We start from the raw sequence: 57,671 nt of genomic DNA, 5'->3' as shown, positions 1-57,671 counted from the left end.
ACTTTTGCTGGAATGACAATCACTTCTACCAACTACATGTTAGAGGGCATGCCTGCTTATCGCGGTGGTTTTGATGGCCTTAAGACAGGAACAACAGACAAGGCTGGAGAATCTTTTGTTGGTACTACTGTTGAAAAAGGGATGAGGGTTATCACAGTTGTTTTGAATGCAGATCATCAAGACAATAATCCTTACGCTCGCTTCACAGCTACATCTTCACTAATGGATTATATCTCTTCTACATTCACACTTCGCAAAATCGTTCAGAAAGGTGATGCCTATCAAGATAGCAAAGCCCCTGTACAAGATGGAAAAGAAGATACCGTCACTGCCGTTGCCAAAGATGACATCTCTCTAATTGAACGTGTTGGGGGACAATCGTCCCAAACTGTTCAATTCACACCTGATTCTAAGGCAATTCCAGCACCACTTGAAGCTGGAACAGTGGTTGGCCATTTAACTTATGAAGACAATGATTTGATTGGTCAAGGTTACATCACTACAGAACGTCCTAGTTTTGAAATGGTAGCAGAAAAGAAAGTTGAAAAAACCTTCTTCTTAAAAGTTTGGTGGAATCAGTTTATCCGCTTCATCAACGAGAAGCTATGATATAATAAACTTCTTAAAGCTAAAAAATAAATATTATGTTTAAAGAAAAAGAAGGGGAATCTGTATAATACAGAACTCCCTTCTTTTTTTAAACTTAATTTATTAATAGCAAAAATCCCCTAAATCTTAGATTAACACTATCTAAAATCTAGAGGATTAATTATATAAATACTATTTTAAAATCTTGATTCTAGTTCATTTCTTTAAAGGCTGCTTCTGCATCCTCGTTGCTGATAACACCAAATTGAATCTTGCCAATCTTTCCTTGACTGTCAATCAGGTATTCTGTAGGAATGCTTCGAATTTGGTAAGCTTGGAAGGTGGTTCCTTTTGTGTCATAAAGTACTGGGATATCTTTATATCCTTGATCTTGGAACCATTGTGGGAATTGCTCGACAGTTTTTTCACCTTGAATTCCTGGTGCAATGACACTAAGAATTTCAAAATCACGATCTGGTTTCGCCGCTAATTCCATCAACTCAGGCATACTTTTCTTACATGGACCACACCATGAAGCCCAAAACTTTAAGTAGACTTTTTTACCCTTATAATCAGATAACTTAACTTCTTTACCATCCATAGATTGCAAGGTAAAGTCTGGAGCCTCTTTCCCAACAGCAATTTGTTGTACAGTCGTTTGTTGCTGTTGTTTTGGGGATTGTTGTGGAGCTTGAGTCTTTTTAGTCTCTTCCTCACCACAGGCTATCAATACGACTAATGACAAGAGGCTTAAGCCAGCAAACATTACTTTTTTCATCTTTTTCTCCTTTATTCAAAAATTCCAGCTAGAACATTTACTTGTCCTAACAGTAATAAAATTCCCATTAAAATAATGAGGAAACCACCAATTTTCTTCAGTAGCATCATATGACGTTTAATTTTACTAAAATAAGGCATCACTACACCAGAAGCTAGAGCCAAAACCAAGAAAGGAATAGCCATCCCCATAGTGTAAACAAGAGTATAGATAGCTCCTTGCCAGGCACCATTGCCTCCAGAAGCCGCAAGTGCTAAAACAGAACTTAAAACTGGACCAATACAAGGCGTCCAACCAAAGCTGAAGGTAATACCAAGTAAAAAAGCTGACCAATAACGATTAGAATCTGATTTTTTAAAGGTAAAGCTTTTTTGAACCTCTAATTTCTTAAAATGAAAAATTTCCATCTGGTGTAAACCTAAAATGATAATAATTGTTCCCATGACATATCGAAACCAATTTGCATAGAGAATATTACCAAAGTAACCAGCACCAAATCCTAAGATAAAGAAAATGAGAGAGATACCTGCAATAAAGCAAAGTGTTCGAATCAAGCCTGACCAGACAACCTTTCTTCCAAACAAGGAGAAGCTTTTTGCACTTTCCTGATCATCCAATAAAATTCCAGTATAGACTGGTAATAGAGGAAAAATGCAAGGGGAAAAGAAGGACAAGATACCTGCCAAAAAAACGGAGATTGAAAATACTATCGTTTCCAATAAAAAACCAACTTTCTTAATAATTCTAATACTATTTTACTATAATCAATTTCATTTGTATGATTTCTGCTACGCAATTTGTATTACGCTATCTTTTTATTATCTTTTATATCAATAGACGATTCTAATTTTTCATCAGTTTTGCACCTTAAGAAAACATAAAAAATGAACTTGGTAACTCAAGTTCATTTTTTTCTTATAGTCTTTTTCCGACATTGATACGATTAATAGCACGTTGCAAAGCAATCTTAGCACGACGTTCTTGATCAATCAAGTGTTTATCTTGTGCTTCCTCAATTTCTTGCTCTGCACGAAGTTTGGCACGTTCTGCACGACTAATATCGATATCACGAGCACGTTCTGCAGAATCAGCAACTATTGTGATAACATTGTTGGCAATTTCGATAACACCACCATTCACTGCAATCCAGTTAACATGGTTTTCGTCATCGACACGTTTTACCTTTACTTCATCTACTGCTAAAACCGCAATCATATTTTCATGTCGTGGCAAGATCCCCATCTCACCATCCAGAGTTCGAACTGATACATAGCTGGCATGGTGATCATAGACGAGACCATCTGGTGTCACGATCTGGACAGTTAACTGAGCCATAGATCACCTCTTAAAATCCCATTTTTTCAGCTTTTGCAATCACATCTTCGATAGAACCTACACCACGGAAGGCATCTTCTGGTAACTGGTCATGTTTACCATCAAGGATTTCCTTAAAGCCACGTACAGTTTCAGCAACTGGGACATAAGAACCTGGCTGACCAGTAAATTGTTCCGCAACGTTGAAGTTTTGTGACAAGAAGAACTGGATACGACGGGCACGAGCAACCAAGGTCTTTTCTTCATCAGAAAGCTCATCCATACCAAGGATAGCAATGATATCTTGCAATTCATGGTAACGTTGAAGGACACGTTTTACTTCGGCAGCAACTGCATAGTGCTCTTCTCCAACGATTTCAGGTGCCAAGGCACGTGAGCTTGAAGCAAGTGGGTCAACTGCTGGATAGATACCCAATTGTACCAACTTACGTTCCAAGTTGGTTGTTGAATCCAAGTGAGCGAAAGCTGTTGCTGGCGCTGGGTCAGTATAGTCATCCGCTGGCACATAGATAGCCTGGATAGAGGTTACAGAACCCTTCTTAGTTGATGTGATACGTTCTTGCAATTGACCCATTTCCGTAGCAAGTGTTGGTTGGTAACCAACGGCTGATGGCATACGACCCAAAAGGGCAGATACTTCAGAACCAGCCTGAGTGAAACGGAAGATATTATCGATAAAGAGAAGCACATCTTGGCCTTCTACATCACGGAAGTATTCAGCGATTGTCAAACCAGTAAGGGCAACACGCATACGTGCTCCTGGTGGCTCATTCATCTGACCAAATACCATGGCTGTTTTCTCGATAACGCCTGATTCTTTCATTTCCCAGTAAAGGTCGTTCCCCTCACGAGTACGTTCCCCAACACCAGTAAACACTGAAATACCACCGTGTTCTTGGGCAATGTTGTGAATCAATTCTTGAATCAAGACGGTTTTACCAACTCCGGCACCACCGAAAAGTCCAACCTTACCACCTTTAAGGTAAGGGGCAAGAAGGTCGATAACCTTAATCCCTGTTTCAAGGATTTCAGAAGAGGTAGACAACTCATCAAAAGTTGGAGCTTTTTTATGAATTGGCTGACGCTCTGCATCTTCTGTAAAAGGAGCTTCCAAGTCAATGGTATCTCCCAAAACATTGAAGACACGTCCCAAAGTTTCTTTACCTACTGGTACAGAGATTGGACGACCTGTGTCCAATACTTCCATTCCACGAGTCAAACCATCTGTTGATTCCATGGCGATAGTACGAACCATACCATCTCCCAACTCTAAGGCTACTTCAAGGACGATTTTTGTTTTTCTTTCGTCATTTTTGTAGACGACAAGTGCATTGTTAATCTCAGGAAGTTTTTCCCCTGCTGCAAACAAGACGTCTACAACGGGACCGATAACCTGAGCAATTTTACCTGAACTCATCTCCTTCTCCTATTCTATATAAGATACTGTCGGTCCCTAGCTTAACTAGGTCCTAAGTTCATTTTCATACGAGCTGGACTAGAGCCTATTCTAAGGCACTAGCTCCTGCTACGATTTCTGTAATTTCTTGTGTAATCGCCGCCTGTCTGGCACGGTTATACTGAATTGTCAAATCATTAATGACTTTCTTAGCATTATCTGTCGCTGTTTGCATGGCTGTCATACCCGCAGCATTTTCAGCTGTCTTAGCATCGATAATAGCCCCGTAAATCATACTTTCTGCAAACTGAGGCAACAACTGCTCCAAAATTTCTTCTCGGCTAGTTTCCAATTCAAAGGTCAAGCTGTAACTGTCATCTGCTTCATTTGGATCCAAGTCAACAATTGGAAGCATTTGCTCCACACGCATTTGACTGGTTAGCGTATTGACATGGTGGTTATAGCAGACATAGAGTTCATCAAAAAGTTCATTTTGGTACATTTCAACAGTTTTTGAAATGATCTTACGAACTTCATCAAAGCTTGGTTGATCCGCCAAGCCACGTAATTCATAAAGTGGTTGAATACCACGAGCCTTAAAGAAATCAGCTCCCATTCCACCAATACAGATCATTTCAAAACCTGTACCGTCGGGGTGGTATTCTTCTTTCAACTCCATAACGGCTTTCAAAATAGAAGAATTATAACCTCCAACCAAACCGCGGTCTGAAGTAATGACGATATAGCCTGTCTTCTTAACTGGGCGGCTAATCAACATCGGATTGGTTGAACTGCCGGCTCCATTACCATGAAGAATATCCGTCAAAAGTTTACGAACTTTCTGAGCATAAACTTGGAAATTACGAGCTGCTTCTTCAGAGCGACCTAGCTTAGCAGCCGATACCATTTGCATGGCATTTGTGATTTGACTAGTATTTTTTGTTGAGGCGATTTTTGTTTTAATATCATTTAGAGATACTGCCATCTGACACCTCTATTCTTATTGGAAGCTGGTTTGATTGAGAAACTCTGTAATCGCAGCATCCAAGACTGCTTCTTCTGGCAAGTCTTTTGTATCACGAATGGTTTCCAAAATCTCTGGATGTTGAGCGTCAAAGAAGGCATGGAACTCTTCCTCGAAACGAACAATATCATCTACTGGAACAGTATCCAAGAAACCATGTGTCAAAGCATAGAGAATGGTTACTTGTTTCTCAACAGGTAATGGTTTGTGAACAGGTTGTTTCAAAACTTCAACTGTACGACGTCCACGGTTCAACTTAGCCTGTGTTGCCGCATCCAAATCAGAACCAAACTTAGTGAAGGCTTCCAACTCACGGTATGAAGCAAGGTCGATACGAAGTGTACCAGCAACCTTCTTCATGGCTTTGATTTGCGCAGAACCACCTACACGGGATACAGATGAACCCGCATCAATGGCTGGACGAATACCCGCATTGAAAAGACCATCACCAAGGAAGATTTGTCCATCAGTGATTGAAATCACGTTGGTTGCGATATAGGCAGAGATATCTCCTGCTTGTGTCTCGATAAACGGTAAGGCTGTAATAGATCCACCACCAAGTTCATCAGAAACTTTAGCTGAGCGCTCAAGCAAACGGCTGTGAAGGTAGAAAACATCCCCTGGGAAGGCTTCACGACCTGGCGGACGACGAAGCAAGAGAGACAGTTCACGATAGGCTACCGCTTGTTTTGAAAGATCATCATAAACGATTAAAACATGCTTACCTTGGTACATAAATTCTTCCGCCATAGCAACCCCAGCATAAGGAGCTAGGAAGAGCAATGGAGATGGTTGTGAAGCAGAAGCCGTCACAACGATTGTGTAGTCCAAGGCACCGTACTGACGAAGTGTTTCTACTTGCGTACGAACTGTTGATTCTTTCTGTCCAATCGCTACGTAGATACAGATCATATCTTGACCTTTTTGGTTCAAGATTGTATCAATCGCAATGGTTGTTTTCCCCGTCTGACGGTCACCGATAATCAACTCACGTTGACCACGGCCAATCGGTACAAGGGCGTCAATAGCTTTCAAACCAGTTTGCAATGGTTCTGATACAGACTTACGTTGCATAACACCAGGAGCTGGTGCTTCTACTGGACGAGTTTTATCTGTGTGGATTTCTCCAAGACCGTCAACTGGACGACCGAGTGGATCCACAACACGACCAATCAGACTCGCCCCAACAGGAACTTCCATGATTTTCCCTGTACGGCGGATTGTATCGCCTTCACGGATATCTGTAAAGTCACCTAGGATGATAATACCAACGTCTGTTGACTCTAAGTTTTGAGCCATCCCATAAGAGCCGTTTTCAAAAATCAACAACTCTCCACTCATGGCATTTTCAAGGCCATGAGCACGCGCGATACCATCCCCGATATAGGTTACAACACCTGTTTCAGTCACATCAAAATTGGGTTTGAAATTTTCAATTTGTTGCTTAATTAAAGCGCTGATTTCTTGTGCGTTAATTGCCAAAAGAACACCACTTTCTATTTCAAATTTTCTTTAACAACTTTAAGTTGTTGTTTAATACTCACATCAATTGTCTTGTGATTGGCAAAAATGACAAAACCACCAATAAGACTTTCATCGATTTGTTCTTTTACACTCCTTACTTTAAGAGACATTTTTTTCTCAATCAAAGGGAGCAAGCGACTCTTCTGTTCATCAGTTAAAGGATGAGCTGACGTAATCGTCACTTCAAATCGATTTGTTTCTTTTTCAAGTCGGTTCAAGCAATCTACAAGAATATCATAAAAAAGATTTGCTCTGTGATTGTAGATAAGAACCTGGATAAAGTTTTGCAATAAAGGTGACACTGAGTCTTGGAAGAACGCAATCGTTTTTTCCTTGTCAGACTCGTCTACTGCCACTTTTTTTAAAAAAGAAGGTAAACCAGTTTCTTCAGCAACTTGCTTGATTTGAGCTAAGTCTGAAAAGATACGGTCTTCTTCTCCTTTTTCTAAAACCAATTGGACAAAAGGCATGCTGTATTTTTCAATTACCTTTACTATTTTCTTGTCCATTAAGCTTCTCCTAACTGATCGATATACTGATCAATGAGTTCTTTATGGGCATGACCGTCAAGGTTTTGTGAGATGATTTTACCAGCCAAGCTGATTGTCAAATCTGCTACCTCACCCTTAACGCTTTGTAAAGCTTCAGCTTTATTTTGAGCAATTTCTTGGTTCGCTTTTTCTTTCAAGCGTCCTGCTTCTAGCTTAGCATCTGCTAAAATACTAGCTTTGCTTTTCTCAGCTGTTTCTTTCGCATTCTCAATGATTGTCTTAGCTTCTTTACGGCTACCAGCCAATTCATCTTCGCGTCTCTGAGCCAATACTTCTGCTTTTTGACGTGCTTGTTCAGCTCCGTCAATATCTGCTGCAATTTTTTCTGCTCTTTGTTCGAAAATGCTAATCAAATTTGACCAAGCGTATTTCTTAACCAAGACTAGCAAGAGAATAAAGGAACCAGCGATTAGTATAAAATCACCAAGTAATTCACCTACTGTTACATTCATAAACTACTCCTTTCTATTCTTCATCATTAATTTTATTTCCTAGGTACATTGAAGATAACAATGTAAATACATATGCTTGTACACAAGAAATAAAAACAGAAAATGCAGTCCAGATTAGATTTGTTCCAAAAGCAATAGGATACCAATAGAAGGCCTGATGAGAAAGTAGGACTAACATACTTGCCATCACTTCTCCTGCAAAGATATTACCAAAGACCCGCAATGCAAGTGAAAGGAGATTGGTAACTTCTTCTAAGAGATTCATTGGTGTCATAAAACCTGGTGTTACAAATGCTTTTAAATACTTTTTGATTCCACGACGACGAATTCCTTCTACGTGGGTCATTAAGATAATTGTAAAAGACAAGACCAAGTCAAATGACAAATTTGCTGTTGGTGAGGTCCAAAGATTTACACCATCTGTAGTCTGAATTCTAGCCATTAAGCCAATATTATTTGCAATGGCCATAAATAGGAATAAACAGAAATAAAAGAGAGAATAATCCTTTATCATTGGACCAAGGTTTGATTTTGTAAATCCAACAACAAAATCAAATAAATACTCTAATACATTTTGTTTTCCTGTGGGTCTCAAAGTCATATTTCGAGTTGCCCAATAAATAAAGCCAAAAATAAGTGCTACAGTCAACAAAGTCAAAACTACTATGGTTAAATTAAAGGTAACAGGACCAATATTGATGGTTGGATTAATACTTTCTTCCATCTAAAATCCTCCCTTTTTCAATTTATACTTCTTTTATTTGATGATAAATGAAAAGACAAGAGTAACGAAGAAAGTACCTTCAATAAAGGCAACCCCTAGGATCATCAAACTACGTAGTTCTGAGATGATATCTGGTTGGCGAGCAACTGATTTCAACAAACCGTTCATCAACATACCTTCACCAAGAGATACACCCATACAGGCAAGACATAGACCGAAAAATGTTAAATTCATGACGAATTCTCCTTTTAATTAAAATTTACTTACTTAGTTTAGTCCTAAAAATTGGATTTGTCAACTTTTTACTTACGTTGAAAGCGTTTAATGGAAATTATTTACAATTTTACTATTTTTAAGTCTATTATATAGAAAACTTTGCAAAAAACTTGTAATAAATCCCTCCATTATCTAGATCTTTCTGAAAAATAATGAAAAAATCCGAGATGAAATCTCGGATGGAAATTAATATATTTTCTTTAACCTAATGTTCTTTTAGTAAGTAGGATTAAAGGGAAAGCAACTAGAAAGCTTTCCTCTCCTGCACGCTTATTAAGCACGAACTGTGACGCTGGTTCCATCTTCCTTATAAAGATTGATAAGACCTTCTTTGAGAGCTCGAACCATGTCTCCTGCTTGAACAGGTTGAGGCACCTTAATAGTCAATAGTTCCATTGGATTTGGAGCGCGATCGATCTTATTTCCTTTAGCATCATGCAGATCTTCGATATATGTTTCAAAATGACGGAAACCTGGACCGTAAAACTCAACTTGGTCCCCTTCGTTAATGACGTTCCGTTGGCGAATGGTTGCTGTTTGTGTCGCATCATCATAAGCAACCACTTCAGCGACAAACTTATACTCAGGAATTTTACGACGAGCACCAAATAACTGCTCATTTTCAGACGGCGTACCATAGTAGAAACCTGTTGCTAATTCACGTTGGGCAACCTTCCACATCTCATCAATCAAGTCTTGCTTGATAGCTTCAAACTTCTCTGGACTCTCTAGATAAGCATCAACAGCCGCCTTATAACAGTTAGTTACTGTCGAAACATAGTGAATAGACTTCATGCGTCCTTCGATTTTTAGACTGTCCACACCATTTTCAATCATATCCGGGATATGGTCAATCATTGACATATCAACGGCTGACATTGAAAATTCTTCAGGAATTTCACCTTTAAGACTCTTACGTTCCTTCCCAAATGGCATATCGTAAAGGTCGTATTTCCAACGGCATGACTGAGAGCATCCACCACGGTTAGCATCACGCATACTCATGTGGTTTGAAAGAGTACAACGACCAGAGTATGAAATACACATGGCACCATGTACAAAGGCTTCAATCTCAACATCTGTACGTTTGCGGATTTCAGCTAATTCTTCCATTGAAACCTCACGCGCCAAAACGACACGCGTCAAGCCCAATTCCTTCCAGAACTCAAGGGTTTCATAGTTAGTTGCACTTGCTTGGGTAGAGAGGTGGATTTCAAGACCAGGTGCTTCTGTTGCTGCAATCATAATCAAGGCTGGGTCAGATACGATAACTGCTGCAATCCCGATATCACGCAGTTTACGGAACCACTCACCAGCACCAGCTTCATTTCCTTCGTGCATAACCATGTTGGCAGCTACATAGACCTTAGCCCCATACTTGGCAGCAAACTGCACGCCTTCTTCCATCTGTTCGAAAGTAAAGTTACCTGCACGACTACGAAGACCATAGGCCTGACCACCGATAAAGACAGCATCTGCCCCATACTGAACAGCTACTTTTAGCTTCTCTAAAGTTCCTGCAGGTGATAAAACCTCAGGACGTTTTAATGTTTTTGTCATGTTTTCTCCTATTTGCAATATAAAAGTTTGACGTTTTTCCTTCTCATTTTATAGTAAATAAGCCATAAAATCAAGCCTAGACAGATTGTTTTGACAATTCTAATCTTTTAGGAAATCAAAAAACTAGCCTTTCTAGACTAGTTATTTTCAAGATAAAATTCAAAACGTTCGCCAACATACTGACTTTTCACGTATTCAAAAGCTGTCCCATCTTCTAGATAGGAAACCTGGGTTAATCCAAGAATAGCATGTCCTCTTTCAACTTCCAAATAGTGAGCAATCTTTTCTTTAGCTAGACGAGCGTAAATAGTCTGCTGTGATTTACCGATACGGTAGCCGTGTTTTTGCAGGGTTTGGAAGAAATGACTGGTGATTTCTTCTTTTTTAAAGTCCTTAATGAATTTTTCAGGAATAGAAGCAACTTCATAAACTAGAGGAACTTGGTCGGCATAGCGGACCCGTTCCATTCGGATAATATTCTCCGTTGGAGAAATTCCTAACTTTGCAACTTCCTGCTCATTGGGAATGGTTTTTCTGTAGGAAATGAGCTGGCTAGAGGGTACTTTACCTTGAGACTTAACAATTTCAGTAAAACTGGTTGTCCCTCGCATCTTTTCTTGTACCCGAGTACTAGAAACAAAGGTGCCACTTCCTACGCGGCGCTCTAAGACACCTTCTTCAACTAATAGAGATACAGCTTGGCGGAGGGTCATGCGACTGACCTCAAACTGCTCTGCTAAATCTCGTTCACTAGGAAGCCTCTCCCCAATAGCCCAACGGTGATCGTCAATATCCTTTTTAATCTGATCATGGATTTTCATATAAGCAGGTAGCATATTTTTCACTTCATTTCTATCTTTTCTCTATTGTACCCCAATAAACTAGAAAAAGTCAAACTTCGCCTTGTTTAGTTGGTAATTCGCCCTTATTTGTGATAGAATATTGAAAAAAGATATTTCTTTTGAGAAAGGAAAAAGATGAGCAACATTTCAACTGATTTGCAAGATGTAGAAAAAATCATCGTATTGGACTATGGTAGCCAATACAACCAGCTGATTTCACGCCGTATCCGTGAGATTGGTGTTTTTTCAGAATTAAAGAGCCATAAAATTTCAGCTGCTGAAGTTCGTGAAATCAATCCTGTAGGAATTATCCTATCAGGTGGTCCAAACTCTGTATACGAAGATGGTTCATTTGATATTGACCCAGAAATCTTCGAACTTGGAATTCCTATTTTGGGAATCTGTTACGGTATGCAATTATTAACCCATAAACTTGGAGGAAAAGTTGTTCCTGCAGGTGATGCTGGGAATCGTGAATACGGTCAATCAACTCTTACTCACACACCATCAGCTCTTTTTGAATCAACACCAGATGAGCAGACTGTGTTGATGAGCCATGGTGATGCGGTTACTGAGATTCCTTATGACTTTGTTCGTACAGGTACATCAGCTGACTGCCCATATGCAGCCATTGAAAACCCAGATAAACACATTTACGGTATCCAATTCCACCCAGAAGTTCGTCATTCTGTATACGGTAATGACATCCTTCGTAACTTTGCCCTTAACATCTGTAAGGCTAAAGGCGATTGGTCAATGGATAACTTTATTGATATGCAGATCAAAAAAATCCGTGAAACAGTTGGAGATAAACGTGTCCTTCTTGGCCTTTCAGGTGGGGTTGACTCTTCAGTTGTTGGGGTTCTTCTTCAGAAAGCAATTGGCGATCAATTGATCTGTATCTTTGTAGACCACGGTCTTCTTCGTAAAGGAGAAGCTGACCAAGTTATGGACATGCTTGGTGGTAAGTTTGGTTTAAATATCGTTAAAGCAGATGCTGCAAAACGTTTCCTCGACAAACTTGCTGGTGTTTCTGACCCTGAGCAAAAACGTAAAATCATCGGTAATGAATTTGTCTATGTATTCGATGACGAAGCAAGCAAGCTCAAAGATGTGAAATTCCTTGCTCAAGGTACCTTATATACAGACGTTATCGAGTCTGGTACAGATACAGCTCAAACTATCAAGTCACACCACAACGTGGGTGGTCTTCCAGAAGACATGCAGTTTGAATTGATTGAACCACTCAACACTCTTTATAAAGACGAAGTTCGTGCCCTTGGTACAGAGCTTGGTATGCCAGACCATATCGTATGGCGCCAACCATTCCCAGGACCAGGCCTTGCTATCCGTGTCATGGGTGAAATCACTGAAGAGAAACTTGAAACCGTTCGTGAGTCAGACGCTATTCTTCGTGAGGAAATTGCTAAAGCTGGCCTTGATCGCGATATCTGGCAATACTTCACAGTTAACACAGGCGTTCGTTCAGTCGGCGTTATGGGTGACGGTCGTACTTATGACTACACGATTGCAATCCGTGCGATCACTTCTATCGATGGTATGACTGCTGACTTTGCCAAAATTCCATGGGATGTCCTTCAAAAAATCTCAGTACGTATCGTAAACGAAGTGGATCATGTTAACCGTATCGTCTACGATATTACAAGTAAACCACCTGCAACCGTTGAGTGGGAATAGAGTTAATGAGTTAAAAAAAGCCTAGAAATCAATATTTCTAAGGCTTTTTATTTTGCTTTAACAACAATTTAACAACAAAAACTATTTTTCAGTATTTAAACCTAATATCATTTTAACCTTTTTGGTACTTTCTATATACATACCTTTCTTAGACTCGCTAACAATTCTAGCATAGTCTCTATTATCTTCAGACAATTCATAAATACGATAAAAATTATTATTAAATTAAACCCCACTAATCAAATCATTTTCTGCATTCATTATTTCATCGCTACATCAAGTTTCTGAATATATTTCTATTAAACCTTCATAAACAGTTAAACAATAAACCCTGATTAATCAATTTTTAAATGTATCTTACCCTTTACTACATCCGGTATATGCTTTGAAGTAATTTCATATTCGACAGTTTGAGGTACATTTTCAAACATTAGTATCGATGGAAATGCCATTGAGGAGTTATGTTTCAAATACTCAATGCCAAATCTTAAAATATCAAATTCTGAATTTGCAAAATCTTTATATATAAATATGTGGTCTAAAGAGTTTTTATAGTTGTATTTTTGATCTTCATAACTGGGTTTTGTAGTATATGTGAGAAGCGGATTAATATTAATTCTTTCTATATTTGATGGGATTATTTGAAAATAAGCGTAAGCATCAACTGAGTCACTTTCTTCAATTTTAAATAGCAATTCATCTAACTCAATTTCCTGTATCTCCTCAATTATGTTCTCCCCTGGATAAAGTAAGTTATTATGTTTTAATAGACAACCTTTTGGTACCATTAGTTTTACATCAATATCTTCATCATATGTTTTACCTAAGTTAGAAACGATTAGTTCGACAAATTTAATGTTATCTATGTATGTGAAATATTCAATGTACTCTTTGTAAGATATTATTTCCCAATATAATTTGTTTAATTTAGAAAAGCGTTTCTTTTCCTTGTCAGACCCTATATACGAAGGACCACTGTTACCGAAAGGAATTTGTACCTGAAGTTTATGTTTCATTAAATTCCCTAAATACCAAAAATTTTCATGTAGTTTGATTTGGTTTTCTTTAGCGAAATCATTTATAGTATATTTGAATTTATCACTAATGGCCACAGAATCAGCTATTTGATAAAGAAAATCAACATTCGCATCTTCTTTTGAAGGCATAGTCAACATTTTACTTTTATCTTCTAATATATCTGCTTCTTCAGAAATTACGGTACTGTTTAGTTCATCTATATATTCGTTAATCTTACTTTGCTTTTCATTAATAAATTTTGACTCCAGTAAACTAAATTGTTTAGGTAAAATATTTTCGTCAGATAATGTTTTTTTATCCCTTATTGTCAAAAACGGTTTTATATTTTCGTTTTGATAAGTTTCTTTTTCTGAAATTAATTTTAAAAAATAAAGTGATAGATGATTTGTAAAAAGCCTTTGAAAATCACTCTCATCTTTAACTATAAAAAATATCCCTCTATCTTTATATCTTTCTTTAAATTCTTGCACTTTTTCATATTGCTTAATGTCTATATTAGACGGAATTATCGGAGCTTCTAAAAAGTACATAAAAACTTGTTTGTCAGCTGATAGCATCTCCTCAATTTCTTCTTCCGTTCCGGATCCATAATTATCTGTTGCAGTACCAAATCTTGTCCAAAATATAGCAACAGCTGCATCACATTCCCTAACAATTTGCTTATTTAATAATTCCTGTGGTTTATCACCTGATTCAGGAAAGCTATCCGTTGACCAATGCTTGATTGATACTTGTATATTATTCAAACTACCATACAGTTTATTAAAATTATCAACAGCTTCCTTAATTAATTGAAGATAGCCAGTAACATCCCCAGGGCAAGAAATTAATAAATCGTAAATAGTCACTCCTTCTCTTGGCATCCATGTATCCTCCGAAAATTTAATACTATACAAATTTAACCTATTGTAATTATAAATCAAAAAAACAGTAAAATCAAATTCTCTTACTGTTTTATTGGTTATAAACAATTGGAAATGAATATTTTAGAACAAAGGTATCTACAACACAAAAGAGCAAATAAGGCTATGTTAATAGCATTTATCCCTTAGCGACTGCTCTTGTAAAAACTTATAGCAATGATGTAAAGGCATATTGGAAAAAAGATGATATTAATAAAGCAACAGAGAAAGCCAGTAATCGTATAGTGAGATTTATCTTTGGATAAAAAATAGTGTAGGCTGAAGAGAATTCTTTAAAACTAGCTTGCTACAATTATTCTTTGTCAGATTTCAATGAAGTAACTATAGAAAATAAGAACGGAAATAGATTTTCCTGTAAGATAATACCGCTGGATCATGAACTTCAGTGGTATTATTTTTTATGATTTCAATATTAGGAAAATTTCTCAACCTCTACTCCTCTTTTTAAATCCCTGAAACCATGCTATAATATAGTAAGTATAGCTCCAATAACCTGATTATAAAAGTCAGCGATAAAGATTTCTTACATCATCCGTAAGTGTTATTCTACTCTGATTCATATTATAATGAGAGTAACAAATGAAAGCAACAAAAGATGGAGGTGTTTCACATGGAAACCATTTTACGGGTAGAATCATTAAAAAAGCATTATGGGAAAGAGCCCAATATTACCAAAGCCTTGGATGGCATATCTTTTCAAGTTGTCAAAGGCGAGTTCTTAGGAATTATGGGGAGTAGCGGTTCTGGGAAAACAACCCTTCTTAACTGTATCGCTACTATTATCAAGCCAACTGATGGCTCTATTCAAATGCAAGGAAAAGATTTAGGTCAGTTAAAAGGGAACCATTTGGCTGATTATCGTGGCAAGGAAATTGGCTATCTCTTCCAGAATTTTGAGCTTTTGGACAATCTGACTGCCAAAGAGAATATTTTACTTCCCTTATCTTTGCACAAGGTCGATGCTAATGAAAGCAAGGTTCGGTTAGAATTGCTTTCCCAGTATCTGGATATTTCTGAACTTCTGAATAAGTTCCCATCTCAATTATCAGGTGGTCAACGGCAAAGGGTAGCTGCTGCGCGCGCCTTAATTTTAGACCCTAAGATTGTATTTGCGGACGAGCCCACAGGGGCTTTGGATTCAAAAAATGCGACCATTTTGATGCAAAAATTATCCGAAATGAATCAAGTGGAAGAAACCACCATTCTCATGGTGACCCACGATTCCGTAGCAGCTAGCTTTTGCAACCGCATCTTGTTTATCCAAGATGGAAAACTATTCCATGAAATCCGTCGCGATTATCCAAGAGAAAGTCAAGAAGACTTCTACCACAGAATACTAAAGGTCATGGCTGCACTAGCTGGAGGTGATGGTAATGTTTTCTAAATTAGTCTCAAGAAATAGCAAGAGAGATCGAAAAAATAACGGCTTGTATTTCAGTTCTATGGTTCTGTCTATTATCTCCTTTTACATCATCCTTTCTTTGTCTCATCAAGATGTGATGCACTTTCTAAAACAAATAGAAAGTGACGCTGTAAATAAACTCTTTAGCATGATTCCCATTCTTTATGTAGCAACGCTCTTTATTCTCTTTTTTCTAGTTTACTTCTCAAGCAGTATGCAGATGGAAAGGAGAAAACATGAATTTGGTGTTTATCTCACACTGGGCATGCGAAGAAGCAAACTCTTCTTACTGCTCCTACTCGAGGATTTGAGAAACAGTGTCCTTGCCCTTGGACTAGGCCTTCCTATTTCCATCTTAATTTCAGAATTGATTAGCCTAATAACCGCTAAAATTGTGGGACTAGGGATTATTGAACATCAATTTTCTCTATCTACCACAGCTCTACTCTATACAGTCATCGGCTTCCTAGCCGTAAAATTAGCTGTTTTTGTCCTTTTAAGTACAAAGACTGCCAATATGGAAATCGGAAACCTGCTCGCCTATTCTCCTTCTGGGATGAAGAAACTACTCCCCAAGGGGGTGTACCTTCTTGCTTCTGTCCTCGGAATTTTGCTTCTAGGAACAGCCTATTACATGGGTATGAGTGGACAAGCTTGGGAAAATGTCATAACAATGGGCATCACCGTTCTCTTAGGAACTCTGGGAACTATCCTACTCTTCTTTGGTATGCGTTTATTTATAGACTTTTTGGTCAAGCTTGGAAACAATCGAAAACTTCATGCCTATAATTTTAGACAGATTCAGGAATTAGTTATCCAACGCTCAACTATACTGGCTGTCTGCTCCCTCTTAATTTTCTCTGCCTTGTGCCTCTTTGGAGCAGGTGTGGCCATTGCAAGCGGCAATCCAGGCAATCAAACCCACGTATTGGATTATACATTTAGAGATAGCAAGCAGGAAACAGATGAAAATCTTGATGTAAATGCAGTTAAAAAAGAGCTTGAAGCTGCCGGACTAGTATCACAGTTTTCAAAGATTCTGCAAATTAAAGTAGGCCAAACTAAAGAACACGAATCCGTGTCCTTCGAAGAGGTCATCAAGGAGTTGAAAAATCAAAAAGACAACAAGAACAAGGAAGTTTTGCTCCATAAATTTAAACAGTCTACTAATTTCCACCTCATACCAGTTTCCGAATACAATGAACTTAAAAAGGCTGCCAATCTTCCTCCTCTAGAACTAACTAATAAGGAAGCATATTTGTATATGGGGAAAGATTTTCTGCCAGATGAAAGTCTTGTCAACTCTGTCCTAAAGACAAAGCCTCAAATCAAAGTCATGGGAAATGATGTAAAATTGATTGGCGAGGTGGAGTCTTTGCCAATCGTAACGGATCATGAGATAACCCTCTCTGTCGCTCTCATAGTTCCAGATGAGATTTTTATGAGCTATACAGACGGTCGCTATTCGAACTATGTTAGCGGTATCTTGGCTCCTGAGCTAGTCAAGGAAAAAGGCTTGATGAGAGCTATCTCAGATACCAATGAAAAGCTAAATCAAACCTCTCTTGGCTATGAAAGCTATATACAAAATATGGGAAGACAATTGTTTTACATTATCTCTGCCAGCTATGTCACCATCTATCTGTCTATCATCTTCCTTGTTGTCGCAAATACAATTATCGGCGTTCAGTTTTTGATGGGACAAAGACAATCCTATAGACGATACCAGACCTTAATCCATCTTGGTGCCAACTACGAAACTCTTTGTAAATCGTCAGAAAAGCAAGTCAACTGGTATTTCGGTCTACCAATAGCCCTTGCACTTATCAGTAGTAGCTTCGGAGTGAGCTCCCTCCTCACAGGAATAGTGCCCACTAGCGCAAGAATGGTTATGGGGCAGAGATTTATCACAGCCATGCTGATCGTACTGCTGTTAGCTGGCTTTGAAGTCATCTATATCAGAATTGTAAAGAAAAATAGCAACAAGTACTTATTGTCATTAATGGAACCCAAAAGAGATGAATAAGGTAGAATAAAATAGGAAAAGGAGGAACCGATATGAAGCATATTCTGGTTATTGAAGATGAAGCCTTGATTCGAGATGAAATTGTCATCTTGTTAGAGAAAGCGGGTTATCAAGTTGATAAGTTGACTGACTTCAAAGATACAAGCCAGCAAGTGCTGCAATACGATACAGATCTAATCATACTGGATTTGAATTTGCCAGGAGAAACAGGTTTTCAAATTTGTAAAAATCTCAAGTCAAAACGCTCTGTCCCTATATTGGTTCTCACTTCCCGTGAACAATTAAAAGATGAAATCTACGCCCTGAAATTAGGGGCAGATGAGTATCTAACAAAGCCTTTCAAGAAAGAAAGATTTTTGGCACGTATAGAAAATATCTTGAAACGCTATGAAGGCAGACAAAATCTACTTGAAAAAGATAATTTTCTGCTGGATAGACAGACCTATACCCTTTATATCAATGGACACTCGATTTTACTCCCCCAAAATCAAGGGAAATTGTTAGAAACTTTATTAGTGGCAACTGATTCTGTCGTCACAAAAGAAGAACTAAGCATGAAACTGTGGAATACAACTGAGTTCATCGATGAAAATGCCCTTCAAGTAAATATTGCAAGACTCAAAAAGGTGATGAAACAGGCTGGTATTGCACTTCAAGTCAAGTCCGTCAGAGGCATCGGTTACAAATTGGAAGAGGAAAGGGAATATGAAACAGAATCCTAAATATTTGGCTACCTATCTGCCTTGGTTACTTGTTCTCTTAGCATTTGATCTATTCACAGCTGTCCTGCTTTGGCTTTCAGACGTGAGAAAGTTTCAAGCCCTCATCATTCTCTATCTTTTAGCTACTGTCCTGCTCTTTTTCATCCTATCATTCCTACTGATAAGAAAAGAAAGAAAAAAATCCGCTGCCTATAAAGCCTTCATAGCCAATCCCAAGGTCGATACTGAGCTGGAATTATTGCGTTTATCAAGTGCCTCAGAGAAAGAAAACATCGAAGAAATCGCAAATGCGCTTTACCAAAGGCAAGCGGAAATAGGAAAGCTCAACTCATTACTAGCCGAATACGAGGACTATGTTGAAAAATGGGTTCATGAAATCAAACTCCCTCTATCCCTTCTTTCCCTCCTTTTGGACAATCAAAGTGACCAGTTACCAAAGGATATAACTTTTAAGTTGGACTATGTGAAAAATCAAATCCAAGGAAATGTATCACAGATACTATTCTATTACAGGGTGAAAAGTGAAAAAAATGATTTTCTATTTGAAGACCTTGACCTCCAAGAGTGTATCCAAGATCTTTTGGAAAACTTTGATCCCTTGCTCAAAGAAAAGAAATTTACGATTAAGTTAGAAAACATACAAGGAATCTGCTACACCGATCAACGCAGTTTTGAATTTATCCTCTCTCAAATCCTCGCCAACGCCCTTAAATATAGCTCTGACAAGCCCGAACTCAGTATTTCTATGTCAAAGGATAAGGGACGCACAAGTCTGATTATTAGGGATAATGGTTGCGGAGTTAAAGCTTGTGACCTCCCTCATATCTTTGAAAAAGGCTTTACAGGTGATTCAGGTGATACAAGGAAAAAATCAACAGGTATGGGGCTCTATCTAGTCAAACAATTAGCAGATGCTTTAAAAATCGAAATCACAGTAAAATCCGAATGGATGCAAGGATTTGAAATCTCTCTTTCTATTTAGTCAATTTTTCGATTAAGAAAATTGCCTAATCATAGAAAGCACATATGTTATATCAAAAAGGAAAGCACTTCTGCTTTCCTTTTTTATTTGCGTTTCTTCTTAGCTTTTTTCATTTTATTCGCCATGCGTTTCATTGACTGTTTCATAGCAAATTCACCGATTTTACCTTTGAGTCCGCCACCAAACATCTGGCTCATATCTGGCATTCCCGCTCCTCCTAGAGCTGACAAGTCAGGCATCCCACCTTGTCCCATCATTCCTTCAAGGGCAGACATATCCGTTCCTCCCATATTTGGTATATTTTTAGGAAGGTTATTTGGATTGATTCCCATTTGCTTCATCATTTTGTTCATATCCCCAGACATGACACCCTGCATGAGTTGTTTAGCTTGGTTAAAGTCTTTGATGAATTTATTAACTTCGACAAAGGTATTCCCAGAACCTGCAGCGATACGACGGCGACGGCTCGGATTTAACAAATCTGGATTTTCACGTTCTTCAGGTGTCATTGAAGACACAATAGCACGTTTGCGAGCAATCTGACGCTCATCTACCTTCATGTTTTGAAGGGCTGGATTGTTAGCCATACCTGGAATCATCTTGAGCAAGTCTTCCATCGGCCCCATATTTTGCACCTGATCCAACTGATCAATGAAATCATTGAAATCAAATGTGTTTTCACGCATCTTCTCAGCCATTTCAAGGGCTTTTTGCTCATCGTATTCTTGAGAAGCTTTCTCAATCAAAGTAAGCATATCCCCCATGCCAAGGATACGGCTAGACATACGGTCTGGGTGGAAGGTTTCGATATCTGTAATTTTTTCACCTGTACCAGTGAACTTGATTGGTTTTCCAGTGATGTGACGAACCGATAGAGCCGCACCACCACGAGTATCCCCATCAATCTTGGTAAGGATGACCCCAGTGACTTCCAACTGAGCATTAAACTCACGCGCAACATTGGCCGCTTCTTGACCAATCATGGCATCAACCACGAGGAGAATTTCGTTTGGTTGAGCCAATGCTTTTACGTCACGAAGTTCATTCATCAAAAGCTCATCAATCTGCAAACGACCTGCCGTATCAATCAAGACATAGTCATTATGATTAGCTTGGGCTTGTTCCAAACCTTGACGAACAATCTCAACAGCTGGAACCTCTGTTCCAAGAGCGAAAACCGGCACATCAATCTGTTGACCCAGAGTTTTCAACTGGTCAATAGCCGCAGGACGATAAATATCCGCCGCAATCATCAAAGGACGAGCATTTTCTTCTTTCTTGAGTTTGTTGGCCAATTTACCAGCAAAGGTTGTTTTACCAGCCCCCTGTAAACCAACCATCATGATGATTGTAGGAATCTTAGGTGACTTGATAATTTCTGCCGTATCAGAACCTAAAACGGCTGTCAGTTCCTCATCAACGATTTTAATAATTTGTTGCGCAGGATTAAGGGTATCAATGACCTCATGCCCAACTGCACGCTCACGAACTTTCTTGATAAAGTCCTTTACAACAGGCAAGGCAACGTCGGCCTCAAGCAAGGCCAGGCGAATTTCTTTGGTTGCCTCTTGGACATCAGATTCAGAGATTTTTCCTTTTTTACGTAGATTTTTAAAGACGTTCTGTAAACGTTCTGTTAAACTTTCAAATGCCATTTTTCTTCCTCTTATTCTCTATTATCAATGCTTGTTAAAATTTCTATCTGCTCCTGCAGAAAGTTATCCTTGGGATAGCGCTCCAAAATCTGGTCAAAAATCTGACTGCGGACAATGTAGTCCGAGTACATGTGCAATTTCATCTCATAATCTTCGAGAATTTTTTCTGTTCGTTTGATATTATCATAGACTGCTTGTCGACTGACACCAAACTCCTCGGCAATTTCAGCAAGGCTATAATCATCAGCGTAGTAGAGCTCGATATAATTCATTTGCTTATCTGTCAAAAGCGCCGCATAAAATTCAAAGAGCGCATTCATACGGTTGGTTTTTTCGATTTCCATAACTTTTATTATACCAAAAAATCTATTATACTTCTACATTAGAAGTCATTCTAATACAGATAGAAAAATAATGGTAAGTTCTAAAAGCAACTTCCACATGACTTTTCAACGTAGAATTTTTTTCGATTTAGGCTCGATTTCTTATGAGGGTCAATGTACTGCACCCCAAAAGTTAGACAGAAAAATCTAACTTTTGGGGTGTTTTTATTATGAAATTAACTTATGGTGATAAAGTTCAGATCTATGAACTTAGAAAACAAGGATATAGCTTAGAGAAGCTTTCAAATAAATTTGGGATAAATAATTCTAATCTTAGGTACATGATTAAATTGATTGATCGTTACGGAATGGAGTTCGTCAAAAAAAGAAAAAATCGTTACTATTCTCCTGATTTAAAACAAGAAATGATTAATAAAGTCTTGCATGAAGGCTGGACTAAAGATAGAGTTTCTCTTGAATACGACCTCCCAAGTCGTACGATACTTCTTAACTGGCTATCACAATACAGGAAAAACGGGTATACTATTGTTGAGAAAACAAGAGGGAGAGTACCTAAAATGGGATGTAAACGGAAGAAAACTTGGGAAGAAATGACAGAACTAGAGCGACTCCAAGAGGAGAATGAACACTTACGTACCGAGGTGCCTTACTTAAAAAAGTTAAAAGAGCTGGAAGACAGGGACGAAGCCATACAGCGAGAAAGGCAGAGACAATTAGAGAAATGGCTTCAGGAGAATTTCGACTAGATTTACTTCTTGAAGCGGCTCGTTTACCTCGCTCAACTTACTACTATCAGTTGAAGCAAGTAGATGGGCTTGACAAAGATAAAGAGCTTAAAACCGAAATTCAGGCCATTTATAATGACCATAAAGGAAATTATGGCTATCGGAGAGTTACTCTTGAACTAAGAAATCGTGGTTTTGTAGTGAATCATAAGAAAGTTCAACGTCTGATGAAGCTCCTTGGTTTAACAGCTCGAATTCGTCGGAGACGAAAGTATTCTTCCTACCAAGGAGAGATTGGCAAGAAAGCAGAGAATCTCATTCAACGCCAGTTTGAAGCATCAAATCCAATGGAAAAGTGCTATACGGATGTGACAGAGTTTGCCATTCCAAATAGTACACAGAAACTCTATTTATTGCCTGTTTTAGATGGATTTAACAGCGTAATCTCTCTACTTCACCTAATTTAGAACAAGTAAAAACGATGCTGGAACAGGCCTTCACAGAGAAACACTATGAGAATACGATTCTCCATAGTGACCAAGGCTGGCAATACCAACATGATTCTTATCATCGGTTCCTAGAGAGTAAGGGAATTCAAGCATCCATGTCACGTAAAGGTAACAGTCCAGACAACGGTATGATGGAGTCCTTCTTTGGCATTCTGAAATCGGAGATGTTTTATGGTTATGAGAAGTCATTTCAGTCGCTTAAGCAATTGGAACAAGCTATTGTAGACTATATTGATTACTACAACAATAAACGAATTAAGGTAAAACTAAAAGGATTTAGCCCTGTAAAATACAGAACTAAATCCTTCGGATAAATTAATTGTCTAACTTTTGGGGGTCAGTACAATCGTAGGTATTTCAAAACTGCCATATTATGCATTTTATAATGAAAATATGTTTCAATTCTCTTAAAATATACTTACATTTGATTAAATTATTTTTTCCTAGGCTGTTTATCAGAAAGCTTCTTAATTATTTTTTTCAATCTTTCTACGTTGTCGTTTTCTTGATTCATATCATATTTCATATCATACAGAAATACGGTAATAACAATTCTCTTCAGATTATATTCATTGTTTTGTTTTTGTACATAAGTTGTATAATCATTTTTAAAAGAAATTTCCTTATGCTTAGGATAAATTAGAATAACATTTTCAACATCATATTTATATGCATAAGCATACATTTGATGCATATCTGACTCACTGATTCCATAATTTTTTCTATTTTTATTATTTTGAATAAGCTTTTTCCATTTGGTATCTAGAACAATCGCTGATTCCCCTTTTGCCATATAAATATCAGGCTTTAAGCCAAACGTCTTTGGATTATCAAACAAATATTTGTCTTCTTTTTGAGTTTCTACTTTCCATTCTGGAAATTTAATTTTTAACTGTTTAGCAACATATGCTTCAAAAATTTTCTCCATTGGAAACAGTAAAGCATTAACATTTTCAGTTCCTTTAAAAGTTGAAAAACTTTTATTCTTAAGGAAAACTTGCGACCAAGTCATTAGACTTTGATAAGCTTGAGCATTTCGATCTTTTTTTACTAGAGAAAAGTCCTTATCAATATTTGTTGACTGATTAACCATTTCAAATTCAGCCAACAAACGTTTTACTAACAATTGATTTTTTCCATTGGATGAAATCTTGTTTAACTTTAGAAGCGTTGTTTTTATCAAACGATTTTCAGGTCGATTGATATGAAATTCATCATAAGCCATATAAAATCTATCTTTACGAATTATATTATGCTTAAGATGCTGATTAATTAGAAATTTCCCTTTGAAAAAAGTAAGATTCCCCTCAATCGTAAGATAATCGGATTTTAATCCTTTTTTCAACAGTTCTTGAACTTCATTCAAATACATCTGAATAAAAACTTCATAAATTGGTAACTGAGAAACATTTATCTGAGCATTTTTAAAACTCTTTCCCTTAAATTCTTTTAAGCAAGATAACATTTTAAGAAACAGTTTTCGTAATTTATTCTCATCACCAATATCAATCTTAGGTAAAATTTCAATCTGAACTTTATTATCAATGTTAATAACACCTACATAATTCTGAGGTTTGATAACTTTTACTCCTTTATGAGATGAAATCCTCAAAAAGTCTGACAATCGTTCCTCAACATCATCACCAGAATTTTCTTCGATAAATTCTTCTAATAAAATGAAATTTCTTTCTCCTAAATCTTCTTTTTTTATCTCTTTAAATTCTTTAACTGTAAGAACCTTTGGTTTCATCCACTTCTCCCGAATTTGAATTCTCACCATAGATGTCAATATAATTCTTTGACTCCTTAAATGAATCTTTAAATGAATCTTTATTAATTTTATAGGTAGAATTCAAGTCAATATCTGAACTCTTTTTAAATAGATTTTCATTACTTTTGACTGAAATAAATTTACTATCATCGTCATTTTGGGGATTAATTCCTAAAACAAGCATAATTTTTTCGTAATCTTCATAGAAATATTCTTGAAGCAGTGGAATAATTTTATTTTTAAAGATAGAGGCTAATTGATTGATAGTGGCTTTTTTCTCATTTTTAAGTGGCATAAAGAAGGCATGTCCTAATGTATGCTCCCTGTCATAAAGAGCTTCAATACGTCGGTTCATCGTTTCTAGCATTTTTTTTACATTAACATTATCGATGACTATATCAGTCAACAATTTTTCTTTTGGCATCATTTCAATAAATTCAAAACGACGGCGAAGAGCTGTATCCATGAGAGCGATAGAACGGTCTGCTGTATTCATGGTCCCTAGAATATATACATTTTCTGGCACAGAAAAATATTCTTGGGAATACGGAAGAGTCACTGACATTGCCTCATCCTCTCCAGCACGCTTCGAATCTTCAATCAAAGTAATAAGTTCTCCGAATATTTTAGAAATATTTCCACGGTTGATTTCATCAATAATAAAAACGTATTTATTACTCCTATCACTTGCAGCTTTATTACAAAACTCTTTGAACATACCATCTGAGATTTTGTAACTAAGCTCATTTTTCTCACTAATATCACCTAAAACTGGCTTAATCCCCTCGATAAACTCCTCATAACCGTAAGACTGATGGAAAGTTGTAAATGCGATTTGACCAACAGCTTTTAATTCATTAAATTTATTGACGTAGTCAGTGTAAGTCTTGGCACTATCCCGATTAAACTTCCTATCAATCGTATCAACTGCATACTTGATAGAATTGTAAGTTTTACCAGTTCCTGGAGGCCCATAAAGGATTGTATTTACTGATGATAAACTCAACATAGTTTTTACAGAATCCTTTCCATTTTCTTTTGAATTTATAACTTCCTGCTTACTTTCATAGCTAATTCCATCTAAAAACCTTTCAATCTCTTGAAGGGATTCTGTACCATTTTCCTCAATAACTCTAAAAAAGTCACAAATGAAAAAATCTTGTTTAATTTGGAAATGTAATTTCTTCTGTTCTATAGATTCCTTAAATTCTTCTTTTTTGTTATTTTTCGTAAACTCTATATTTCCAGAATCAGGCTCTTTAGTAATTTTAGTGATAACTATATAATCTTCTATATCTTTAATCCGGTTTATTAAATAGAACTTTTCTTGATTATATGATTTCTTTAACTTTGTGCTCATATTTTCAATTAAGTAGCTTTCTCTGTCTTCGGATCGTCTATGAAAAACTCTATTAGATTCAATCCAGACAATATCTGAATAATCATTTTTTACTTTATCAATTATCTCTTTTATTATATTTTTAGACATTCTTGTTCCTTCGCAGTATATAATAATTTTATTATCAAACTTGTTATAACTGTATCGACTGATATGTCAATACTTACTTTACATTTAAAAAACATTATCTAGGTTCCCAAAACCTCCCATGAACAATTGTCTGGGAGGTTTTTCTTATAAAAGATCTACTATCTGTTGAGTTTTTTACCCAATCACACTTCCGTTTGGTACAGCTGGATCAACTGTGAGAAGGGTTAATTTCCCATCATGTTCAGCTGAGAGGATCATCCCTTGGCTGACATATTTCTTCATCATCTTGCGTGGTTTGAGATTGGCAACGATTTGAACTTTCTTGCCGACCAATTCTTGTTCATTTGGATAGTATTTTGCAATCCCAGAAAGAATTTGACGATCTTCACCATCACCAGCATCCAAGCTGAATTGAAGCAACTTATCTGAACCTTCTACTTTAGACACTTCTTTGACTTCTGCGACACGGATTTCGACCTTGTCAAAGTCTTCAAACTTGATTTCTTCCTTGTTTAGTTTGAGTTCAACTTCGTCTGGATTCCATTCTTTTTCGACGGCTGGTTTGTTGCCTTCCATTTGTTCCTTGATATAGGCGATTTCTTCTTCCATATCCAGACGTGGGAAGATTGGTGTTCCCTTAGCAACTACAGTCACACCTGCAGGGAAATCAGCCAATTTCAAGTTCTCAAGGCTAGCAACTTCTGCTAAACCAAGTTGAGTCAAAACTGCACGACTGGTTTCCATCATAAATGGCTCAATCAAGTGAGCAACGACGCGAAGGCTGGCTGCCAAGTGGCTCATAACACTTGCCAATTGATCGCGTAGTGCTTCATCCTTTGCCAATACCCATGGAGCTGTCTCGTCTATGTATTTGTTAGTACGAGAGATAAGGGTCCAGACTGCTTCAAGTGCACGTGGGTAGTCAACTGCTTCCATGTAGGTGTGGTAGTCAGCGATTGATTGTTCTGCAACGTCAGCAAGAGCATGGTCAAACTCTGTTACACCTTCTACATAGGCAGGGACTTGCCCGTCAAAGTATTTATTAATCATAGAAACCGTACGGTTAAGGAGGTTTCCAAGGTCATTGGCCAATTCATAGTTGATACGGCCTACATAGTCTTCTGGAGTGAAGGTTCCGTCTGAACCAACTGGAAGGCTACGCATGAGATAGTAACGAAGCGGATCTAGTCCATAACGCTCTACCAACATTTCAGGGTAAACGACATTTCCTTTAGACTTAGACATTTTGCCGTCTTTCATGACAAACCAACCATGGGCAATCAGACGATCTGGCAATTTGATATCGAGCATCATAAGAAGGATTGGCCAGTAGATTGAGTGGAATCGAAGGATGTCTTTTCCTACCATGTGGAAGACTGTTCCATTCCAGAACTTGTCAAAGTTACCATGTTCATCTTGACCGTAGCCAAGAGCTGTCGCATAGTTAAGAAGGGCATCAATCCAAACGTAGACAACGTGTTTAGGATTAGATGGCACTGGCACACCCCATGTAAAGGTTGTACGAGAAACCGCCAAATCCTCTAAACCTGGCTCGATAAAGTTGCGAAGCATTTCATTCAGACGACCATCTGGAGTGATAAATTCAGGATGAGCTTTGAAAAATTCTACTAGACGGTCTTGGTACTTGCTAAGACGAAGGAAATAAGACTCTTCAGATACCCATTCCACTTCGTGACCTGATGGAGCGATACCACCAGTTACATTTCCAGCTTCGTCACGGAAAACTTCTGCAAGCTGGCTTTCTGTAAAGAATTCCTCATCTGAAACTGAATACCAACCAGAATATTCACCCAAATAGATGTCATCTTGAGCCAGCAAGCGTTCAAAGACTTGTGCGACAACTTTTTCATGGTAGTCATCAGTTGTGCGGATAAATTTATCGTATGATATATCTAGTAAGTGCCAGAGTTCTTTAACTCCAACTGCCATCCCATCAACATAGGATTGGGGTGTGATACCAGCTTCTTCTGCTTTTTGTTGAATCTTTTGACCGTGCTCATCAAGACCTGTCAGATAAAAGACATCGTAGCCCATGAGGCGTTTGTAACGGGCTAGGACATCACAAGCGATGGTTGTGTAGGCAGAACCGATATGAAGTTTACCAGATGGATAGTAAATCGGTGTTGTAATATAAAAATTCTTTTCAGACATAATTTTTCCTTTCCAGGCAAATGAAACCTGTTTTTCTCACACTTCATTATATCACATTTTTAAGGATTTTCGATAGGGAAATCTATACAAAAACAAGATAGACAAGTGTCCATCTTGTTAATCTTATTCATAGCGAAGAGCTTCAATCGGATCAAGTTTCGATGCCTTGTTGGCTGGCAAAACTCCAAAAATCATACCCACACTAGCCGAAACTGCAAGACTAAATAGGGCAACTGGGATTGATACTCCCACTTCTATACCCGCAATCAAACCTTGCAAGAGTATGCCAGCTATAGCGGTTAAGCCTGTCGCAATGGTTAAACCAATGACTCCACCAAGCAAGGTCAATATCATGGATTCAATCAAAAACTGGATTAAAATATTAGCACGTGTTGCACCCAAAGCCTTACGGAGACCAATCTCACGCGTACGCTCCGTCACCGAAACCAGCATGATGTTCATAACACCAGTCCCTCCAACAAAAAGGGAAATTCCTGCAATGGCACTAATAATCGTAGTTATAAAGCCGAACAATTGTTGTACTTCTTGGAAGGCTGCAGTCGCATCTGACACCTGATACTCCCCTTGCTGAAGACCAGCAATTTCGGTCAATTTTCTAGCTAATTCTGGTCCCACAGTTGGTGTCAAACTGGTATCATTGACACGGAAGACAATATCAGAAATTTCATCCATATTGAAGTTGTTGGCAAGAGAAATATTAGTCGTAATTGGAAGTCCGCCAATACCAAAAGTCTTGGCAGTCTTGGCCTCATCGCTGGTATAGACACCAATGACACGATAGCTAAAGCCACCAACATCTATAACCTGGTTAACAGCTTCTTGAGCAGATCCAAACAGGCTATTAGCAAGTTCTTGGTCTAGCAAAATGACACTGGCCACATCTTTATAATCCTGAGCTATGAGACTGCGGCCTGCAACAATTTCATTTTCAACCGCCTTCATGTAAGTAATATTTCCACCTGTCAAGCTAGCACGCTCCACTTTTTTGTCTTTATAAGACAAGGTGGTATTGGTCGAGTTGGTTACATAGTAACTATCTACACCTTTAACTTTAGCAGCCTCCTTGACCCAAGCTTCTTGTGGTTTTGGTGGTTCCACAGGAACTTCCTCTTCTTTCCCAGAAACTGTCAATGCTGATTGTTTTTGGGTAAAAGAGCCATCTTTACTTTTAATAGGTGAGAAAAAAACATGGATATTCTTCTGTGACTTGGTCATATTTTTATTGACCTGACGAGACATGGAATCCCCCAGAGCCATAATAACAACAACTGATGAAACACCAATGATAATCCCAATCATAGTGAGAAAAGAGCGCATCTTGTGGGCCATGATAGATGAAAAGGCAAATTTCAGATTCTGCATCTTAGTTTTCCTCCTTCTCTAACTGCGAACTGTCAGACGAAATAACTCCATCTCGAATGACAATCTGGCGTTTAGCATAAGCAGCGATTTCAGGCTCATGCGTTACCATGATAATGGTTTTTCCTTCTTTGTTCAACTCAACCAATAGTTGCATAATTTGGTTCCCTGTTTTGGTATCCAAGGCTCCTGTCGGTTCGTCCGCTAGGATAATAGAAGGATTGTTTACCAAGGCACGCGCGATAGCTACACGTTGCTTTTGACCACCAGATAATTCCGAAGGCAAATGATGACTACGTTCTGTCAATTCAACCTTGTCTAAATACTCCTCAGCTAACTTGCGACGTTTTGAAGCCGAAACTCCCGCGTAAATCAAGGGCAATTCTACGTTTTGCAGAGCGTTAAGTTTAGATAGAAGAAAAAACTGCTGAAAGACAAAACCGATTTGTTGATTGCGGACCTTGGCTAGTTGTTTTTCACCAAGTCCAGCTACTTCTTGGCCTTCAAGATAATATTCTCCACTGGTTGGTGTATCCAACATACCAATCGTATTCATGAGAGTAGACTTACCCGAACCAGATGGTCCCATGATGGCAACAAATTCACCCTCATTCACTTCTAGGTTGATATTTTTGAGAACCTGCAGTTCTTGGTCACCGTTACGGTAGCTTCTGCAGATATTTTTTAGACTAATTAGTTGCTTCATCAGCCTTCACCTCTTTTCCTTCCTCTAGAGAAGACGTTGGGTTACTGATGACCTTGACTCCATTTGTCAGACCTGAAGTGATTTCTTGGTTGTCTGCATCAGCATTGCCCAAACCAACTTCCACTTTCTTGGCCTTTTTCTGCTCGTCAAGCACCCAGACATAGTTCTTATCATTTTCAGTCACAACACTTGTTAGAGGAACCAAAATGGCTTTACTCTTATTCTTAACCTCAACACTTACTGAGAATCCTTGTTTCAAATCACCGATTTCACTTGTAACATCGATGGTATATGGATATTTAGAACCAGAATTACCACCTGTTGCGGCAGTAGCTGCACTTGCTGCTTCACCACTAGTTTTAGGATAGTCAGAGATATAGCTAATCTTACCTGTCCAGCTCTTATCTTGGTAAACTTTAGAAGTAAAGGTTACTTCTTGTCCTACAGAGAGGTTGGCAAGGTTATATTCAGATAGTTCACCCTTAACTTGCAAGTTTTCATTACTTACGACATGAACGACTACTTGACTAGCTCCTGTTGGAGATTTAGAAACATTGTGGTTGACTTCAACCACAGTTCCCTCCAGGGTACTGAGAACCGTCATGGCATCCAACTGACTTTGAGCCTTACTTAATTGCGCTTCTGCATCTGCACGAGCATCACGGGCATCACCTAGTTGTGCATCAATAGATGAAACTGCATTTCCTGAGACTGGAGCTGGAGTTTGCCCTGCAGCTCCTTCGCCTCCTGCTGGTGCTGGTAACTGTGGAGCCGGAGCTGAAGCGGCTTCATTTCGTGCTTGATTGAGTTCATTGATATGACGATCTGCCTTAGCTACTGCTCGGCTAGCTGAATCATAGGCCGCCTGGGCTTCTGAACTACTGTACTTGACTAAAGCCTGTCCTTCGCTGACCTTATCACCCACAGAAACAAGGATTTCATCTAAATCTCCCTTACTAGCATCAAAATAAACATATTGTTCATTTTTTGCTGTTACTGTCCCTGACAATAAAACAGAGGACGCCACGCTTCCTTCCTTGGCAACAACAAGATGAGTAGGCTCATCTTTTACAGCGGTCTGAGATGGTTGTCTAAAGAGCAAAATCCCCCCAGCACCTAATACAACTACACTGGCAGCACCGATTGCTGCATACAATTGCCACTTTTTAGCTTTACGATTCTTCTTCATAATGAAACTCCTTTTTGATTTAAAGTCCTTAACAATATTATATAAAAATTAGCAAATATAAACAATAACAGTTCAGAACGAAATAATGACATTTCGGGATTTGATTATTGTTCGGAATCTATTTTTATTACCATTGTACTAGTTATATAATACACTTTATTTTTCCTTTTTGCAAGCCTTTTCTTTAATTTTTTTGAACGTAGCAGATTTTTGCAATCACATCAAAAAAAAGATAGAATATGACTATCAAAAAATGACACTCTATTATTTAAAAGAGTACAAAGGAGTTTTCAATGAGAGAATATGATATCATTGCTATCGGTGGAGGTAGCGGAGGAATTGCTACCATGAATCGTGCTGGTGAACATGGAGCCAAAGCTGCCGTTATTGAGGAAAAGAAACTAGGTGGAACCTGTGTCAACGTCGGTTGTGTTCCTAAGAAAATCATGTGGTACGGAGCACAAATCGCTGAAACTTTCCATCAATTTGGAGAAGACTACGGTTTTAAAACTACTGATCTTAACTTTGACTTTGCAACCCTACGTCGCAATCGTGAAGCCTACATCGATCGCGCTCGTTCTTCTTATGATGGCAGTTTTAAACGCAACGGTGTAGACTTGATTGAAGGACATGCTGAATTTGTAGATTCTCATACTGTCAGCGTAAATGGTGAACTGATCCGTGCTAAACATATCGTGATCGCTACTGGTGCCCATCCAAGTATTCCAAATATTCCTGGTGCTGAGCTAGGTGGCTCTTCTGATGATGTATTTGCTTGGGAAGAATTGCCAGAGTCAGTTGCTATTCTAGGCGCTGGTTATATTGCCGTTGAATTGGCTGGCGTACTCCACACTTTTGGTGTCAAGACAGACCTCTTTGTTCGTCGTGATCGTCCTTTACGTGGTTTTGATTCTTACATCGTTGAAGGTTTGGTCAAGGAAATGGAAAGAACAAACTTACCACTTCATACTCACAAAGTCCCTGCCAAGTTAGAAAAAACTGCTGAGGGCATTACCATTCATTTCGAAGATGGTACTAGTCACACAGCTAGCCAAGTTATCTGGGCTACAGGCCGCCGTCCAAACGTTAAGGGCTTGCAACTTGAAAAAGCTGGCGTGACTCTAAACGAACGTGGCTTTATCCAAGTGGATGAATACCAAAATACTGTTGTTGAGGGAATCTACGCACTAGGTGATGTAACAGGCGAAAAAGAACTAACTCCAGTTGCTATCAAGGCTGGACGTACTTTATCTGAACGTCTCTTTAACGGCAAAACAACTGCAAAAATGGATTACTCAACTATTCCAACTGTTGTCTTTTCACACCCTGCTATCGGAACGGTTGGTTTGACAGAAGAGCAAGCTATTAAAGAATACGGTCAAGACCAAATCAAGGTTTACAAATCAAGCTTTACGTCTATGTACTCTGCTTGCACTGACAACCGTCAAGAAACACGTTTCAAATTGATCACAGCAGGTTCAGAAGAAAAAGTTGTCGGACTTCATGGAATTGGCTATGGTGTTGATGAAATGATTCAAGGATTTGCTGTTGCTATCAAAATGGGAGCAACCAAGGCAGACTTTGATGCAACTGTGGCGATTCACCCAACTGCATCTGAAGAATTTGTAACTATGCGTTAATCGAAACAAAAGAAGCTGATACAAATGTGTCTGCTTCTTTTTTAATGTCTTACAAATCTACAAAAAAATTATCCAACTTAACCAATAAGCAAAATCGGCCGTTACAGTCTTTGTTACCTTGTTTTAAAAAATTGGTTGACAATAATTACTCTACGAGTATAATAGTTACTATACATCAGAAAAGAGGTTAACTATTTTGAAAAAAGCTCACGTTTATGCTATCCCTGCTATTGGAGCTGCTCTCATTGCTGTTTTGGCACAAATCAGTCTTCCAATTGGACCTGTTCCCTTCACTCTGCAAAACTTTGCCATCGGCTTGATTGCTACTGTCTTTAGACCGAGAGAGGCTGTGCTTTCTGTCGGACTCTATCTTCTTCTAGGTGCCATCGGGCTCCCTGTTTTTGCAGGAGGTGGAGCTGGATTGCAGGCGTTGGTTGGTCCTACTGCAGGTTATCTTTGGTTTTATCTTGTTTACTCTGGACTTACTTCATCTCTAACTGACAGCAAGAGTGGAGTTGTCAAGATTTTTCTTGCAAACCTCTTGGGTGATGCCCTTGTCTTTGTCGGCGGGATTCTAAGCTTGCATTTCCTAGCTGGAATGGCATTTGAAAAAGCTCTTGTGGTGGGGGTTCTTCCCTTTATCATTCCAGACCTTGGTAAACTTCTGGCTATTAGTTTTATTAGCCGTCCACTACTTCAACGCCTTAAAAATCAAGCTTACTTTACTCACTAAAAAAGGATATCGAGTTGTCATAACTCAATATCCTTTTCTTTCATTTTGAAAACTTATACTCAATGAAAATCAAAGAGCAAACTAGGAAGCTAGCCGCAGGCTGTACTTGAGTACGGCAAGGCGAAGCTGACGCGGTTTGAATTTGTTTTTCGAAGAGTATTATTTGCCTTTAAATGCATCCACCATTGTTTGAAATTCTTCATTGGAGAGAGTAATCCCTTTGCCCATTTTAGTATGATCTGGACTCCAAGCACGAATATCAAACTTTGCAGGAGCACCATTAAAGCTCACACGGTTGATTTCCTTAGTCCAACCTTTTTCGTTTTCAGAAAGAGTCAACAAGTGCTCTTCGATTTCAAATGTAAATTCTGCCATTTTCTTCTCCTTTTTTAGCTTTCATCTGATTATTCGTAAAATCTTGTAGATTTTAGGAAAATTTTATATAATATTGATATAAAAGAAGGGAGGCCACTATGAGACATAAATTCCAGCAAGTTCTAGATAAAATACATGACTTTTTAAATGGACATGAAAAACCAGACCAGACTGAAAGCAACTCCCTTACAGCCACTATTGAAGAGGCTATCCAGAAACAAACTGCTGTTCACCTGATCTTGTCAGAGACAAGTTTTACAGGTGACATCATCAAATACGATCAGCAACGCCAGCAAATTATCGTGAAAAATTTTGCCAAAAATGTGACCCGTATTATCCGCATAAGCGATATTCAACGCCTGCGATTTGTCCCTTCAACTGTCCAAACAGCCCAAAAAAATAGATTTAAGAAAGAGTGAGATGTAGTTGCTTCATCCCACTCTTTTTTCTTAGCGAATTTGTTCAAAATGTAAATGAACTGCGATATGATCTCCATAACCACTTCTTTCCAAGTCACGTTGTAGACGATAGGAAATGTAGTGTTCTGCTATGGTAATGTAACCTGCACCCAGTAAACGATGTTCAACCATAGACTGAATCATGCTGATGGTAGCACGTTCCACCTTGGCTTCTTCCAAATCCAAAACCACTTTCTTAGTGACTTGTGCAAGGTTTTGACGCAAATCATCTGTCAATACATAGACAGTCTGAGCTGCTTTTAAGATAGCTTGGTAAATCTTATCTGGATTAAATTCAGCAATTTCTCCATCACGTTTGATTACTTGCATAGGTATCTCCTTTATTATTTGTTTTCTTTAATTTCTGCCAGCATTTTTTCTTCTTCTGCTGTCAGTTGATAATGTTCAAGCAAATCCGGTCTGCGTTCATAGGTTTTCTTTAAACTCTCATACAATCGCCACTGACGAATCTTTTCATGGTGCCCGCTCATCAGAACATCTGGCACGACCATACCTCGATAATCATAAGGGCGTGTGTACTGAGGGTATTCAAGAAGGCCAGAAGAAAAACTATCATCTTGGTGGCTGGACTCCTTACCAATCACTTCTGGAATCAGGCGTACCGTAGCATCAATCATGGTCATAGCCGCCAACTCTCCACCAGTCAAGACATAGTCGCCCAGGGAGACCTCATCTGTCACCAAGGTCTTAATTCGCTCATCATAACCCTCATAGTGCCCACAGATAAAGATTAGCTCTTCCTCCTGAGCCAAATCCTCAGCATAAGCCTGATCAAACTGCTTTCCAGCTGGATCGAGGAGAATGACGCGCGGATTTTTCTTTTCAATAGCATCAAAGGCATCGAAAATGGGTTGGGCTCGGAGCAACATCCCCTGACCGCCTCCGTAGGGCTCATCGTCGACATGGCGGGCCTTTTCAGCATTTTCTCGAAAATTATGATACTGGATATCCAAGAGCCCCTTTTCTCGAGCCTTTCCAACAATTGAGTGCTCTAGCGGAGAAAACATCTCTGGAAAAAGGGTTAAAATATCAATCTTCATCGTCTAACCCTTCTAAGATTTCCACATCGACGCGGTTATTTGGAATATCAACATTGAGAATCACTGGTGGGATATAAGGCAAGAGCAAATCGCGCTTGCCTTTTCGCTTGACCACCCAGACATCGTTAGCACCTGGTTGCAGGATTTCTTTGATGGTTCCAATCAAGTTATCACCCTCATAGACTTCCAAACCGATAATCTCGTAATAATAAAATTCACCATCGTCTAGGTCATTTAAATCTTCCTCAGCAACCTTGAGACTGTATCCCTTGTACTTTTCAATAGCATTGATATGGTACATATCTTTGAATTTAATAATGTCAAAGTTCTTCTGTTTACGGTGGCTAGCGATGGTCACTGTTTGAACAAACTGATCTTTTTCATCAAACAAGGCAAGCTCAGTACCTTTTTTAAACCGTTCTTCTACAAAATCCGTCACAGACAAGACTCGCATCTCACCCTGCAACCCCTGCGTATTGACGATTTTCCCAACATTAAAGTAGTTCATCTTGTCTCCTGTAGTCTATTTCTTTCCATCTTATTCTGACAACTTTTGAATAATAGTCGCAATTTTTTCTGATTCTGACCATTGTAAATAATGGTGATTCCCTCCTAAAATGAGTTTAGTATTGGAAGTCCAATATTCTGATTCTCTGTACTCTTTTTCTCTATAAGTCTGACAGAAAATAAATACAGGGACATGAGATTCTATCGATACATTCTCAAAATCTTCCTCAGTAATCTCTCCAGATATCTGAAATTCTGAATCTTGATTTTCAAACTCTAAGCCTTTTTCTTGCATTATTTCCCAGATTTCTTTATTAATTTCAGGGCTAAATGTGGCTTGAGTTAAGTTCTTAAAATAAAATTCAGGACCACACTCCTCAATCAGCCTCATCTGCTCTTCCATTTCTGGATAAGGATTTTCTGAAAAATCAGCAAACATGACGTTTTTAGTTGTCGGTTCAATTGCTACTAAAGCATGACACTTAATTGGTTTCTTGAGCAATTTGCAAGCTAAAATTCCACTCAAACTATGTGCACAAAGTATATATTCAGAAATCGCCAATTCTTCAAGTACTTCATAAACCGAATCTGCAAGATTATCCAGATTTTTTCCAGCTTGGTCATGAATCGGACTTCTACCTGTATTTGGAAAATCAATTGTCAAATAACCAATTGTGGGAGGAAGTTTTTCGAGTATAAGTGAAAAATTTTCATAACTTGGTAACAAACCTGCGCCACTTAAACAAACTAGCACTTTCTTCTGCTTTTGATAAGTAACAGAGAGACTACCAATTTCTGTAGATACTTCAATCCTCTTCATAAAGAAATCCACTCATTCTGTATAATGAATTATAAAAAATCCTTATCCTTTATTTTATCACGTTCCAAGGATTTTCTCAAGTTGGATAGTTCCTATCTTACGGGCCTACTACTTCTTCAAAAAATTCACCAATAAGCTGATTAAACTCTTCAGGATGGTCATTCATAGGTTGGTGTTTGCTATCTGAAATCGTTACTTGACGTGCATTGGGATTTAAGGCCATGATTCCATCGTAGATCATTTTTAGGTGTTTGGGAAAATCATTTTCGCCTCTTACTAATAGCATAGGAGGATTTCCATGATAACCCTCTATCTCATGGACAGCCAAAAAACCTGTGATTCCAAGGTTCAAAAAAACATCTCGCCCAGTTTCTATAATGGCCGTCTTGACTAATTCTCTTGTGATAGGATTATCTGTACACATTTTTGAGTTCTTATCTGCAATCAACTTCCAAGGAATCGTTTTGTACATAAGGGAACTATATTTTATGCGATTTCTCTCTTTATCTGATAGGTAACGATGCTGTCCCCAACTATCTACCATGACCAAGGCTAGGACTCTTTCTGGATGGCGATAGGTATACTCTTGAAGTGGATTTCCTCCCCAAGAATGTCCGACCAATATCACCTTATCCAGCTGGAAATAGGACAAAATAGCATCTACATCTTGAACAGCGCCTTCCAAGTCGGGTAGGCCAACTTTCATAGGTGATTCACCCTGTCCTCTAACATTGACAAAGTAGAGGTCAAATCCTTCAAAGGAATCATACTGGTGGGCCCACATCTGACTACGGCCACAAGCTCCATGATAAAAAATAATGTGTCCTTTACTTGAGTTTCCAGGGCGATGATAAACAGCCAAGTCACAATCTAAAACTGGTATAATGTGACGTACCAAAGTCTCAGGTTTTCTGTTATAAAAAGCAATAGCTTCAGCTATATCATTTTGCTTCATTATTACACTCTCTCCTCTTTATCCTAGTGTCATTCTTTTTATCTATTTTATCATGCTAGATTAAAATCATCGTGTTCCAAACTTGATTTTATTAAAATTTTTGAATTTTCTGTATCATTTAGATTAAGAAAAAGACTGCTCAGCAATCTTTACTTTCTTCTCATCAGATTCATGCCTAAAATTCCAGCAATAATCATAGTGGCTCCTATAACATGGTAGCTATAAATTGGTTCATGGAGAATAAGAGCTCCGGCTAGAATAGTCAAAACTGTTCCAAGATTTCCAAAGACACTGACGGTTGATACTCCAAGTCGAACAATAGCATAGATAGAGAGACTACCAGTAACGATAGAGGCTAGAATTCCCAAATAGAGAATTGAAATCAGATAAGATACCTGTCCAAGTGGCGCAAAGTAAGCTAATATGTTGCCATCTAGATAATGCGAGGTCAGACTCAGCGTATTAAAGGTGACGAAGCCAGCAAATATCACAACAGCTGTCATATCCATAGCCCGATAGCGTCCTCCTGTAGACTTGCTGAGGATATTGTTTATTGCATTGGCGAGAACAGATCCCAACATCAAGAGAAAGCCAAAGCTAGCAGTCTCAGTACCAAAGTTAGCTCCTTTACTAAGGAAGATGAAAACCACTCCTGCTACGGATAAAATTAAAAAGAACTTTTGAAGCAAACTTGTCTTTTCCTTGAGAAAGGCCGATGCTAAAAGGAGCGTAAAAATCGGGACAAGAGCCTGTAAAATTCCAGCTTCAGAAGACGATATATACTGTAAAGCAAAGGATTGAAAAATAAAAAAGAGAAGAGGATAGAAAAGACTCATAGGAAGAATAGAAAAAATATCTTTTCTACTTAAACTCACTTTGATAAGTTTGGTTTGATGAAGAACGACCATTACTAAAGCTGCGATTGTATAGCGATGCGCTAAGTTTGTGAGAGGACTGGCATAGCCTAAAGCAATCTTAGTAAATAAAAAAGAAAATCCAATGATTGCTGAAAAGGATAAAGCTGCTAGGTAAGCTTTTGTATTCTCGTTCATAGACTGTTACTCCTTTTAAAAATAGCTATTCTCAAGATTGATTGACTAGAATTCTTTGAGACTGTCTTTCCATTGTAGCATAGTAGCATCCTAGATGCTATTTCTAGGATTAGTATTTTATGCCTTCTATCAACGTTTATCTAGTTCATTGACTAAAAAGGATTCAGCAAGTCTGACCTGCTTTTCTCGTTCTTGTCTCACAAGTTCTAACTTATCTGCCTCTTGGAGATTCCTTACTTTGATAATATAAACTGCCAGTTTCATTGTTTTCTATGTTACTAGCTAGGCCAATATAGGTGAAATCTTCTTTATAAGAAAAAAATCATTTCTTATTCTCTTAGAAATTCTCTAAAAATCCTTCCAAATCTCGTTCATGCTGATATTTTATAGCCGCCTTTTTATCTTTTTCAAAAATGGTCTTGGTTAGATCTATGTCGTTGATGGCCGCAATTGCTACGGTGTAGTGAATGATATCAGCCAGTTCTTTTGCTAGTTCCTCATTTGAGTCCTTGACACCCTCTTTTCTACCAGAACGACCATTCAAAACCTCAGCTACTTCTCCGACTTCCTCCACTAGCATGATAAAAATACCTTACTCAGTCCGAGACTGCTGGTAATGTTCGAGTAAGTAGTCTTGTAATTGTCTAAACGTTCAATCTTTCATCTTCTATTCATCACAAAAAAGAAAAAAAGCGAGACATCCGTCCCGCCCTTCTTATTTTTCGTCAATAACGATTCTTACTTTTTTGTCTTCAGTTGGGACAGAGTAGACAATCGTTCTTATCGCAGAAATAGTGCGACCCTTACGACCGATTACACGACCCACATCACTTTGATCAAGATCCAAATGATATTCCAAAAACTCTGGTGTATCTTCAATCTTGATAGTTAAGGCATCTGGTTGTGAAATCAAGGGTTTCACAATCGCAATAATGAGATTTTCAATCGTATCCATCTGTCAACCTACTTTAAACTTATTTTGAGAATTTAGAATCGTGGAATTTTTTCAATACGCCTTCTTTTGAAAGGATGTTACGTACTGTATCTGAAGGTTGAGCTCCATCAGCCAACCATGCAAGAACGCGGTCTTCTTTCAAAGTTACTTGGTTTTCAGCAACAAGTGGGTTGTAAGTTCCAACTGTTTCGATGAAACGTCCGTCACGTGGTGAACGTGAATCTGCTACGTTGATACGGTAGAAAGGTTTTTTCTTAGAACCCATACGAGTCAAACGGATTTTAACTGCCATTTTTAAAGTCTCTTTTCTTATTTTTTATTTCGGTGAAATAGCTAAGCTATTTAGCACATGTTCTATTATAGCAGATTTCTGGCAGGTGTCAAGAAAAAAACTTGACAGACTATAAAATTTTTAAACCATTTAGAAATTTGTTATATTTTTAAAGAAAAATCAGAAAGAGAATGTCATGAATGCTATTCTAGAAACATTTTATAAAGACCATCAACTCAAACCCTTCATATCGCCTGAACGTGATTTGGATACTTGGCTCCTAAATCCCAAGCCCGTTCCCAAAAGAAACATGGAATTATTAACAGATGATTTACTAGCAGGTGATATCATTTTACTATGGAGAATCAACTTTGGTACTTTTACCACCGAAACTTGCTTCCCTAAATACTTTGAATACACTTATGGTACTGATGCACCTAAGCATCTAAAAACTCTGGTGGAAAAAGGTTATGCTGGCATTGAAACAGCTTTTGAGTCACTTGACCATCTGAATGCTACTATGAAAAAGAATATCCTTAAGAAGAATGGGGTTACTGGCCTTTCTAAAATGAAGATTGCAGATTTGGATCAAGCCCTTCATAACCATTTTTCAGAAGAGGAATTAGCTGGTCTCTTTTCGATTCGCGGTTATAAAATAACTCCAAAAGGAAAGCACATACTGAAACAGTACCAGGACATTGTCGACCGTCATCCAAAGAAAAATCTCTAATCAAGGGATTTTCTGGTTGGCTCCTCTAAAACTATCTTGTCACTAATATTTGAAATCCCCTTCTTTTTAGGGTACAATGGTAGAAATGAATTTTTGAGAGGAACAGTATGAAAAAACTAGCAACCCTTCTTTTACTATCCACTGTAGCCCTAGCTGGATGCAGCAGCATCCAACGTAGTTTGCGTGGTGATGACTATGTAGATTCTAGCTTGGCCGCTGAGGAAAGCTCCAAAGCAGCTGCCCAATCTGCCAAGGAGTTAAATGATGCTTTGACAAACGAAAACGCCAATTTCCCACAACTATCTAAAGAAGTTGCTGAAGACGAGGCTGAAGTGATTCTCCACACAAGTCAAGGAGATATCCGTATTAAACTCTTCCCTAAACTGGCTCCTCTAGCGGTTGAAAACTTCCTCACTCATGCTAAAGAAGGCTACTATAACGGCATTACCTTCCACCGTGTCATCGATGGCTTCATGGTTCAAACTGGAGATCCAAAAGGGGATGGTACAGGTGGTCAGTCTATCTGGCATGACAAGGATAAGACTAAAGACAAGGGAACTGGTTTCAAGAACGAGATTACTCCTTATCTCTATAACATCCGTGGTGCTCTTTCCATGGCTAATACTGGTCAACCAAACACCAATGGCAGCCAGTTCTTCATCAACCAAAACTCTACAGATACCTCTGCTAAACTCCCTACAAGCAAGTATCCAAAGAAAATCATCGAAGCCTACAAAGAAGGTGGAAACCCTAGTCTAGATGGCAAACACCCCGTATTTGGTCAAGTGATTGACGGTATGGATGTTGTAGATAAGATTGCTAAAGCCGAAAAAGATGAGAAAGACAAACCAACGACTGCTATTACTATCGATAGTATCGAAGTGGTGAAAGACTACAATTTTAAATCTTAAAAACCAAAAAAATACAGTATCCACATTCGGTACTGTATTTCTTTTACTCTCATTCTTAAGTTAAATTATTAAAATCCCAGATTTGGTCCATCCAGCCTTCATAGAAGTCTGGTTCGTGACAGACCATAAGGATAGACCCTTTGTATTCTTTAAGAGCGCGTTTGAGTTCATCCTTGGCATCCACATCCAAGTGGTTGGTCGGCTCGTCCAGCACTAAAACATTGTTTTCACGATTCATCAAGAGACAGAAACGAACCTTGGCTTGTTCCCCACCTGACAAGACCTGAATTTGGCTTTCAATATGCTTGGTTGTCAAACCACAACGGGCAAGGGCTGCACGAACTTCTGCTTGGTTGAGAGCTGGAAAGGCATTCCAAACAGCCTCTAGTGGTGTTTGACGATTGCCACCTTCTACTTCTTGTTCAAAGTAGCCAAGTTCTAGGTAGTCTCCACGTTCAACCTCTCCAGCAATTGGCGGGATAATTCCCAAAAGAGATTTCAAGAGAGTTGTCTTCCCGATACCATTTGCCCCGATAATAGCAACCTTTTGATTACGTTCAAAAGTAAGATTTAGTGGCTTAGTCAGAGGACGATCATAACCAATTTGCAAATCCTTGGCTTGGAAGATAAAGCGCCCTGGCGTACGAGCTGATTTGAAATCAAAGGATGGTTTTGGTTTCTCACTTTGTAATTCGATAATATCCATCTTATCCAATTTCTTCTGACGAGACATGGCCATGTTTCGTGTTGCAACACGCGCTTTGTTTCGGGCAACAAAGTCCTTAAGGTCCGCAATTTCTTTTTGCTGACGTTCGTAGGCAGCCTCTAGCTGAGATTTCTTCATAGCATAGACTTCTTGGAACTGGTAGTAGTCACCAGAATAACGCGTCAGCTGTTGATTTTCCACATGGTAGACAATATTAATCACGTCGTTCAGGAATGGAATATCGTGTGAAATGAGGACAAAGGCATTCTCATAGTTTTGGAGATAGCGCTTAAGCCAGTCAATATGCTCAGCATCCAAATAGTTGGTCGGCTCGTCCAAAAGCAAGATATCGGGCTTTTCAAGGAGGAGTTTAGCCAAAAGTACCTTGGTTCTTTGTCCACCTGACAAAGAAGTTACATCTGTATCCATGCCAAAGTCCATGACACCAAGGGCACGCGCTACTTCGTCAATCTTAGCATCCAAGGTATAGAAATCACGACTCTCCAGACGGTCTTGAAGTTCTCCCACTTCCTCCATGAGAGCATCAACATCCGCTCCGTCTTCAGCCATTCCCATATAGAGGTCATTGATACGAGCTTCAGCTTTGAAAAGCTCATCAAAGGCTGTACGGAGAACATCACGAACAGATTGGCCTTCAGCAAGGACGGAGTGCTGATCCAAGTAACCAGCAGTCACATATTTAGACCACTCAACCTTCCCTTCATCTGGCAACATTTTACCAGTCACGATGCTCATAAAGGTTGATTTTCCTTCACCATTGGCACCGACCAGACCGATATGTTCTCCCTTGAGGAGACGGAAGGACACATCTTCAAAAATTGCACGGTCACCAAAACCGTGACTCAGATTTTTAACTTCTAAAATACTCATTTTAATTCCTTATCTTGTTTTTATGTAATCGTTTATAGAGGAGCCAAGCCAGATAGCCACCCAAGGTATTGGTCCACAAATCATCAATCTCAAAGACGCGATTAAAATCAAAGAAAAAATCCAAGACCAACTGCGTACACTCAATTCCAAGACTCACAAGAAGACTGAAAAAAATCACTTTTCTTGTTTTCCGCAAGTTTGGAAAGAGATAAAGGAGTTGAAACACCAAAGGAAAAAGTAAGAAGATATTAAGGATATTTTGTAGAAAAATCCAATATAATTGTCCAATGTCACTCACTTCACCTAGTTTCCAGAGAGAATTGAAAGGAGTCAAAAGAAAAACCAGGCGTCCAAGATGCTGAATACCTGGAGTTTCCACTCCCACGGGAGAATGTTCTTGAGGAGTAAAGCAAAAATAGACAATGCAAATACTATAGAAAATGACTCCCCAGACCAAAATATGATTATAAGTCTTCTTCATCATTAAGGATTGACTGCTGCAACTGCTTTCTGGCGGTCACGTTTCATTGTATTAGAGCGCAATTGTCCACAAGCTGCATCAATATCAGTACCATGCTCTTGACGAACAACACAGTTAACCCCTTTTTTCTTAAGCGTATCATAGAAGGCCAGGACGCGCTCTTTAGGACTACGGCTATATTGGTCATGCTCACTAACTGGGTTATAAGGAATCAAGTTTACATAAGACAATTTCTTGATATTCTTGAGCAATTCAGCCAATTCCAAGGCTTGTTCTACACCATCATTGACTTCATTGAGCATGATATACTCAAAGGTCACACGACGATTTGTTGTTTCGATGTAGTACTCAATAGCAGCAAAGAGTTTTTCAATCGGAAAGGCACGGTTAATCTTCATGATGCTTGAGCGCAATTCATTATTGGGTGCGTGAAGGGAAACAGCCAGATTGACCTGGACGCCTTCATTAGCAAAGTCACGAATTTTATGGGCCAAACCTGAGGTAGAAACAGTGATGTGACGAGCACCGATTGCCATTCCCTTGTCATCATTGATAGTACGGACGAAATTCAAGACATTGTTGTAGTTATCAAAGGGCTCACCGATACCCATGACAACGATATGGCTGACGCGTTCGTCCTGACCACGCTCATCAAAGTATTTCTGAACCAGCATGATTTGCGCTACGATTTCACCGTTATTGAGGTCACGTTGTTTCTTAATCAAACCAGAGGCACAGAAGGTACAACCGATATTACAGCCAACCTGAGTGGTCACACAGACTGATAAACCATAGTGTTGACGCATAAGTACTGTCTCAATCAACATACCATCAGGTAACTCAAAGAGATATTTGACCGTACCATCAGCAGACTCTTGCACGATACGTTGTTTCAAGGGATTGACCACAAACTGGTCATTAAGCTTAGCAATCAAATCCTTGGAAAGGTTGGTCATTTCTTCAAATGACTGGACACGTTTACGGTAAAGCCATTCCCAGATTTGATCTGCACGGAATTTCTTTTCTCCCTGCTCCAATACCCATTCCTGCATGGTTTGACGCGTTAAACTATAAATTGACGGTTTCATTTCTTCTCCTTATTCTCTACTCACTTCTGACGAATGACAAAATGACGTTGTCCCTTGTCCTCTTTCTGAGAATGCTGGTCTTTCTGACGACGTCTATTTTTCTTATCTGCATTCGGTTTTCGTTTGGTTTGAGTCGGTTTCTTTCCTTTTTTAGAAGGTGTTTCTTCTTCCTTCTTACGTATTTTCTTGTCAAATGATGCTCGCTTAGGCGCTTCATTTTCTAGAACAAAATAGGCACAACCATAACTACAATACTCTAAAAGGTAGTCTTGTAAACGACTGATTTTTTCAAGTTTTTCTTCTGTTCGATCATCCTTGTAAAAACCTCGTAGGCGAAGCTGTTCGTTGCTCCAGTCTCCCACGATATAATCAAACTTGGTTAATACTTCTGAAAAACGCTGATTAAAAGCCGTCACATCAAAGGCATCTTTGATATTTTCCACCAAGGAAAAAGCGATCCCTTCCGTTTCTACCTTGTCCCCATGTAAATGGAACTCAGGACCAGGAAACTTGTTATAGTTGTATAATTCAGGTGCAATTTCTTTTCGCATAGATATCCTTTTTCCACGATTACTTAATACTTTATTCTACCATAATTTCTAGCAGTTAGCACGTTTCTCATAAAAATGAAAAAAGTCTGACGATTTTGTCAGACCAAAATAATATAACCTTAAAAAGAGAAGAACAATTCTTCCCTCCAACTATCATTATTTAGCTGCTGCGTACAATTCATCTACTTTGTTCCAGTTGATTACTGAGAAGAAAGCTTTGATGTAGTCAGGACGCACGTTGCGGTATTTCACGTAGTAAGCATGTTCCCAAACGTCCAAGCCCAAGATTGGTTTTTTACCTTCTGAGATTGGTGTGTCTTGGTTTGCTGTTGAAGTCACTTCAAGTTTACCTTCTTTGTTGACAACTAACCATGCCCATCCTGAACCGAAACGAGTTGTTGCTGCTGCAGTGAAGGCTGCTTGGAATTCTTCGAATGAACCAAATGTTGCATCGATTGCTGCTGCAAGTTCTGCTGAAGGAGCTGTTTTCTCAGGAGTCATCAATTCCCAGAAAAGAGCGTGGTTCAAGTGTCCACCACCATTGTTGATAAGCGCTTGACGGATATCAGCTGGAATAGATTCTACATCAGCAAGCAAGGCTTCAAGGTCTTCACCAATTTCAGGGTGTTTTTCAAGAGCTGCATTAGCATTGTTGACATAAGTTTGATGGTGTTTGTCATGGTGCAAGTGCATTGTTTCCGCATCGATGTATGGTTCCAAAGCGTCGTATGCATATGGAAGATCTGGTAAGATAATAGCCATCTGTAATACCTCTTTTTCTTTCTATATGAAAATGATAACGCAAACATTCACTTTTTTCAAGTTTTTTGCTTATAGATAAGGAAATCACTGAGATACTTTCTAATAAAACAAGCAAATCAGCAAGAAACCCACGACAAGATAATATTGACGCCGGCTGGAATTTCAAAAAAATATCAATTGACCTGACTAGCAATCTGCAAGAGTGCCTTTTCAAAAAGGAAACCTTTTTCATAAAGACCTGTCTTAATCTGATAGTCAGTCTCAATCAAATAAGAAATAGCTTGCTTCAGAAAGTTCAAGGAAAGTCCTCGCGAATCTCTTAATGCAAACTTGATTTGATAGGGATTAGGAGTGCGTCCTAGGTAACTACCTAGACTACTTGCAATCTGCGATTCTGTTTGCCCAGACTCCGCCAAAATCTTCACCTGAGTAAAAGTCCGAAATTGTCCTAGCATGACTGCAATCAGTTTAATTTCATCTTCACCTTGCAAGGTCAAATCTCTAACCAAGTCACGCGCCTGATCCATCTTTTTAGTCAGAATAAACTGAGTTAAATCAAAAATATTGTCCTGCAAGGTCTTGGGAATTGCGTTAACAATATCCTCTTCCTCGATAACAGAGTCTTCCTTATAGGACTGTAAAAAGAGGAGATTTTTCTGAATTTCACTAAATTGAAAACCCGACTTGATGAGAAGATTTTCAAAAGAATGATTAGCAAACTGCAGACCTTCTTTCTGGCTCCAATTTTGGAAATACTGGCGCAATTCTTGTTCTTTGGCTTCTACTGCGTCAAAAACCTTGGCATCACGCTTAAGTAATTTTACCAGCCGTCTCTTGCTATCCAGTTTTCCTTCAGCAAAAATCAACAACTTGGTTGTTGGCGAAGGGTTATCAAGGTATTCTTCAAACGACTTGAGCTCATCATCTGTTAAAAAGCGCTTTTTAGAAGTCGTGATATCGACAAAATGATCCAATATCACGATTTTCTCATCCGCAAAGAAAGGAAGGCTGACCAACTCCAGTTCCACATCCTTGTAAACTACTTCTTTCATATCAAAGTAGGCAAAGTTTAGGTCGACAGAATCATAACCAATCTGTTTCAACACTTGACTCTTCATCACTTCAAACTGACCCTGATCTGTCCCTGTAAAAAGGCTCAGGCTCGGTAAATTTGATGAAGTCAACTTCTGACTTTCTTCAATGGCTAGCATCTTCTCTCCTTTCTTCTGATTTTTTAATGAATTTAGTCAATATAGCGCAATTTCCCACGGAAATCTTCTAGGATCTCGTACCCTTTTTCCGCCATGATTGCTTTCAGTTCATTGGTAATGCGGTCAAAAGCACTGACGCCTTCTTTGTGAAGGGTGGTTCCCACCTGCACCATACTTGCTCCACAGAGGATATGTTCAAAGGCATCATGACCAGTCAACACGCCACCTGTTCCGATGATTTGGATTTGAGGATTTAAACGTTGATAAAAGGCGTGAACATTAGCTAGAGCAGTCGGTTTGATATACTCACCACCAATCCCCCCAAAACCATTTTTAGGACGAATAACGACAGACTCATCTTCTATATAAAGGCCGTTTCCGATAGAGTTGACGCAGTTGACAAACTTAAGAGGATACTTATTGAAAATAACTGCCGCTTGGTCAAAGTGAACAATATCAAAATATGGTGGCAATTTAATTCCAAGAGGTTTGGTGAAGTAGGCAAATACCTCTGCCAAAATCCGGTCTGTTGTCTCAAAATCATAGGCAATCTGAGGTTTACCTGGAACATTTGGACAGGAGAGGTTTAGCTCAGTCAGACCACGAAACTCACTCTCTTGGACTTTTTTCAAGATAGTATGGGTTTCCTCTGGAGACATACCAACTAGAGATAAGAAGAAAGTTCGGTTTGGCTCTTTTTCTTGCAAATCCAAAAGATAATCCAAATAATAGTCTAAGCCATTATTTGGCAAGCCCATAGAGTTGATAGAACCAAGTGGAACATCTTGATAGCGTGGCTCAGGATTCCCCTGACGAAAGTCCAAGGTTGCTGTCTTAGTCACAAAAGTTCCTGCCGCTGAATTTTTAACGCCCTCTAACTCTGCTATCGTCATACAAGCCACACCTGCTGCATTCATCAAACAATTGTCAAACTCAAAACCAGCAATTTGCGTTTTCGTTGATACCATGATTCTGATCCTCCAGATTCCTTTTATTGCTAATATTATACCATATTTTCAGATTTTCTCTTTAATAAAATCATTTATAAGAAAAACGTTCGTTTTTTATCTATTTTCAAAAAGCCTCAAAACTAAATGTCAAAACTAAATTGATAGAATTTTTAGAAAATTTCTGTTTTTTTCTTTACAGTAAAAAAAAAATCTGCTATAATGACTCACATAATTAAATTAGAATTTAAGGAGAACGATATGACATCTGCTAAAGAATATATCCAAAGCGTGTTTGAAACTGTGAAAGCTCGTAACGGGCACGAGGCTGAATTCCTCCAAGCTGTTGAAGAATTTTTCAACACTTTAGAACCTGTATTTGAAAAACACCCTGAGTATATCGAAGAAAATATCTTGGCACGTATTACTGAACCAGAGCGCGTGATTTCTTTCCGTGTTCCTTGGGTTGACCGTGATGGAAAAGTTCAAGTAAACCGCGGCTACCGTGTTCAATTCAACTCAGCTGTTGGACCATACAAAGGCGGACTTCGTTTCCACCCAACTGTAAACCAAGGGATTTTGAAATTTCTCGGATTTGAACAAATCTTTAAAAACGTCTTGACTGGACTTCCTATCGGTGGAGGTAAAGGTGGATCAGACTTCGATCCTAAAGGTAAAACAGATGCTGAAGTGATGCGCTTCTGCCAAAGCTTCATGACTGAATTGCAAAAATACATCGGCCCATCACTTGACGTACCTGCTGGTGATATCGGTGTTGGTGGACGTGAGATTGGTTACCTTTACGGACAGTACAAACGCCTTAATCAATTTGATGCTGGTGTCTTGACTGGTAAGCCTCTTGGATTTGGTGGTAGCTTGATTCGTCCAGAAGCAACTGGTTATGGTTTGGTTTACTACACTGAAGAAATGCTTAAAGCTAACGGTAATAGCTTTGCTGGTAAGAAAGTGGTTATTTCAGGTTCTGGTAACGTAGCCCAATACGCTCTTCAAAAAGCAACTGAACTTGGTGCAACTGTTATCTCTGTATCTGATTCAAATGGTTATGTCATCGATGAAAATGGTATCGACTTCGATCTTTTGGTTGACGTTAAAGAAAAACGACGCGCTCGTTTGACTGAGTATGCTGCTGAAAAAGCATCTGCTACTTATCATGAAGGTTCTGTATGGACTTACACTGGAAACTATGATATCGCTCTTCCATGTGCGACTCAAAACGAAATCAACGGTGAAGCAGCTAAACGTTTGGTTGCTCAAGGCGTGATCTGTGTATCTGAAGGTGCCAACATGCCAAGCGACCTTGATGCCATCAAAGTCTACAAAGAAAATGGTATCTTCTACGGACCTGCAAAAGCTGCCAACGCTGGTGGTGTAGCCGTTTCAGCTCTTGAAATGAGCCAAAATAGCCTTCGCCTCTCATGGACTCGTGAAGAAGTTGATGGACGTCTCAAAGACATCATGACAAACATCTTCAACACAGCTAAAACAACTTCAGAAACATACGGTCTTGATAAAGACTACCTTGCAGGAGCTAACATTGCTGCCTTTGAAAATGTAGCAAACGCTATGATTGCACAAGGTATTGTTTAAGACTCATTTGCTTAATCCTCAATCGCTACGATTGGGGATTTTTATGTTGAATCAAAAAAACTCACCATTAACAGTGAGTTTTAACATCCGAATTTATTTTACTTTCATTAGGGCAGATGACAAACATTCAACAATCTCATCAACTGCTTCATCTATGTTTATAGTTCTTTCATCATTCAACATCATGGGAATAAGATAAGAAAAACTCAATGCTAAAATGTATCGAACAATTCTTTCATTTGACCAATTTAGAATAAGTCCTTTTTCTTTAAATTGATTTAAAACAGGGCTAATTGGTTCTATTATAGATTGAACAATAATATTTCCTAACTGGATAGAAAGATTTTTATCAATAAAAGAACGCCCCAAGAGAATTTTAACATGCATTTGATTCTCCTGAATGAAAAAGAGCCTATCTCGAACAATACTTTTTAAAAAGAAGGGAAAAGTTTCTTGATCTACTGTGAATTTTTTTTCTGAGAAATCCGCAATTACTTCTGGAATAACCTGTTCTAGAAAAGTAGATAAAATGGCTTCTAAAATACCTTCCTTTGTTTTAAAGTAACTAAAAACAGTTCCTTCTGACACTCCAGCTCGTTCGGCAATAAGGCTGGACGTTGTATTCTCAAATCCAATTTCTGAGAATAATTTTAAGCTTGATAATAATACTCGACGTTGTTTCAAGCTTAAGTTGCTAACTTCTAACGTCTGAGCATACTTTTGTTCTAAACTTTTCATCGCTAGCACCTCTCTTCTACTCTCTTACTTTTACGACTTTTTTGCCTCGACTGTGTCCCATTTTCAGACTACGATAGGCTTCTCTAACTGACTTTAGAGAAAAGTCATACACTTGATCAATTTTCAGCTGAATCTTCCCGTCTGAGACCATTTCAGCTAAAGTGCTAAAATCATCATATGTGGAATGTCTAGGACCAGTAAACTGAGCACCTTTTATCATAACATAGGGCGAAGGTACTAATGTCCCAATAGCTGTCCCCTTCAAGCCTAAACTAAAAGCCAATCTAACATAATCAGATCCATAACAATCCAAAAATTTTGTAATAGGCGTTGGACTAGCTGATAGAAGAGCCTTCTTGATATTATCTTCGTAACTTACTGGTATGGCACCTAAAGACTTCAGATACTCTGCATTTTTCTTACTTGCTATTCCAATCACTGTCGCCCCCTTAGCAACTGCATACTGTACTGCAATACTTCCAATACCTCCTGCTGCAGCTGAAATAACAACAGTATCTCTTGAATTTAAACCGATTCTTCTAAAAGCCCCACCCACAGTTAGAGCAGCTACTCCCATAGTAGCTGCGTGAGTCATGTCGATCATCTCTGGATTCAATACAATTTCTGATTCATTGACACAAATTTCTGTTGCTAAAGCTCCCCTCTTAGTTCCCAAACCAGGATCACTAATCATTGTTCCAAACACCTTATCTCCTACTGAAAACCTAGTTACTTCATTTCCAACTTCTGTAATAACTCCAGAAAAATCTCTCCCCACACCTCTTGGAAATAAAGATGATTTAGATTCAAACCAACGACTTGGTTTCCTTAATTTCGTTATAAAAGATAGAAATCGAAGGGGTTTCGCTCCCTCAAAAGTTTTATAATCAATAGGATTTAAACCAACAGCATGAACTTCTACTCTCACCTGATTAACATCCAAGGCTGTAGAGTCGATCTTCAGCAAATCCAAGACCTCTTCGTTACCGAAACGACTGTACTCTATTGCTTTAACAACCATTTTCTTTACTCCTTAATTTCACAAAAATTGAGTGAACACTCATTTTTATAAATTATACTCTTAATTTGTAAGAAAATCAATATTATCGTTTGATAACGATTTATGACATGATACAAATATCCATCATTTCGATTTACAAATGTGATTCTTTCAATCTAACTCTCCTCACTTTTAAAGATTCCTTTCCCTTTTTTGCCCTTGGCACATAAAAAGAAAAACCGCTACTCCTAAGAATAGCGGTTTAATCATGTTTTTAAGCTACTAATGTAGTTACTCTATTATTTAAGAGTAACAATTTGCTAATCTTATTTCCGCCCAGTATTAGTGGGTTAATTCCTCCATTTTCAACTTTGGCAGGAATTTGGTAGGTAAATTGATAATCCAAGATTATCTAAACTGTTTGTAATCTCTTCTGAAATTGTTGAATCACCTGAATAATACCAGTGACTATATGTATTCAACGTGGTTGACTTATCAGCGTGTCCTAATCGATATGAAACATATAAAGTATCCTTATGTAACACATTTATAAGATAAGATGCATGACTATGTCTTAATCCTTTCCCCGTAATTTCTGGTACACCAGTAATCTTAGCATGCCTTTTTATTATCCTAGAAATTGTAGACTTACACAAGGGGGCACCAAAACGTGATATTACATAATCTTTATCATCATTCTTGATTTGAACTTCTCGCCATTTTTTAAGTGTTGTAATCGTAAAATCATCTAAATCAATTTTACGATTCCCTGCTACTGTCTTTGTTTGTTGTTTAGCATACCATACACCGTTTTTATCTTTCTCAATCGTCGAATGAACATGAATCCATTTACGTTCAAAATCAATATCTTCCCATTTAAGAGCAATACCCTCACTAACTCTTAAACCAGTCATAAAATATAACCAGATCGTCGTGTAATTATGGAGTCCCTCATACTCACTAATATCAAAAGAGTTTATTACCTTCTTAAATTCATCAAATGTCCAAAATTTTGTATCAGGGTGCTTTCCTCTAGGATTATCTAATCCTTTAAAAGGAACTCTATCAATATAACCCAATCTTTCTGCATAGCCCAGACATGCTTTAAATCTAGACCACATATTTTTAGCATAGTTACTAGAATACTTGTCTATAATAGCTAAGCGAAATCTTTCACAGTCAATAGTACTAATATCTGATAATTTTTTACTACCAAATTGCTTAATAAATAACTGATGATGTGGTAAAGCGGTCTGATAAGTTACAAATTGAACTTTTTGTTGATAATATTTTAAATAAATCTCTTCCATAAACTCTCTAAAAGTTAGAAAACTATTATTAATAGTAGAGTTCACAAATTCATGTTTTAAACGAAGTATCTCTTCATATGCTTCCTTAAAAGAATTAAACGGTAGTCCCTGTTGATTTTTCCTTCCTTTCTTTTGAATTCTTTTCCCAGTTATTGGATCAACTCCTAATTCAATTTGAAAATAAATTTTTCCTTTTGAATCTTTGTATACACCTTTATATTTCTTTGTCTTTGATATAACCATTTTTCTCACCTTCTATATCTGAAAAAGAAATACCAATTAAATTTTCTACAATATTTTTAGGAGCAATGCCTAACCTTTTATTATCGAAAGGTGAACATCCTAATTGTACCGCATTCTTATCATTTTTTCTAGCTTCTTCAAACTTTTTTACAGCAATCTTTTTTGCTTGTCTAATAATATTTCTTGATGTGTGCTCTGGAAAACCAATCGCAACTAAATCTTTATAGTTTACTGTTTCCATGATTTTACTACTTCCTTTCTTAGATTTTTTCACCTCCATGGCATGACTGATGAAGTCATCATAAGAATTTCACTTGCTGCTCTTTTACGGTGGCAGCCTGAACGGTCAGAAGTATCATTGTATATCATTTGTATCATGGCATATAAAGTATCGCTCTATTTTATTGATGGTTTTAAAATCGCTCTTATCATGGCGAGCCATTCAAATCTGCTCCACAAATGAGGAAAGTACCATTTTGGACTATTCAATTGTCAAAGAACAAATAAAAAATCTCCTCATTTTCACACTCTATGCAATTGAGGAGATTATTTTCTAAAGCGAATTTTATCAGGAAAATCTATCAATCCCAATAGATAGTCTGTACTGACATCGTAAAAGTTTGAGAGAGTTACCAATACATCTGCCGTCAAGGCATGCTCACCCCGTTCAATTTTAGCATAAGCTGAGTTTGTAAACGAAAGTATTTTAGCTATTTGTTTTTGGGTCAAATCGTGATCTTCCCTCAAATCTCTCAAACGTCTGTACATCTAGCTTTCTCCTGAGAAAAGTATAATATATAAAACTAAGAAATCTTTCAAAGTGTCCAAACTGGACATTTTGAACTAAAATTAATTTATTAAACACTTCTCATAAGCATATCTATTAACCGTCTGAGAGCAAATATTTTATCAACTATTTAAAATTACTGACTTTCAAAAATTAGTCTTATTGTAAAATAAAGTGAAACACAAAAGACATGTTTATCTAATATATTATAGTCTCAAAAATATTACAAAATTATAGGAAAATGTTCACAAATTAATCATACAAGAACTTCTCTGGAAACAGGGACTTTTAACCCATTCACATAGATAAAATACACTATTTTATTCCTCCTTATATAAATTTGATAAGGTAGGAAATGGCGGTGAACGATTTTTCATAAAACTCTCTCAATTTTTAGACTTCACTATTAAGAGTGAAAAATTATGTATTTTTACTGCTGTTTTTAGAAAAATAAAAAAAGCGATATAGCAAATTGCTATATCGCTTTTTTTATTTTTCTAAGTACGTCTAGACGTTTTAAAACTCATCTTGTGATTGAATTACGTTCAATACTTCTTGCATACTTCCAGCCTTACAATTTGCCTTAGTATTAAATAAAGGCAATCGGTTATCGTAATATCCAATAGTAGCAATACCAGCACTAGTTGAACCCTGTATCCCTGAGTACGAATCTTCAATAGCAATTGTCATCCGAAACAATATAATCAAAATAATTCTTCAAATCCAGTTTTTCAAGACTTATTTCTATACTGAAACAACATCTTTCCAGAACTTCAATAATTTCTTTTTGTGTTAAATCATTATTTAACTAAATCTTTGGAGGTAATACGTTTTCAAAGCTACTTTTTACCATAGATTTTGAGTCTTCAACACATATTACTAAGCCGAAAATGCTCTAAATTTTTGAAATTCTAACAAAGCCCACTCAACTTCATAATCATCTTTGACTTTCACAATATCTTCCTCAAAATAACATGGAATAAATATAGTGTTCTTTTGAAATGGGTTCAAAATAACCATATCTAATAATTTATTACTAGCAATGATATGCAGACAAATGACATCATCAATATGATTTTCAACCAGTACATGTGTTTTTAACTCCAAACGATTAGACAAATTTGGCTGTTTTATAACATCGTATGTAAATTTTTTCATGTTTGAACTCTCCACCTTCGATATTCCATAATCAAAAGTAACCGTATCAAGTGCTAATAATGGTTGAGTTAATTTACAAGAACCGACTCCAGTGAAATGATCCTATCACATTGCCGTGCTTGCTCCATGTTATGCGTAACAACCAAAATTGTTTTACCAAATTGATCTCTCAAAGTTCGAATCAAATCGAATGCTTTTTGAGACATTTCAGGATCTAATGATCCGGTTGGTTCATCTGCTAGGACAATATCTCCGGGCTTTAAAATAGCTCTCACAATCGCAATTCTCTGCTGTTCACCTCCCGATAATTCATTGATTTTACTATTTAACCGATTTTGTAGACCAACAAATTCTAGCGTTTCCTTGATTCTCTGCTCTTTCTCCTGTCTAGAGAAATTCGAAAAAGTCATGGCAAGCATCAGGTTATCTTTCACACTAGATGTAGAAATGAGTGCATTGGATTGAAAAAGATAGTTGATGACATTCCTTCGATAATGAACTGCTGATTGCGAATTTACCTTAGGCAAAACTTTTCCGTTGATTAGGATTTTACCACTGTCAACAGCATCCAATAGTCCAATCATATTGAGGATAGTCGATTTTCCAGAACCAGAAGGTCCTACTAAAGCTACAAATTCATTTTCCTCAATATCAAAGCTTAAGTCTTTGAAAATTTCTCTTGAACCAAATTGTTTTGATACATTTTGTACTGAAATTCTAGACATGAGATTACTCCTTAAATGATTGTATGATACTCTCTCCTTCTTTACGGAACAAACTGAAATAAAGAAGCATTATCTGAAAAGCAAATGTAGCTAGTGTCATGACTATTCCCAACTTAGAACCCACCAAGATAGAAACGATTAGTTCCATCACAGAAAAACTAATAATGAGAGAAAGCACACCAATATATCTTTTCCATGGTGAGAATCCTATAAAGTATTGGACATACAATTTTTCTTCAAATAACAAGCGGTACATTAAGACAAAACTCCAGAAAATAGCCATCATCGTAATGATGATAATCGCTATGATTGTGCCGAAAAGATAAAATGTATAACTCAGATCTTTTTGAAGACCATTGATAAAGTTCTTGACAGTTGTAAAACTCAACCGATTATCCGTTAAATCTGGAAATTCTGTTTCTAAAACGGACACTACCTGTTCCATCGTTTCCCTATCACGAATCTTCAAAAGACCATTATAGCCACTGACAACTAAGTTTGCCGACTCCATGAAATATAAATTCTCTGGTGTTGAGATAAAAATAACTGGATTCTCACTAGTTGTACCATAAGAAATGGAATCTGACCAAGTAAATATTGGTCGAGACGGTTGGTAAACCTTGAACATAAATTTCTGATTTTCTGTGAAATTAGTTTGTAAATCCCCCGGTTTTACAGTGACACTTTCCTGTAAATACGCCTTCATCACCTCAAGTTCTTCTGTATTGAGCGTGTTAGGTAGAAGATAAAGTCGAGTACCATTCCTCATCTCTAGCAACTCTTCATCACTTAGGGGAATACCTAGGTCTTGCAGGTAATTATAGGAGAATTTCAAATACCAAAATGGTTTTTTAGGGACATGCTGGTATGTCCCATAGACTGCATCAAGGTACTCCTGATTAAGAAATTTTCCTTGGGCAATATAGACACCTGGAAGCTCAGATATACGCTGGTAAAAGTTATACATACTGCGCTCAAGGGAATTTGTAGTTCCTGCATATGTACCTACATCATCTCCCTCAACAAAGCTGGATATAACGTACATATCTTCAACATTCTTCCACTCTCTAGATACTTTCATATTATCAATAAACTGATTCATTGGAGCATCTAAAGAGTAACTGACTGCGATTAACAAACCGTCTACTTTTAAAAACACCATTACATATATTTACATCAAATTCCAATGCCTTAAAAAATAGCTATATTTTCAGTT

General features: G+C 38.0%; 58 protein-coding genes and 2 pseudogenes (1 of these 60 running past the window's edge). 13 read left to right on the top strand and 47 right to left on the bottom strand.

All coding sequences use genetic code 11. The annotated features are described in order from the left end of the window. On the top strand, nucleotides 1–609 hold the end of the coding sequence (pbp3, locus tag KUA57_RS06545; protein ID WP_218493892.1) for a D-alanyl-D-alanine carboxypeptidase PBP3. Its footprint begins 633 nt before the window's first position; 609 of the gene's 1,242 nt are visible here — the last part of the coding sequence; its start codon lies beyond the left edge, outside the window; its stop codon occupies nucleotides 607–609. Between the two features lie 190 nt (nucleotides 610–799). On the opposite strand, the gene sdbB is transcribed toward pbp3, so the two are convergent. The 12 genes from sdbB to KUA57_RS06485 form a co-directional block, all read right to left on the bottom strand. After that, a complete protein-coding gene (gene sdbB / locus KUA57_RS06540; protein WP_004260720.1) occupies nucleotides 800–1,366 on the bottom strand; it encodes a thiol-disulfide oxidoreductase-associated lipoprotein SdbB in 567 nt (188 codons plus the stop codon). An 11-nt stretch (nucleotides 1,367–1,377) separates the two neighbouring features. Further along, the gene (gene ccdA2 / locus KUA57_RS06535; protein ID WP_218493891.1) at nucleotides 1,378–2,085 is read right to left on the bottom strand and encodes a thiol-disulfide oxidoreductase-associated membrane protein CcdA2; all 708 of its coding nucleotides are present in this window, start codon (nucleotides 2,083–2,085) and stop codon (nucleotides 1,378–1,380) included. A 196-nt stretch (nucleotides 2,086–2,281) separates the two neighbouring features. After that, on the bottom strand, nucleotides 2,282–2,701 hold the full coding sequence (locus KUA57_RS06530) for a F0F1 ATP synthase subunit epsilon (RefSeq protein WP_218493890.1): 420 nt from the start codon (nucleotides 2,699–2,701) through the stop codon (nucleotides 2,282–2,284). Between the two features lie 10 nt (nucleotides 2,702–2,711). Then, entirely contained in the window at nucleotides 2,712–4,118 is a 1,407-nt protein-coding gene (gene atpD, locus KUA57_RS06525; RefSeq protein WP_000094358.1) for a F0F1 ATP synthase subunit beta, read from the bottom strand. Nucleotides 4,119–4,203: 85 nt separating this feature from the next. Continuing rightward, nucleotides 4,204–5,082 carry a F0F1 ATP synthase subunit gamma gene (locus tag KUA57_RS06520; RefSeq protein ID WP_218493889.1) on the bottom strand — a complete coding sequence of 293 codons (879 nt, stop codon included), beginning with the start codon at nucleotides 5,080–5,082 and terminating at the stop codon, nucleotides 4,204–4,206. 15 nt (nucleotides 5,083–5,097) lie between these two features. After that, entirely contained in the window at nucleotides 5,098–6,603 is a 1,506-nt protein-coding gene (gene atpA, locus KUA57_RS06515; RefSeq protein WP_218493888.1) for a F0F1 ATP synthase subunit alpha, read from the bottom strand. A 14-nt stretch (nucleotides 6,604–6,617) separates the two neighbouring features. Then, complete coding sequence (locus tag KUA57_RS06510) at nucleotides 6,618–7,154, bottom strand: F0F1 ATP synthase subunit delta (protein ID WP_218493887.1); 537 nt, start codon at nucleotides 7,152–7,154, stop codon at nucleotides 6,618–6,620. Then, on the bottom strand, nucleotides 7,154–7,648 hold the full coding sequence (atpF, locus tag KUA57_RS06505; RefSeq protein WP_218493886.1) for a F0F1 ATP synthase subunit B: 495 nt from the start codon (nucleotides 7,646–7,648) through the stop codon (nucleotides 7,154–7,156). The genes KUA57_RS06510 and atpF overlap by 1 nt, the downstream gene beginning before the upstream one ends. 13 nt (nucleotides 7,649–7,661) lie before the next feature. Beyond that, nucleotides 7,662–8,372: a F0F1 ATP synthase subunit A gene (atpB, locus tag KUA57_RS06500; protein ID WP_000392870.1), complete on the bottom strand. Its 711-nt coding sequence runs from the start codon at nucleotides 8,370–8,372 to the stop codon at nucleotides 7,662–7,664. Between the two features lie 33 nt (nucleotides 8,373–8,405). After that, entirely contained in the window at nucleotides 8,406–8,606 is a 201-nt protein-coding gene (locus KUA57_RS06495) for a F0F1 ATP synthase subunit C (protein ID WP_001054560.1), read from the bottom strand. 315 nt (nucleotides 8,607–8,921) lie between these two features. Beyond that, on the bottom strand, nucleotides 8,922–10,208 hold the full coding sequence (locus KUA57_RS06490; RefSeq protein WP_000169063.1) for a peptidase U32 family protein: 1,287 nt from the start codon (nucleotides 10,206–10,208) through the stop codon (nucleotides 8,922–8,924). A 137-nt stretch (nucleotides 10,209–10,345) separates the two neighbouring features. Further along, nucleotides 10,346–11,044, bottom strand: a complete 699-nt coding sequence (locus KUA57_RS06485; protein WP_125447791.1) for a GntR family transcriptional regulator — start codon at nucleotides 11,042–11,044, stop codon at nucleotides 10,346–10,348. Between the two features lie 141 nt (nucleotides 11,045–11,185). On the opposite strand from KUA57_RS06485, the gene guaA reads away from it, so the two are divergent. Continuing rightward, nucleotides 11,186–12,748, top strand: coding sequence for a glutamine-hydrolyzing GMP synthase (gene guaA / locus KUA57_RS06480; protein ID WP_125447771.1), 1,563 nt, complete (start codon nucleotides 11,186–11,188; stop codon nucleotides 12,746–12,748). Nucleotides 12,749–13,083: 335 nt separating this feature from the next. Here guaA and KUA57_RS06475 read toward each other — a convergent pair whose 3' ends face one another. Beyond that, on the bottom strand, nucleotides 13,084–14,649 hold the full coding sequence (locus KUA57_RS06475; RefSeq protein WP_125447772.1) for a DUF4062 domain-containing protein: 1,566 nt from the start codon (nucleotides 14,647–14,649) through the stop codon (nucleotides 13,084–13,086). Nucleotides 14,650–15,319: 670 nt separating this feature from the next. On the opposite strand from KUA57_RS06475, the gene KUA57_RS06470 reads away from it, so the two are divergent. From KUA57_RS06470 to KUA57_RS06455, 4 genes are read left to right on the top strand one after another with little or no spacing between them, the layout of a single operon-like run. Then, complete coding sequence (locus tag KUA57_RS06470) at nucleotides 15,320–16,093, top strand: ABC transporter ATP-binding protein (RefSeq protein ID WP_125447773.1); 774 nt, start codon at nucleotides 15,320–15,322, stop codon at nucleotides 16,091–16,093. Continuing rightward, nucleotides 16,083–18,137: an FtsX-like permease family protein gene (locus KUA57_RS06465; protein WP_125447774.1), complete on the top strand. Its 2,055-nt coding sequence runs from the start codon at nucleotides 16,083–16,085 to the stop codon at nucleotides 18,135–18,137. Before KUA57_RS06470 ends, KUA57_RS06465 begins: the two co-directional genes overlap by 11 nt. A 32-nt stretch (nucleotides 18,138–18,169) precedes the next feature. Further along, a complete protein-coding gene (locus KUA57_RS06460; RefSeq protein WP_042751014.1) occupies nucleotides 18,170–18,859 on the top strand; it encodes a response regulator transcription factor in 690 nt (229 codons plus the stop codon). Then, nucleotides 18,843–19,841 carry a sensor histidine kinase gene (locus tag KUA57_RS06455; protein ID WP_125447775.1) on the top strand — a complete coding sequence of 333 codons (999 nt, stop codon included), beginning with the start codon at nucleotides 18,843–18,845 and terminating at the stop codon, nucleotides 19,839–19,841. The genes KUA57_RS06460 and KUA57_RS06455 overlap by 17 nt, the downstream gene beginning before the upstream one ends. A gap of 83 nt (nucleotides 19,842–19,924) precedes the next feature. Here the strand turns inward: KUA57_RS06455 and ffh are convergent, their stop codons facing one another. Together ffh and KUA57_RS06445 are read right to left on the bottom strand one after the other, a co-directional pair. Further along, entirely contained in the window at nucleotides 19,925–21,496 is a 1,572-nt protein-coding gene (gene ffh, locus KUA57_RS06450) for a signal recognition particle protein (RefSeq protein ID WP_125447776.1), read from the bottom strand. A gap of 11 nt (nucleotides 21,497–21,507) precedes the next feature. After that, a complete protein-coding gene (locus KUA57_RS06445) occupies nucleotides 21,508–21,840 on the bottom strand; it encodes a putative DNA-binding protein (protein ID WP_000402071.1) in 333 nt (110 codons plus the stop codon). Nucleotides 21,841–22,049: 209 nt separating this feature from the next. Between KUA57_RS06445 and KUA57_RS06440 the strand changes: the two are divergent. After that, nucleotides 22,050–23,388: pseudogene (locus tag KUA57_RS06440) on the top strand (IS3 family transposase). Between the two features lie 119 nt (nucleotides 23,389–23,507). On the opposite strand, the gene KUA57_RS06435 reads toward KUA57_RS06440, so the two are convergent. From KUA57_RS06435 to KUA57_RS06410, 6 genes are all read right to left on the bottom strand, one after another. Next, on the bottom strand, nucleotides 23,508–24,824 hold the full coding sequence (locus tag KUA57_RS06435; protein WP_185756789.1) for an McrC family protein: 1,317 nt from the start codon (nucleotides 24,822–24,824) through the stop codon (nucleotides 23,508–23,510). Next, complete coding sequence (locus tag KUA57_RS06430) at nucleotides 24,799–26,334, bottom strand: McrB family protein (RefSeq protein ID WP_218493885.1); 1,536 nt, start codon at nucleotides 26,332–26,334, stop codon at nucleotides 24,799–24,801. Before KUA57_RS06430 ends, KUA57_RS06435 begins: the two co-directional genes overlap by 26 nt. Nucleotides 26,335–26,508: 174 nt before the next feature. Then, on the bottom strand, nucleotides 26,509–28,506 hold the full coding sequence (metG, locus tag KUA57_RS06425; protein WP_218493884.1) for a methionine--tRNA ligase: 1,998 nt from the start codon (nucleotides 28,504–28,506) through the stop codon (nucleotides 26,509–26,511). 123 nt (nucleotides 28,507–28,629) lie between these two features. After that, complete coding sequence (locus tag KUA57_RS06420; RefSeq protein ID WP_125454526.1) at nucleotides 28,630–29,889, bottom strand: ABC transporter permease; 1,260 nt, start codon at nucleotides 29,887–29,889, stop codon at nucleotides 28,630–28,632. A 1-nt stretch (nucleotide 29,890) separates the two neighbouring features. Beyond that, complete coding sequence (locus tag KUA57_RS06415) at nucleotides 29,891–30,592, bottom strand: ABC transporter ATP-binding protein (protein ID WP_218493883.1); 702 nt, start codon at nucleotides 30,590–30,592, stop codon at nucleotides 29,891–29,893. Next, nucleotides 30,576–31,784, bottom strand: a complete 1,209-nt coding sequence (locus KUA57_RS06410; RefSeq protein ID WP_033684942.1) for an efflux RND transporter periplasmic adaptor subunit — start codon at nucleotides 31,782–31,784, stop codon at nucleotides 30,576–30,578. The genes KUA57_RS06415 and KUA57_RS06410 overlap by 17 nt, the downstream gene beginning before the upstream one ends. A 290-nt stretch (nucleotides 31,785–32,074) precedes the next feature. Between KUA57_RS06410 and gor the strand changes: the two genes are divergently transcribed. Continuing rightward, nucleotides 32,075–33,421, top strand: a complete 1,347-nt coding sequence (gene gor / locus KUA57_RS06405) for a glutathione-disulfide reductase (protein ID WP_033686709.1) — start codon at nucleotides 32,075–32,077, stop codon at nucleotides 33,419–33,421. A gap of 196 nt (nucleotides 33,422–33,617) precedes the next feature. Beyond that, nucleotides 33,618–34,154, top strand: coding sequence for a biotin transporter BioY (locus tag KUA57_RS06400; protein WP_218493882.1), 537 nt, complete (start codon nucleotides 33,618–33,620; stop codon nucleotides 34,152–34,154). A gap of 159 nt (nucleotides 34,155–34,313) precedes the next feature. Here the strand turns inward: KUA57_RS06400 and KUA57_RS06395 are convergent, their stop codons facing one another. Next, nucleotides 34,314–34,529: a YdbC family protein gene (locus KUA57_RS06395; protein WP_049542960.1), complete on the bottom strand. Its 216-nt coding sequence runs from the start codon at nucleotides 34,527–34,529 to the stop codon at nucleotides 34,314–34,316. 98 nt (nucleotides 34,530–34,627) lie between these two features. Between KUA57_RS06395 and KUA57_RS06390 the strand changes: the two genes are divergently transcribed. Continuing rightward, entirely contained in the window at nucleotides 34,628–34,948 is a 321-nt protein-coding gene (locus tag KUA57_RS06390; RefSeq protein WP_218493881.1) for a hypothetical protein, read from the top strand. Between the two features lie 30 nt (nucleotides 34,949–34,978). On the opposite strand, the gene KUA57_RS06385 is transcribed toward KUA57_RS06390, so the two are convergent. The 10 genes and pseudogenes from KUA57_RS06385 to rpsP all read right to left on the bottom strand — a co-directional run bounded on the left by KUA57_RS06385 (nucleotide 34,979) and on the right by rpsP (nucleotide 40,629). Further along, nucleotides 34,979–35,317, bottom strand: a complete 339-nt coding sequence (locus KUA57_RS06385) for an ATP cone domain-containing protein (RefSeq protein ID WP_001196040.1) — start codon at nucleotides 35,315–35,317, stop codon at nucleotides 34,979–34,981. Nucleotides 35,318–35,331: 14 nt separating this feature from the next. Next, entirely contained in the window at nucleotides 35,332–36,048 is a 717-nt protein-coding gene (gene trmD / locus KUA57_RS06380) for a tRNA (guanosine(37)-N1)-methyltransferase TrmD (protein ID WP_218493880.1), read from the bottom strand. After that, nucleotides 36,038–36,556: a ribosome maturation factor RimM gene (gene rimM, locus KUA57_RS06375; protein ID WP_218493879.1), complete on the bottom strand. Its 519-nt coding sequence runs from the start codon at nucleotides 36,554–36,556 to the stop codon at nucleotides 36,038–36,040. The genes trmD and rimM overlap by 11 nt, the downstream gene beginning before the upstream one ends. A gap of 30 nt (nucleotides 36,557–36,586) precedes the next feature. Beyond that, complete coding sequence (locus KUA57_RS06370) at nucleotides 36,587–37,375, bottom strand: alpha/beta fold hydrolase (protein WP_218493878.1); 789 nt, start codon at nucleotides 37,373–37,375, stop codon at nucleotides 36,587–36,589. A 97-nt stretch (nucleotides 37,376–37,472) separates the two neighbouring features. Continuing rightward, nucleotides 37,473–38,330, bottom strand: coding sequence for an alpha/beta fold hydrolase (locus tag KUA57_RS06365; protein ID WP_218493877.1), 858 nt, complete (start codon nucleotides 38,328–38,330; stop codon nucleotides 37,473–37,475). Nucleotides 38,331–38,479: 149 nt separating this feature from the next. Continuing rightward, complete coding sequence (locus KUA57_RS06360) at nucleotides 38,480–39,382, bottom strand: DMT family transporter (RefSeq protein ID WP_218493876.1); 903 nt, start codon at nucleotides 39,380–39,382, stop codon at nucleotides 38,480–38,482. A 129-nt stretch (nucleotides 39,383–39,511) separates the two neighbouring features. Next, the gene (locus KUA57_RS09700) at nucleotides 39,512–39,646 is read right to left on the bottom strand and encodes a hypothetical protein (RefSeq protein WP_261266842.1); all 135 of its coding nucleotides are present in this window, start codon (nucleotides 39,644–39,646) and stop codon (nucleotides 39,512–39,514) included. A gap of 73 nt (nucleotides 39,647–39,719) precedes the next feature. After that, nucleotides 39,720–40,034 (bottom strand): annotated as a pseudogene (locus tag KUA57_RS06355) (MazG nucleotide pyrophosphohydrolase domain-containing protein); the annotation flags it as partial. 63 nt (nucleotides 40,035–40,097) lie between these two features. Beyond that, the gene (gene kphA, locus KUA57_RS06350) at nucleotides 40,098–40,337 is read right to left on the bottom strand and encodes an RNA-binding protein KphA (RefSeq protein ID WP_000379617.1); all 240 of its coding nucleotides are present in this window, start codon (nucleotides 40,335–40,337) and stop codon (nucleotides 40,098–40,100) included. Nucleotides 40,338–40,356: 19 nt separating this feature from the next. Further along, the gene (rpsP, locus tag KUA57_RS06345) at nucleotides 40,357–40,629 is read right to left on the bottom strand and encodes a 30S ribosomal protein S16 (protein ID WP_000268760.1); all 273 of its coding nucleotides are present in this window, start codon (nucleotides 40,627–40,629) and stop codon (nucleotides 40,357–40,359) included. A 175-nt stretch (nucleotides 40,630–40,804) separates the two neighbouring features. Between rpsP and KUA57_RS06340 the strand changes: the two genes are divergently transcribed. Both KUA57_RS06340 and KUA57_RS06335 read left to right on the top strand, forming a co-directional pair. Then, nucleotides 40,805–41,338 (top strand): hypothetical protein, encoded by a 534-nt coding sequence (locus KUA57_RS06340; RefSeq protein ID WP_218493875.1) that lies wholly within the window; start codon nucleotides 40,805–40,807, stop codon nucleotides 41,336–41,338. A gap of 107 nt (nucleotides 41,339–41,445) precedes the next feature. Then, nucleotides 41,446–42,249, top strand: coding sequence for a peptidylprolyl isomerase (locus KUA57_RS06335; RefSeq protein ID WP_023946405.1), 804 nt, complete (start codon nucleotides 41,446–41,448; stop codon nucleotides 42,247–42,249). A 55-nt stretch (nucleotides 42,250–42,304) separates the two neighbouring features. Here the strand turns inward: KUA57_RS06335 and KUA57_RS06330 are convergent, their stop codons facing one another. The 7 genes from KUA57_RS06330 to KUA57_RS06300 form a co-directional block, all read right to left on the bottom strand. Then, a complete protein-coding gene (locus KUA57_RS06330; RefSeq protein ID WP_218493874.1) occupies nucleotides 42,305–43,846 on the bottom strand; it encodes an ABC-F family ATP-binding cassette domain-containing protein in 1,542 nt (513 codons plus the stop codon). 1 nt (nucleotide 43,847) lies between these two features. Beyond that, nucleotides 43,848–44,330 (bottom strand): VanZ family protein, encoded by a 483-nt coding sequence (locus KUA57_RS06325; RefSeq protein ID WP_218493873.1) that lies wholly within the window; start codon nucleotides 44,328–44,330, stop codon nucleotides 43,848–43,850. Next, nucleotides 44,330–45,415 carry a dual-specificity RNA methyltransferase RlmN gene (gene rlmN, locus KUA57_RS06320; protein WP_000804760.1) on the bottom strand — a complete coding sequence of 362 codons (1,086 nt, stop codon included), beginning with the start codon at nucleotides 45,413–45,415 and terminating at the stop codon, nucleotides 44,330–44,332. Before rlmN ends, KUA57_RS06325 begins: the two co-directional genes overlap by 1 nt. 20 nt (nucleotides 45,416–45,435) lie before the next feature. After that, nucleotides 45,436–45,966 (bottom strand): YutD family protein, encoded by a 531-nt coding sequence (locus tag KUA57_RS06315; RefSeq protein WP_218493872.1) that lies wholly within the window; start codon nucleotides 45,964–45,966, stop codon nucleotides 45,436–45,438. Between the two features lie 156 nt (nucleotides 45,967–46,122). Beyond that, nucleotides 46,123–46,728 (bottom strand): superoxide dismutase SodA, encoded by a 606-nt coding sequence (sodA, locus tag KUA57_RS06310; protein WP_000974733.1) that lies wholly within the window; start codon nucleotides 46,726–46,728, stop codon nucleotides 46,123–46,125. A gap of 173 nt (nucleotides 46,729–46,901) precedes the next feature. Continuing rightward, a complete protein-coding gene (holA, locus tag KUA57_RS06305) occupies nucleotides 46,902–47,939 on the bottom strand; it encodes a DNA polymerase III subunit delta (RefSeq protein WP_218493871.1) in 1,038 nt (345 codons plus the stop codon). Between the two features lie 32 nt (nucleotides 47,940–47,971). Next, complete coding sequence (locus KUA57_RS06300) at nucleotides 47,972–48,907, bottom strand: dihydroorotate oxidase (RefSeq protein ID WP_125386512.1); 936 nt, start codon at nucleotides 48,905–48,907, stop codon at nucleotides 47,972–47,974. Between the two features lie 240 nt (nucleotides 48,908–49,147). Between KUA57_RS06300 and gdhA the strand changes: the two genes are divergently transcribed. Then, a complete protein-coding gene (gene gdhA / locus KUA57_RS06295; RefSeq protein WP_070527149.1) occupies nucleotides 49,148–50,494 on the top strand; it encodes an NADP-specific glutamate dehydrogenase in 1,347 nt (448 codons plus the stop codon). A 93-nt stretch (nucleotides 50,495–50,587) separates the two neighbouring features. Here the strand turns inward: gdhA and KUA57_RS06290 are convergent, their stop codons facing one another. The 8 genes from KUA57_RS06290 to KUA57_RS06255 form a co-directional block, all read right to left on the bottom strand. Beyond that, complete coding sequence (locus tag KUA57_RS06290; protein WP_125851826.1) at nucleotides 50,588–51,232, bottom strand: TetR/AcrR family transcriptional regulator; 645 nt, start codon at nucleotides 51,230–51,232, stop codon at nucleotides 50,588–50,590. Between the two features lie 16 nt (nucleotides 51,233–51,248). Continuing rightward, on the bottom strand, nucleotides 51,249–52,253 hold the full coding sequence (locus KUA57_RS06285) for an NADP-dependent oxidoreductase (RefSeq protein WP_218493870.1): 1,005 nt from the start codon (nucleotides 52,251–52,253) through the stop codon (nucleotides 51,249–51,251). Between the two features lie 344 nt (nucleotides 52,254–52,597). After that, a complete protein-coding gene (locus KUA57_RS06280; protein WP_115904255.1) occupies nucleotides 52,598–53,785 on the bottom strand; it encodes a tyrosine-type recombinase/integrase in 1,188 nt (395 codons plus the stop codon). Then, complete coding sequence (locus KUA57_RS06275) at nucleotides 53,757–54,026, bottom strand: DUF3173 family protein (RefSeq protein ID WP_000450956.1); 270 nt, start codon at nucleotides 54,024–54,026, stop codon at nucleotides 53,757–53,759. The genes KUA57_RS06280 and KUA57_RS06275 overlap by 29 nt, the downstream gene beginning before the upstream one ends. A 305-nt stretch (nucleotides 54,027–54,331) precedes the next feature. Next, the gene (locus tag KUA57_RS06270) at nucleotides 54,332–54,553 is read right to left on the bottom strand and encodes a helix-turn-helix domain-containing protein (protein WP_115904254.1); all 222 of its coding nucleotides are present in this window, start codon (nucleotides 54,551–54,553) and stop codon (nucleotides 54,332–54,334) included. 898 nt (nucleotides 54,554–55,451) lie between these two features. Further along, nucleotides 55,452–55,730 (bottom strand): competence protein ComA, encoded by a 279-nt coding sequence (locus tag KUA57_RS06265; protein ID WP_125448200.1) that lies wholly within the window; start codon nucleotides 55,728–55,730, stop codon nucleotides 55,452–55,454. Nucleotides 55,731–55,798: 68 nt separating this feature from the next. Continuing rightward, complete coding sequence (locus KUA57_RS06260; RefSeq protein ID WP_000087001.1) at nucleotides 55,799–56,455, bottom strand: ATP-binding cassette domain-containing protein; 657 nt, start codon at nucleotides 56,453–56,455, stop codon at nucleotides 55,799–55,801. Nucleotides 56,456–56,459: 4 nt separating this feature from the next. Further along, complete coding sequence (locus KUA57_RS06255; RefSeq protein WP_250646326.1) at nucleotides 56,460–57,617, bottom strand: hypothetical protein; 1,158 nt, start codon at nucleotides 57,615–57,617, stop codon at nucleotides 56,460–56,462. Nucleotides 57,618–57,671: the final 54 nt, after the last annotated feature.

The organism is Streptococcus vulneris (assembly GCF_019218685.1).
GTDB lineage: Bacteria > Bacillota > Bacilli > Lactobacillales > Streptococcaceae > Streptococcus > Streptococcus vulneris.
This window is presented reverse-complemented; position numbering and strand designations above follow the sequence as displayed.

Bases quoted from the DNA above. Each gene is read 5' to 3' on its own strand.
- sdbB (WP_004260720.1), bottom strand. From the start codon at position 1,366: ATGAAAAAAGTAATGTTTGCTGGCTTAAGCCTCTTGTCATTAGTCGTA.
- KUA57_RS06530 (WP_218493890.1), bottom strand. From the start codon at position 2,701: ATGGCTCAGTTAACTGTCCAGATCGTGACACCAGATGGTCTCGTCTAT.
- atpD (WP_000094358.1), bottom strand. From the start codon at position 4,118: ATGAGTTCAGGTAAAATTGCTCAGGTTATCGGTCCCGTTGTAGACGTC.
- KUA57_RS06520 (WP_218493889.1), bottom strand. From the start codon at position 5,082: ATGGCAGTATCTCTAAATGATATTAAAACAAAAATCGCCTCAACAAAA.
- KUA57_RS06510 (WP_218493887.1), bottom strand. From the start codon at position 7,154: ATGGACAAGAAAATAGTAAAGGTAATTGAAAAATACAGCATGCCTTTT.
- atpF (WP_218493886.1), bottom strand. From the start codon at position 7,648: ATGAATGTAACAGTAGGTGAATTACTTGGTGATTTTATACTAATCGCT.
- atpB (WP_000392870.1), bottom strand. From the start codon at position 8,372: ATGGAAGAAAGTATTAATCCAACCATCAATATTGGTCCTGTTACCTTT.
- KUA57_RS06495 (WP_001054560.1), bottom strand. From the start codon at position 8,606: ATGAATTTAACATTTTTCGGTCTATGTCTTGCCTGTATGGGTGTATCT.
- KUA57_RS06490 (WP_000169063.1), bottom strand. From the start codon at position 10,208: ATGACAAAAACATTAAAACGTCCTGAGGTTTTATCACCTGCAGGAACT.
- KUA57_RS06485 (WP_125447791.1), bottom strand. From the start codon at position 11,044: ATGCTACCTGCTTATATGAAAATCCATGATCAGATTAAAAAGGATATT.
- guaA (WP_125447771.1), top strand. From the start codon at position 11,186: ATGAGCAACATTTCAACTGATTTGCAAGATGTAGAAAAAATCATCGTA.
- KUA57_RS06475 (WP_125447772.1), bottom strand. From the start codon at position 14,649: ATGCCAAGAGAAGGAGTGACTATTTACGATTTATTAATTTCTTGCCCT.
- KUA57_RS06470 (WP_125447773.1), top strand. From the start codon at position 15,320: ATGGAAACCATTTTACGGGTAGAATCATTAAAAAAGCATTATGGGAAA.
- KUA57_RS06465 (WP_125447774.1), top strand. From the start codon at position 16,083: ATGTTTTCTAAATTAGTCTCAAGAAATAGCAAGAGAGATCGAAAAAAT.
- KUA57_RS06460 (WP_042751014.1), top strand. From the start codon at position 18,170: ATGAAGCATATTCTGGTTATTGAAGATGAAGCCTTGATTCGAGATGAA.
- KUA57_RS06455 (WP_125447775.1), top strand. From the start codon at position 18,843: ATGAAACAGAATCCTAAATATTTGGCTACCTATCTGCCTTGGTTACTT.
- ffh (WP_125447776.1), bottom strand. From the start codon at position 21,496: ATGGCATTTGAAAGTTTAACAGAACGTTTACAGAACGTCTTTAAAAAT.
- KUA57_RS06445 (WP_000402071.1), bottom strand. From the start codon at position 21,840: ATGGAAATCGAAAAAACCAACCGTATGAATGCGCTCTTTGAATTTTAT.
- KUA57_RS06435 (WP_185756789.1), bottom strand. From the start codon at position 24,824: ATGAAACCAAAGGTTCTTACAGTTAAAGAATTTAAAGAGATAAAAAAA.
- KUA57_RS06430 (WP_218493885.1), bottom strand. From the start codon at position 26,334: ATGTCTAAAAATATAATAAAAGAGATAATTGATAAAGTAAAAAATGAT.
- metG (WP_218493884.1), bottom strand. From the start codon at position 28,506: ATGTCTGAAAAGAATTTTTATATTACAACACCGATTTACTATCCATCT.
- KUA57_RS06420 (WP_125454526.1), bottom strand. From the start codon at position 29,889: ATGCAGAATCTGAAATTTGCCTTTTCATCTATCATGGCCCACAAGATG.
- KUA57_RS06415 (WP_218493883.1), bottom strand. From the start codon at position 30,592: ATGAAGCAACTAATTAGTCTAAAAAATATCTGCAGAAGCTACCGTAAC.
- gor (WP_033686709.1), top strand. From the start codon at position 32,075: ATGAGAGAATATGATATCATTGCTATCGGTGGAGGTAGCGGAGGAATT.
- KUA57_RS06395 (WP_049542960.1), bottom strand. From the start codon at position 34,529: ATGGCAGAATTTACATTTGAAATCGAAGAGCACTTGTTGACTCTTTCT.
- KUA57_RS06390 (WP_218493881.1), top strand. From the start codon at position 34,628: ATGAGACATAAATTCCAGCAAGTTCTAGATAAAATACATGACTTTTTA.
- KUA57_RS06385 (WP_001196040.1), bottom strand. From the start codon at position 35,317: ATGCAAGTAATCAAACGTGATGGAGAAATTGCTGAATTTAATCCAGAT.
- trmD (WP_218493880.1), bottom strand. From the start codon at position 36,048: ATGAAGATTGATATTTTAACCCTTTTTCCAGAGATGTTTTCTCCGCTA.
- rimM (WP_218493879.1), bottom strand. From the start codon at position 36,556: ATGAACTACTTTAATGTTGGGAAAATCGTCAATACGCAGGGGTTGCAG.
- KUA57_RS06370 (WP_218493878.1), bottom strand. From the start codon at position 37,375: ATGAAGAGGATTGAAGTATCTACAGAAATTGGTAGTCTCTCTGTTACT.
- KUA57_RS06365 (WP_218493877.1), bottom strand. From the start codon at position 38,330: ATGAAGCAAAATGATATAGCTGAAGCTATTGCTTTTTATAACAGAAAA.
- KUA57_RS06360 (WP_218493876.1), bottom strand. From the start codon at position 39,382: ATGAACGAGAATACAAAAGCTTACCTAGCAGCTTTATCCTTTTCAGCA.
- KUA57_RS09700 (WP_261266842.1), bottom strand. From the start codon at position 39,646: ATGAAACTGGCAGTTTATATTATCAAAGTAAGGAATCTCCAAGAGGCA.
- kphA (WP_000379617.1), bottom strand. From the start codon at position 40,337: ATGGATACGATTGAAAATCTCATTATTGCGATTGTGAAACCCTTGATT.
- rpsP (WP_000268760.1), bottom strand. From the start codon at position 40,629: ATGGCAGTTAAAATCCGTTTGACTCGTATGGGTTCTAAGAAAAAACCT.
- KUA57_RS06340 (WP_218493875.1), top strand. From the start codon at position 40,805: ATGAATGCTATTCTAGAAACATTTTATAAAGACCATCAACTCAAACCC.
- KUA57_RS06335 (WP_023946405.1), top strand. From the start codon at position 41,446: ATGAAAAAACTAGCAACCCTTCTTTTACTATCCACTGTAGCCCTAGCT.
- KUA57_RS06330 (WP_218493874.1), bottom strand. From the start codon at position 43,846: ATGAGTATTTTAGAAGTTAAAAATCTGAGTCACGGTTTTGGTGACCGT.
- KUA57_RS06325 (WP_218493873.1), bottom strand. From the start codon at position 44,330: ATGATGAAGAAGACTTATAATCATATTTTGGTCTGGGGAGTCATTTTC.
- rlmN (WP_000804760.1), bottom strand. From the start codon at position 45,415: ATGAAACCGTCAATTTATAGTTTAACGCGTCAAACCATGCAGGAATGG.
- KUA57_RS06315 (WP_218493872.1), bottom strand. From the start codon at position 45,966: ATGCGAAAAGAAATTGCACCTGAATTATACAACTATAACAAGTTTCCT.
- sodA (WP_000974733.1), bottom strand. From the start codon at position 46,728: ATGGCTATTATCTTACCAGATCTTCCATATGCATACGACGCTTTGGAA.
- holA (WP_218493871.1), bottom strand. From the start codon at position 47,939: ATGCTAGCCATTGAAGAAAGTCAGAAGTTGACTTCATCAAATTTACCG.
- KUA57_RS06300 (WP_125386512.1), bottom strand. From the start codon at position 48,907: ATGGTATCAACGAAAACGCAAATTGCTGGTTTTGAGTTTGACAATTGT.
- gdhA (WP_070527149.1), top strand. From the start codon at position 49,148: ATGACATCTGCTAAAGAATATATCCAAAGCGTGTTTGAAACTGTGAAA.
- KUA57_RS06290 (WP_125851826.1), bottom strand. From the start codon at position 51,232: ATGAAAAGTTTAGAACAAAAGTATGCTCAGACGTTAGAAGTTAGCAAC.
- KUA57_RS06285 (WP_218493870.1), bottom strand. From the start codon at position 52,253: ATGGTTGTTAAAGCAATAGAGTACAGTCGTTTCGGTAACGAAGAGGTC.
- KUA57_RS06280 (WP_115904255.1), bottom strand. From the start codon at position 53,785: ATGGTTATATCAAAGACAAAGAAATATAAAGGTGTATACAAAGATTCA.
- KUA57_RS06275 (WP_000450956.1), bottom strand. From the start codon at position 54,026: ATGGAAACAGTAAACTATAAAGATTTAGTTGCGATTGGTTTTCCAGAG.
- KUA57_RS06270 (WP_115904254.1), bottom strand. From the start codon at position 54,553: ATGTACAGACGTTTGAGAGATTTGAGGGAAGATCACGATTTGACCCAA.
- KUA57_RS06265 (WP_125448200.1), bottom strand. From the start codon at position 55,730: ATGAAAAAATTTACATACGATGTTATAAAACAGCCAAATTTGTCTAAT.
- KUA57_RS06260 (WP_000087001.1), bottom strand. From the start codon at position 56,455: ATGTCTAGAATTTCAGTACAAAATGTATCAAAACAATTTGGTTCAAGA.
- KUA57_RS06255 (WP_250646326.1), bottom strand. From the start codon at position 57,617: ATGGTGTTTTTAAAAGTAGACGGTTTGTTAATCGCAGTCAGTTACTCT.